We start from the raw sequence: 56,938 nt of genomic DNA, 5'->3' as shown, positions 1-56,938 counted from the left end.
TCGGGTGCGCGAAGCGGTAACGCGCTGAGCAGGGCCACCACCACCGGGAATTTCGTCAGGAGCAGTCGCCATCGACACCGGTCAGCTGATCGCGGGGCACTACCGCCTCGTCGAACACATTGGTAGCGGTGCCATGGGTGTCGTGTGGCGCGCGACCGACGTGCGCCTCGAGCGCGACGTCGCGATCAAGCAGATCCTCCCCCAGCCGGGCGTCTCCGAGACCGAGCGCGACAACATGCGCCAGCGCGCGATGCGCGAGGCGAAGAACGCGGCCCGGTTCCAGCACCCGAACGCCATCGTCGTGTTCGACATCGCCGAGCACAACGGCGACCCGTGCCTGGTGATGGAGTACCTGAACGGGCCCAGCCTCTCCACGATCCTCGCCGAGGAGGGCACCCTCCCGCTCGGGCGGGTCGCCCGGATCGGCGAGCAGGTCGCGTCCGCGCTGGTGGCGGCCCACCGGGCCGGGATCGTGCACCGTGACGTCAAGCCGGGCAACATCCTCATCGACGAGACCGGCGCCGCGAAGATCACCGACTTCGGCATCTCCCGCGCGGCCGGCGACATGACGCTGACGGCGACCGGCCTGATCGGCGGCACGCCCGCGTACCTGGCACCCGAGCTGGCCCGCGGCGCCGACCCGGTGCCCAGCTCCGACGTCTTCGCCCTCGGCGCGACCCTCTACCAGGCGATCGAGGGCACCACGCCGTACGGCAACACGACCAACCAGCTCGCGCTGCTCTACGCGGCGGCGAACGGCCAGATCAACCCGCCGGTGCAGGCGGGCGGGGCCACCGCGCTGCTGATGAGCCTGCTGCGCAGCGAGCCGGGCGAGCGGCCGAGCATGGCCGAGGCCCGCGAGCGGCTGGCCGCGCTGGCCCGCACCGAGCCCGGTGGCATGACGGCGTCCCCGCCGCTGCTCTCCGGCGGCTCGGGGCGCAAGCCCGCCGCACCCGCGTCCGCGGACGACGAGCGGCCGCCGTGGCAGCGGACGGCCAACAAGGCACCTTCGTCCCCGCCGGTCGGCACGCCCGTGCCCGCGAACAAGGCACCGTCGAACCCGCCGCGCCCGACCGCGGCGTTCATGCCGATGCGGTCCCCGGCCGCCCCGCCGAACACCCCGCCCAGACCGATGCCCGCGGCCGCGCCGTCGGCCAGGGCGCCCCAGTACTCGTCGGGCACCGCGAAGCCGGACAACAAGCGCAAGTACGCGGTGTTCGCCGGCGCCGGCGCGGCCGTCGTCGTGGTCGCGGTGATCGTGTTCCTGGTCCTGAACTCCGGCAACGGCGGTTCGGGCGGCAACCAGACCGCCCAGTCGCCGGGCAACCAGCCGACGACGGGCCACAGCAGCACGTCCAAGAGCGCCAGCCCCAGCAACTCGGCGGTGCCCGCCGACCTGGGCAAGACCCCCTCCGAAGGCAAGATCACCGACTACGGCGCCGCCGGTCGGCTGCTCACCGAGAGCTTCTACCCGAACCCCGCCGGTGGCTGGAACCTGCTCACCCCCGCTGCCCAGGCGGTCTACGGCTCACAGGAGGCCTACCAGGCCTACTGGGCCGAGCAGGCGACCAACATCAAGGGCTACCGCAAGGCCCAGGCGGACGGGCCGGCCGGGTCCGACGGTTCGCTGAACCTCTCGATGGAACTCAACGGCGTCCGCCGGCTGTACCACATCGTCCTGGTCGGTGGGCAGCTGCTGATCGACAGCAACACCAAGTTCGACGCGAACCCCAACACCGGTCTCTGAGACGTAACGCGCGTCCGGTGGGCTGAGCGGCGCGGATGGCCTACCGTGGTGGCATGGCCGACGACGGAGCTTCGCTGCCGGGCCCGAATCCTCGCTTCCACGAGGACCTGGTCGGCCTGGACCCGTACGACCCGGAGGCGCGCGCGTTCGCCGAGCACCTCGACCGCATCGAACGCTGCGGCCCGAACTACACCATCGAGGCCGCGCTCGACGGCGTCGCCGACTTCGCCGACTCCAGCAACCGCCTCGGCGGGCTGCGCTACTGGGTGTCGGCCCTCATCGTGATCCTGATCGTGCTCGGCGTGATCGTGGCCGCATGGGACATCGTGGTGCACGCCCTCGCCTGGCTCGCGGCGTAACGTGGATCGGGTGAAAGGTATGAAACCCGTTGTCGGCGCGACCCCTCGCGTCGTGAAGTCCGAGCAGGAATGGCGGGCGCAGCTCAGCCCCGACGAGTTCGCCGTGCTCCGCCAGGCGGGGACCGAACGGCCGTTCACCGGTGAGTACACCGACACCAAGGCCACCGGCGTCTACGAGTGCCGCGCGTGCGGTGCCGAGCTGTTCCGCAGCGACACGAAGTTCGAGAGCCACTGCGGCTGGCCGTCGTTCTACGACCCGGCCGACTCCGACGCCGTGCTGCTGCGCGAGGACCGCGCCATGGGCATGAAGCGGATCGAGGTGCTCTGCGGCTCCTGCCACAGCCACCTCGGGCACGTCTTCGAGGGCGAGGGCTACCCGACCCCGACCGACCAGCGCTACTGCATCAACTCGATCTCGCTGAAACTGGTCACCGAGCCCTGAGAACCGCCGTCCTAAATCCTCCTTAAGCGAGCAACCCGCCGCCCTTCCTCGGACGTAGTCTCCGCACACGGACGAGGGAGGGCGGACTCATGACCGACACCTGGGGTATTCCCGGACCGGTGTTCGCGGGGCTCTACCTGGGGGCGCTGTTCCTGGTGGCGCTGGTCGCGGTGGTGCGCGCCGCGCTGCTGTTGCGGGGGCGCACCGGCGGGGCACCGGACAAGGCCGAAGAACTGGCGCTGCTGACCGGCGGGCGGGAGCGCGTCGGCGAATGGGTCGTCGCCGGGCTGCTCGAGCGGCAGCTGATCCGGCTCGACGGCACCGGACGCGTGCACCGCGTCCGGGGTTCGGCCGCCGACGACCTGGGCCGGGCCGCCCTCGGGCGGATCGGCAAGACCGGCAGCTCCGTCGACCGGGTGCGCGCCGAGGTGGCGCGCCACCCGTCCGTGGCGGACCTGGAGACCGGGCTGATCGCCCGCGGCCTGCTCACCGACGTCCGGAAACTGCGCCGGACCCGGCTGTTCATCGCCGTGGCGAGCTGGGCGCTGTTCGTCCTCGGCGTCGTCCGGCTGATCGCGGGCTCCTCGACCGGGCACCCCGTCGGCTTCCTGCTGGCCCTGCTCGCCCTCAACATCGTCGCGGCCGTGGTGGCCACGGTCCGCGCCGCGAACAAGCCCCAGGTCAAGGCCACCTTCGCCGGCCGGGCGGCCGCGGAAGAGGCGCGCCGCGCGCGGACGCTCGTCACGGGTCCGGCCGGGGCCGTCGCGGCCGACGGCTTCGGCAGCCACCCGGAGAAGGACGTCCGGCTGGCCGTCAGCCGCGCCACCCAGCAGTCCACGGCACGCGCCGCCCGCCGTCCGCGCGCCCGCTGGGCGAGCGGGGGCGGCGGCGCGGCCGTCGGCTACTACGGCGGCAGCTCCTGCGGCGGTGGCGGCAGCTCGTGCGGCGGCGGGGGCGGCGGCTGCGGTGGCGGCGGCGGAGGCGGGGGCTGTGGTGGTTGAAACGCCGACGCGAGCGCGTGCGTCTCACAGCTACGGTAACCGCGACACACTGAGGGGAGACGGGCGATGACCGACCCGTGGGGCATCTCCGGACCGGATTTCGTGGTCCTCTACATCGCGTTGCTCGGCGCGGTCCTGCTGATCCGGGTCGTCGTGTCCGGGATCGTGAGCAGCCGGGCGATGCGGGCGGACGCCGTCGCGCCCGGGCCGCCGCCGAGCGTCTACCAGCTGGCCTTCCTCGCCGGCGGCCCCGACCGGGCCGTCGACGCGGCGATCGCGGCCCTGGTCGAGCGCGGGCAGCTGCGCGTCAACAGCTACAAGCAGGTCAGCAAAACCGGCACGCGGCCGGTGGAACCGCTGGAGCGGGCCGTCTTCGACGTCGCGAAACTGAAGACGACCGCGATCATCCGGGCGAAGGTCCGCGTTTCCGCGGCGATGCGGGCCTTGGAGGAGGGCCTCGACCAGCGCGGGCTGCTGGCGTCGGCGGCCGCCAAGCGGCAGGCGCGGACGTTCGGGCTGCTCCTCCAGCTGGCGGTGCTGGCGTTCGGCGTGGCGCGGCTGGTCAACGGTATTTCCCTCGGCCGCCCGGTCGGGATCCTGGTGGTCCTGGTCCTCGTCGCGGCGGTGCTGGCGATCGTGGCGGCGGTCCGCCGGTCGAAGCCCGGCGCCCGGCAGCCGTCCGCCGCGGGGCACCGCCTGCTCGGCCAGGCCCGCGCCGCGGCGAGCGGACCGGTCCCGGCCGGCATGCTGGCCGGCGGCGTCCTGCTCGGCGGGGCGGCGGCCGCGGTCGCGCTGGGCGGCTGGGCGATGTACCCGGACGAGGAGCTGAGCGCGGCGCTGACCCCGCCGATGACGTCGTCCGGGGGCGGCGGCTCGTCCGGCGGGTCGTCCTGCAGCAGCGGGTCGTCGTGCTCGAGCTCGTCGTGCAGCAGCGGGTCTTCGTGCGGTTCGTCGTGCGGCGGAGGGGGCTGCGGTGGGTGAGCTGGGCATCGGAATCGGCTGGCGGCACGAGCTCGACCTGTCCATCGCGCGGCTGCCGGGCGTGGACTGGGTCGAGGTCGTCGCCGAGAACCTGCACGCCGACCACCTGCCGGAGACGCTCGTGGCGCTGCGCAAACGGGGCCTGCCGGTGCTGCCGCACGCCGTCTCGCTGTCCCTCGGCGGGGCCGAGCCCCTGGACACCGGGCGCGTCCAGCACCTCGCGGAGGTCGCGCGGGCGCTGGACGCGCCGCTGGTCAGCGACCACGTGTGCTTCGTGCGCGCGGGTGGGCTCGATTCGGGCCACCTGATGCCGCTCCCCCGCACGCGCGAGGCCCTGGACGTGCTGGTGGCGAACGTCCGGCTGGCCCAGTCCATCGTGGACGTGCCGCTGGCGCTGGAGAACATCGCCGCGGTGCTCGACTGGCCGGACGCCGAGCTGACCGAGGAGCAGTTCCTCACCGAGCTGACCGACCGGACGGGCTGCCGGCTGATCATCGACGTGGCGAACCTGTACGCCAACGCCCGCAACATCGGCACGGACCCGGTGGCGTTCCTCGACGGAATCCCCTGGGAGCGGCTAGCGTACGTCCACATGGCGGGCGGAATCGAGCGCGACGGCGTCTACCACGACACGCACGCGCACCCGGTGCTGCCGGAGGTCCTGGCGTTGTTGACGGAGCTCCGCCGCCGGACGGACCCGCCGGGAGTGCTGCTGGAGCGCGACGACGACTACCCGGCCGACGACGAGCTGGCGGCGGAGCTGTCCGCCCTGCGGACGGCGGTGACGGGGTGAGCCGCGCGGAATTGGCCCGGCGGCAGGCAGAGCTGCTGCAGGCGTTGCTGGCCGGCGGCCCGGCCCCGGCGGGCTTCGACCCGGCCCGGCTGAAGGTGGAGGCTCACGTGCTCCGCCGCAAGCACGGTCGGGTGCTGGCGTATCAGCGGCCCGAGCTGGCGGAGGCGCTGGGCGAGCGGTACGAGCCGCTGTTCGCGCGGTTCACCGCGGAACGGCCGAAGAAGGCGGCCGAGCGATCGGGAGCGTATGCCGACGAGTTCGTGACGTGGCTGATCGAGGGTGGTCACCTGCCGAAGCCCCGGCGGCGGCTGGCAGACCGCCTCCGGCGCCGCTGATCCAGGTGGGCCGGTTCCGCTTCAAGGTGTCCAGGTCGGTTTGTCGACTCCCGGCTCCCGCGTCCCGAACTCCCAGTACGGCTCGGCACCCGGCAACCCACCGGCCATCCGGACCCGCGTCATCCGCCCGTACCCGCTGTCGACTTCCTCCAGCAAGTCGCCGAAGTCGGCCTCTACCGCCGCGGCATCCTTGCGGCCCAGCGAATCCAGCCACCGGCCGGTGCCCGCCAGCGACAGCCGCGCGCGCCACGTGCCACCCTCCACCACCTGGCGATGCAACGCCGTCATCACCGCCGCCGCCGTGAGCCAGCCCGTGGCGTGGTCCAGGGCCTGGACCGGCAATGGTGCCGGCGGGTCGCCCCAGGCCAGGCCGCTCGACATCTGGATCAGGCTGTCGAACCCACGGCGCCGGGCCCAGGGGCCTTCCCAGCCGTAGGCGCTCAGGTCCGCGATCACCAAGCCCGGCCGCAGCTCGGCCAGCTCCGCGGGTCCGAACCCGATGCGCTCGAGGGCGCCCGGGCGGAACGACTGGACCAGCACGTCGGCCCGGCTGATCAGCTTCTTCAACCGGGCGCGGCCGCCCTCGGTGTCCAGTGCGACGAACGTCGATCGCTTGCCCTGGTTCGTGTCCCGCACCAGCGCCTCGACCCGCGGCAGGTGGGCGGCTCCGACGTGCAGGACGTCGGCGCCGTGCGCGGCCAGGACCCGGCCGGCGACCGGCCCGGCGAGCACGTGCGTCAGCTCCAGGACGCGGATCCCGCCCAGCGGCCGGTCCGAGTAGAACAGTGTCCGTTTCGGGGCCGGGCCCAGTGGCGTCAGCGAAACCAGCGGCAGCGAAGCCACCGCCTCGCCCTGCGGGTGGGCGGCCCACTCCTCCGGCGACCGCAGCTCGGCCGCCGCTCCCCCGGCCGACACGACGGCGTGCTCCACCTCGCGCGCCGGACGTCCGGCGACCGCCTTTTCGACGGCCTCGCGCGCACCGGGGACACCGAGCCCCCAGCACACCGCCGATTCGTGCCGCGGGTAGTTGCCGTGCAGGCGCACCCAGCCGTCGGCCGTGCGGTAGTCGCCCGACAGCGGCGCCCAGGCGGGCTCCGCGCCGACGCCCTCCACGCGCAGCAGCCGCTCGCTCCGGAACGCCGCCGCCGCGTGCCGCGTGTCCGCCGTGACCACGCCGGGCTCGATTTCGCGCAGCTTCAGCATTTCGGCCGCCGCCAGCGTCGCCGCGGCCACGGAAGCCGTGGCGGCCGCCGCCACCCGGTACGGGCCGGGCAGCACGTCCTCGGTGCCGGTCAGCTCGAAGGCTCCCGGCGAAGATCCGGTGAGGGCGTTCCAAACGCCCTCGACGATGTCCCGCACTGTCGTCTCGAGCCGCACTACGGGAGAGCCGCGACGAGCTCGGCGGGCGGCACGCGGGTGCCGGTGTAGAACGGGATCTCTTCGCGCACGTGCAGCCGCGCCTCGGTGCCGCGCAGGTGGCGCATGAGGTCGACGATCCGGTGCAGCTCGTCGGCCTCGAAGGCGAGGATCCACTCGTAGTCGCCCAGGGCGAACGACGCGACGGTGTTCGCGCGCACGTCCGGGTAGTCGCGGGCTTCCTTGCCGTGGTCGGCGAGCATCTTGCGGCGGTCGGCGTCCGGGAGCAGGTACCACTCGTAGGACCGCACGAACGGGTAGACGCAGATGAACTTGCGGGCCTCTTCGCCGGCCAGGAACGCCGGGATGTGGCTCTTGTTGAACTCGGCGGGCCGGTGCAGCGCGGTCTGGCTCCAGACCGGCGTCGACGCGCGGCCCAGCGGCGTCCGGCGGAACCCGGCGTAGGCGGCCTGGACCTGCTCGATCTCCTCGGCGTGCCACCAGATCATGAAGTCGGCGTCGGCACGCAGCGCGGAGAGGTCGTACACGCCGCGGACGACGACGCCCTTGGCCTCGAGCCCGTCCAGGTACTCCGCGGTCTCGCGGCCGGCGGTCCCGCGGTCCTCACCCAGCCGGCCCGGCTCGATCCGGAAGACCGACCAGGTGGTGTAGCGGATGGTGTCGTTGAGCTCGTTGTAGTTGACCCGCGCCATGGGTCCATCCTGTCACCGCGGCGCCGCGCTCGCCGCCACGGGTCGGGTGACCGCACTCACGAGCCCGCCGCCGGGCCCGCAATGCAGTGAATGACTCATTCCTGGCGCCAGACGCCAGGAATGAGTCATTCACTGCGTCACACGCCGCTCACGCGACCGGTCGCGTCAGGCGGTCAGGTGGGCCGCGATCCGCTGCGCCGCCGCCTCCGCGGTGGCCACGCACGCCGGCAACCCGACCCCGTGCAGGGTCGCCCCGGCGATCGCCAGGCCCGGCACCTCCGCGACGGCCTTCTCGATCCGCTCGACCCGCTCGAGGTGCCCGGGGCCGTACTGCGGCAGCCCGCCGCCCCACCGCGTCACCAGTGTCTCGACCGGCGCCGCCGTCACGCCGGTCAGCCGGGCGAGGTCGTCGCGGACCACGCGGACCAGCTCGACGTCGTCGAACTGCAGCGCGCCCGGCTCGCCGAACCGCCCGACCGAGCCGCGGACCAGGACCGGCCCGGTGCCGTAGTGGGCCCACTTCCGGGAGGAAAACGTGAACGCCTTCGACGCGTACGGCACGCCCGAACCGTCCCGCTCGCCCTGGCCGATCAGGATCCCCGACGCCTCGGGCAGCGCGGTGCCGGGCGGCAGCGCCAGCGCGACCACGGCCATCGACGCCAGTTCGACCTCGCCGAAGGCCGCCGAAGCCGCCGGGACGACGTCGGTGAGCAGGCGGCGGGCCGACGGGGCGGGCACCGCGAGCACCACCGCGTCCGCCTCCGCCACGTTGTCCGCGGGGGCGTGCGCCGTCGGCGCCGCGCCGATGCGCAGCCGCCAGCCGGAGCCGTGCCGTTCGATTTCGCACACCGGCAGGCCGGTCCGCAGCTCGGCGCCGGAAGCGGTGGTGAGCCGGTCGATCACCGTGCCGAGGCCGCCCGGGACGGTGCCGAACACCGGCGCCGCCGACGGGTTCGCCGGCAGCTGGGCGGCGGCCGCCGCGGTCAGCGAGCCCGCGCCCGCCGCGAGCGCGGCAGCCAGGCCGGGCATGGTGGCGCGCAGGCCGAGGCCGTCGGCGCCGCCCGCGTAGACGCCGCCGAGCAGCGGGTCGACCAGCCGGTCCACCAGTTCGTCGCCGAACCGCTCGCGCAGCAGCGGCCCCAGCGGCACGTCCCCGCCCGGCAGCCGCAGCTCGGGCAGTGACGGCTCGGCCTCGACCGCCTGCCGGCCCGCCTCGGACAGCACCCCGGCCACCGACTCCGCGGCTGCGGGGACGCCCATGACCGTGCCGGGCGGCAGCCCGGTGACGGCGCCGCCCGCGTGGATCTTCGCCCGGGCCTTCGTCGGGTGGACGACGTCGAGCCCGAGCTCGCGGACCAGCGCGAGCATTTCCGGGCGGCGCACGAGGAAGGCCTCGGCGCCGACGTCGTAGGGCACGCCGGCCAGCTCGGCGGTGCGCAGCTTCCCGCCCGGCGCCGTCGTCTTCTCGAACACGGTGATCTCGGCTTCGGGTCCGAGCAGCCGCCGCAGCCGGTACGCCGCGGTCAGCCCGGAAACGCCGCCCCCGACGACCGCGACGCGCTTCACAGCTCGTGCACCAGCCCGACCACGCGGGTCAGCACGTCGGGATCGACGCCCGGCAGCACGCCGTGGCCCAGGTTGAAGATGTGGCCGTCGGCCGCTTTGCCCTCGTCGACGATCCGCCGGACCTCGGCCGCCAGCACCGGCCAGGAAGCGTGCAGCAGCGCCGGGTCGAGGTTGCCCTGGACGATCGCGCGCCCGCCCAGGCGCCGCACGGCTTCGTCGAGCGGGATCCGCCAGTCGACGCCGACGACGTCGGCGCCCGCGTCGCGCATCGCGGCCAGGAGCTCGCCGGTGCCGACGCCGAAGTGGATCCGCGGCACGCCGTACTCCGCGACGCCCGCGAGGACCTTGGCCGAGTGCGGCAGGACGAACTCGCGGTAGTCCCGCTCGGACAGCGCGCCGGCCCAGGAGTCGAACAGCTGGACCGCGTCGACGCCGGCGTCGAGCTGGGCGCGCAGGAAGGTCAGGGCGATGTCGGCCAGCCGCCCGGCCAGCTCGTGCCACACCTCGGGCGAGGTGTGCATCAGCGCCTTGGTGTGCTCGTGGTTGCGGCTCGGGCCGCCCTCGATGAGGTAGCTGGCCAGCGTGAACGGCGCGCCGGCGAACCCGATCAGCGGGGTGCCGCCGAGCCGCTCGACCAGCAGCCGGACGCCGTCGGCGACCGGCGAGACCTGCTCGGGCTCGAGCTCCGGCAGCGCTTTCACCGCGGCGAGGTCGCGCACCGGCGTCGCAACCACCGGGCCGGTGCCGGGCACGATGTCGATGTCGACCCCGGCCGCCTTGAGCGGCACCACGATGTCGCTGTACAGGATGGCCGCGTCGACGCCGTGGCGGCGGACCGGCTGCAGCGTGATCTCGGCGAGCATCTCGGGATCGAAACAGGAATCGAGCATCGGCACGCCCTCGCGCAGCGCGCGGTACTCGGGCAGCGAGCGGCCGGCCTGGCGCATGAACCAGACGGGCGTGCGCGCCGGGCGTTCGCCGCGCGCGGCGGCCAGGAACGGGGCTTCGGGCAGCTCGCGGCGACCGGACGGGGCGGTGTGGCGCGGCAGGGGCGTGGTCTGAGACATCGCGGTCAATCGTGCCACGAGCCCGGGCGGGCCGTTCTCTCGGCGCGCCTGCGCCCGCAACAGGGCGTGCCCGCCCTAAAGTCGGTGCGTGACCGCGATGACGCCAGTGCCCGAACTCTTCCGCGAAGCAGTCGCGGCGCTGCAGTCCGTCCGGCCCCGCCCGGAGGTGCTGCTGGAGCCGATGCGCGCGCCGCAGCGGCTCGCGCCGTGGTCGTACGCGGTCAGCTGTGAAGTGTCCGGGCCCGCCGACGTGCTGGCCTCGGGACGGCTGGTCCTGCTGCACGACCCGGACGGCCAGGACGGCTGGGAGGGCGTGCTGCGCCTCGTCATGTACGTGCGCGCGGAGCTGGACCGGGAGCTGGCGACGGACCCGTTCCTGCCGGCGGTCGGCTGGTCCTGGCTGACCGACGCGCTGGAGGTGTCCGGGGCGAGCTGGAAGGCACTCGGCGGCACGGTGACGGAGACGTCGTCGGCCCGCTTCGGCGACCTCTCCGGCCCCGCCCGCACCGACGACCTGGAGCTGCGGGCGTCGTGGACGCCGGCGGACCCGGACCTGCTGCCCCACGGGCAGGCCTTCTGCCAGGTGATGGCGAGCGTCGTGGGCCTGCCGCCGGTCGGGGTGACCCTCTTCGGGCAGCGCCAGGGCTCCTGACCCCGGGGCTCGCCGGACGTCAGGAATGAGTCATTCACTGCGTCCGACGCCAGGAATGAGTCATTCACTGCGTCGCGGCGCAGGCCGGCACGGCTGTCCGGGCGATCTTCGGCAACGAATCGGCAACGGCGGCTTACCGCGGGCCGTTCCGGGACCACCCCTTGTACGGATGTGAGCAAAATTCACGTCCACTGAACGCTGTTCACCCGCCCTTTGAGCGCTGAGCCGCCGCCTCGCGGCCCGGGGACCGCGGATGACCATCGGGGACCCCTCGGCGCCGCCACCGGCCCTGAGGCCGATTCACGTCTCCTCGTTCGTGACTCCTCGCGGTCACGCACCGCAACAAGATCAAAACGAGGGCGCGACGGTCACGATCACCCCGCAACGGACACGGACAGTCACAGTTCCGGGCGTCGGCAGGTGTCCAGAGGGCCGCACAGCCGAGTTGACCAAGCCCCGGCCGGGCCCACATTCCGCGGGCCGCGGGCGCCCATCCGGACCCCCGTCACTAGGCGCACCGGCAGCTGCACGCCTCATCTGCACGGCCATTTGGCCGCCGGTAACTCCTTAGCATCGTGCTCACTGGGCTATCCGTTAGCAACCGGCCGTGTACTAGCCCGATCGTGTTACTACGAACCCACTGAGTGACTGTTCGTTTGAGATAGATACCCATTCGATCCCCCCGCAACGGCCTCAGGACGGCTACAGTGCCTTCGACGACACCACTTTCGGTCTAAAGCTGGCGCGGCTGAACGGCCGAAGGTCCCGGTGCCGGTCGGGGGGCACGACCGACTCCAGGGAGGTAGTGACGTGGCTACCGTCGGCATTTCTCAGGCCGTCCGATCCACGCCAGCCGGCGCGTTGCCGGCGAGCATGGTTCCGCACCCGCGGGAAGAGCTTTTTTCGGTACTGGTGGTCGATGACCACCCGCTGTTGAGGGAGGCAATCGCAGCAAGACTCGCACAGATGGGTGCGGGAACCGTCCACGAAGCCGCCACGGTGGCCGAGGCGAGGGCGCGAGCACAGGCCACTGGGCCTTGTGACCTGGCGATCCTCGATCTCGGACTGCCGGACGGCAGCGGCATCGAGCTGGTTACGGAACTCCGTAGCCACGGCTGGCCGCGCGTGGTCGTACTCGCATCCTCGGACGACCCGTACGCGGTCCGCTCGGCCTTCCAGGCCGGGGCCCAGGCGTACCTGCTGAAGTCCGCGTCGCCGGTCGTCGTGACCGATGGCGTGCGGCGCGTGCTCGAAGGCGGCGTCTACGCCGACCCGAGCGTGGCTCCGGTGCTCGCCACCGGGACCCGCGTCGCGGGCACCGACAACACCCCGCGCGAGCTGTCCGCTCGTGAGGTGGAGGTGCTCCAGCTGGTCGCCGACGGGCAGTCCAACAAGGAGATCGGCGAGGAGCTTTCGCTCTCCGCCCTCACCGTCAAGTCCCACCTCTCCCGGATCGGGCGCAAGCTCGGCACGGGCGACCGGGCACAGATGGTGGCACTGGCCATGCGAGCCGGCGTCATCCGCTGACGAAAGCACACCACCCTGCGGGGCGGGCGGACCAGGCGCGGTACGCCCGTCCCGTAGGGTCGTCAACCATGGGAAGCACTGAGGCCGAGGACACCGGGATGGAGATCGAGTCCACGGGCGGCCCTGTGCTGCTACGCGAACCAGCCGAGGGCACACCCCCGGTGATCACCGACGCCGCCGAGCTGGCCGAAGCCTGTGCCAAGCTCGCCGCGGGCACCGGTGCGGTCGCCGTCGACACCGAACGGGCGTCCGGCTACCGGTACTTCCCCAAGGCCTACCTCGTGCAGCTGCGCCGCGAAGGTTCCGGCACGGTGCTGATCGATCCGATCGGGCTGTCCGACGAAGACCTCGCCCCGCTGCGCGAAGTCCTGAATTCCCTGGAGTGGGTGCTGCACGCCGCCTCCCAGGACCTCCCCTGCCTCGCCGAGCTGGGCCTGCACCCGGCGGCGCTGTTCGACACCGAGCTGGCCGGCCGGCTGGCGGGCTACGAACGCGTCGCGCTGGGGACGCTGGTCGAGCTGCTGCTGGGCTACACCCTCGAGAAGGGCCACAGCGCGGCCGACTGGTCGAAGCGGCCGCTGCCGGTCGACTGGCTGAACTACGCCGCCCTCGACGTCGAGCTGCTCGTCCAGCTGCGCGAAAAGCTGGAAGCGGAGCTGGGCGCCCAGGGCAAGCTGGAGTGGGCGCGGCAGGAGTTCGAATTCGTGCGGACGGCGCCGCCGCCGCCCCCGCGGGCCGAGCCGTGGCGCCGGACGTCCGGCGTGCACAAGATCCGCAGCCCGCGCGGCCTCGCGGCGGTCCGCGAACTGTGGCAGGCGCGCGACGAGCTGGCCCGCAAACGCGACCGTGCACCGAGCCGGATCCTGCCGGACAGCGCGATCGTCAACGCCGTCACGGCCGACCCCAAGACGGTCGAAGAGCTCCAGGCGCTGCCGGTGTTCAGCGGCCGCGTCCAGCGCAAGTACACGGCGAGCTGGCTGCGCCACCTGCAGGCGGCCAAGGCGCTCCCCGCTTCCGAACTGCCGTCGCCGTCCCAGCCGACGGACGGCCCGCCCCCGGTGAACCGCTGGGCGGACAAGGACCCGGACGCGGCGGCCCGCTTGTCGGCGGCCCGCGCGGCCTTGACGGCCATCGCGGAAGACCGCCGGCTCCCGGTGGAGAACCTGCTGCTGCCGGACCTGGTCCGCCGCACCTGCTGGCGTCCCCCGGCCGAAACGGACGAGGATTCGGTGGCGGAGGTCCTGCGCGCGGGTGGCGCCCGGCCGTGGCAGGTCGAGCTGACGGCGGCGGTGCTGAGCAAGGCGTTGCAGACGACGGCGTCATGACAGATCCAGGACAATCTCCGAGCCCGTTCCGGAATTGATCACCGGTTACCTTAGGCTGCGCCGGAAACGCCGCACCGCCCGCCGAAGGTACTCTCGATGACCGATTTCATGTCCGATCAGCCTGCCGTGCAATGCTTTCTCAGCTTCACCCACGAAGATGACAGCTTTCTGAATTTCGTCACACCACTCAAGAATTCGCTGGAGAAGTTCTGTGCGTCCGCGCACGGACGCAAGATCGAAGTGTTCGTCGACCGCGAGAGCATCGGGTGGGGCGAGGACTGGCGAACGAAGATCCAGGATGGCCTCGACGCTGCGATGGTCTTCGTCCCGGTCATCTCCATGAACTACTTTTACGAAAGCAGCGCCTGCCGGGAAGAGCTGAACGCTTTCTACGCTAAAACGAACGAGTTCGGCCTGACCCAGCGGATCCTGCCGCTAGTCGTGCTGGGGCACGAATTCATTAGCGAACAGAGCGACGACGCCCTCATCCGGATCATCGAGAAGCTGCAGTTCATCGACATCAAGGAGGCGGTGCTGGCTGGTTCCGGGACCGCCGAGTGGCGGCGGACCACGGCCGTCGTCGCGGACAAGCTGATCAAGGCGATCCATTCCGCGGAAGCGGCGCTGGAAAAGCTCAAGAAGTGCGATCGGCTGCTGCTCGCCGGGGTCGCGCCGGAGAGGGACGGCCCCGGCCTCCAGGAATACAAGGAAAACCTCACGAAGATCGGCGAACTGCTGGAACGGCAGTTCGACGCCATCAGCCACTCGCTGGACGAACTGGCCGACGAAATGCGCCAGCTGACCGGCGACGTGGCCGGGCTGCGCCCGGAAGCGATCAAGGCACGGGTGGTCCGCGCGGCCGACACGATCAAGCCGATGGCGGTCAACATCCAGCAGGTCGGCACGGCGTTCGAGACCACGGTCGCGGAAACCGATTCGACGATCCGCTCGTACATGCGCCTGATGGACTCGCACATGACACCGGAACTGCTGGACCGCGCGCGCCGCGAATACGACGAATTCGTCGAAATGCTGGCCGGGCTGATGGAACTGGAGGCCCGGATCACCGAGTTCCTGACGCAGATCCGCCCGCTGGAAGCGATCAACGCGCCGTTGCGCGCAGCGATCCGCCCGCTGCGGGTCGGCGCCCAGTCGACGCAGCTGGGGATGCGCACCATGCGCGAGCTGTCGAGGATCATCAGCAACCTGCTGGGCGGCGGCTCCCGCTAGTTGTACGAGGCCTTGACGTTGGTGACGCCGGTGTGGAGCCGGGACGCTGGTGGCTGGTCTCCGGCGGTGGTGTGTGGTCGTTGGTTCTTCACGTCGAGGTGAACCATGTGCCCGGACCAGCGGGCGATGGATCCGGCGCGGTTGGCGGTTGTTCTGGCCGGCGGGGTCGAGGAACCGGCGCCGGTTGAGTCCGAGCTGCAGCAGGTGGCGGTGGGCTGGTGCTGCGGGACACCGGGCCGGTCGACCAGACCCGTCTCGCCGTGGCGACGCCGGCGGTTGACCCACTTGCCGGCGCATTGGCGGGAGATACCCATCTCGGCGGGACGAGTGCGAAAGACCCGTCCCCTCGTCTCAGGCCCTCGCCCGCGTCACCACCGTCATGCCCGGCTCCCGCTAATCGGCCAGGGTCGCCAGCAGCCGGTGCGCCTCGGCCCGCAGCTCGTCCGACGGATCCGCCGAGCCCACCAGCCGGACCACCCCGTCCGCCCCCTCCCGCACGTGCGCCTCGACGTCCAGCGCCGGGTCGTCGCGGCGGATCACCGCGATGCTCTCCACCAGCCCGAACACCAGGTCCGTCCGGATCGCGACGGCCGACGGGGTCACGCCCGAGGCCGCCACCAGCCGGCCGTACGCCGCCTTCAGTTCCGCTCGCTCGACGCGGAAGCGGGCCAGGTTGGGCGAACCGACCTCGGGCAGCAGGTACAGCGCGCCCAGGTTGTGCCGGGCTCCGCCCAGCAGGCCGATGTCCGCGTACGCCAGGGCCCACAACCGGACCGCCGCCGGGGCCGCGCCCGCGACGAGGCGGGCCGCCAGGGCCAGTGACGGGCGGACCGTCTCGGCCAGCAGCGCCGCGAGGATGTCTTCCTTCGCCGGGAAGTGGTAGTAGAGCGACGCCTGGCGCAAGCCCGCGCGTTCGGCGATCGCTCTGGTCGTGGTGGCCGCGTACCCGGCTTCGGTGAACAGCTCGCCCGCCGCGTCGAGCACCGCCTGGCGCGCGTCCGGGCGGCTCGCCGCCGCTCCGCTCGCCCTCGGCCTGCCGACTCCCGACCCGTTGCCCACGGACGTGATCTTGCCAGGTCCGCGGCCGCGACACGCGCACGGAGGCGCGGTTACGCCCGGATGTCGTCATTGACGCCGTGTCGGTGCGGGCGTTAACCGGTCTCTAACACGGCGGAGATCATCGCGTCGCGGCGGAGACTTAATTTCTGTCAAGCGATCGAAACAAGGAGCCCGCATGACCCCACCCGACGAACTCGCCGCCTTCGGTTACCGCCAAGAGCTTCGCCGGTCGCTGGGCGGGTTCTCCGCCTTCGCCGCCGGCTTCTCCTTCGTCTCCATCCTCACCACCGTCTTCCAGCTCTTCGGCTTCGGCTACACCTTCGGCGGCCCGCTCTTCTTCTGGACGTGGCCGGTCGTCCTGGCGGGCCAGCTGCTCGTCGCGCTGGTCTTCGCCGAGCTCGCCGCCCGCTACCCGCTCGCCGGATCCGTGTACCAGTGGGCGAAACAGCTCACCAAAGGCTTCCTCGGCTGGCTCGCCGGCTGGATGATGCTGCTCGGCTGCATCGTCGCCCTCGCGGCCGCCGCGATCGCGCTGCAGGTCGTGCTGCCTTCGGTGTGGGACGGCTTCCAGTTCGTCGGCGGCGATCCGTCGGTGACGTCGCCGTCCGGCGCGGCCAACGCCGTGCTGCTCGGCACCGTGCTGCTCGTCTTCACCACCGCGGTCAACACCGGCGGGGTCCGGCTGATGGCGCGGATCAACGACGTCGGCGTCGCGGCCGAGCTCCTCGGTGTCCTCGTCCTCGTCGCCGGGCTGGCGCTGTTCGCCGTCCGCGGCCCGCAGGTGGTGCTGCACGACGCACCCGGCACCAGCGCCGGGATCGGCGGCGTGCTCGCTTCGGCGCTCATGGCGGCGTACGTCCTCTACGGCTTCGACACCGCCGCTTCGGTCGCGGAGGAGACGAAGGACGCGCGAAAGGCGGCTCCGCGGGCGGTGCTGCGCGCCGTGCTCGTCTCCGGCATCGGCGGCCTCGCGGTGGTCGTCACCGCGCTGATGGCCGCGCCGAGCCTCACCGACGGGCAGCTCGCCGGGCACGGCCTGCCGTACGTGATCACCGCCGTCTTCGGCGACACCCTCGGCCGGGTCTTCCTCGCCGACGTCGCGATCGCCGTCGTCGTCTGCACCCTGACCATCCAGACCGGCACCGTCCGGCTGATCTACGCGATGGCCCGCGACGGCGCGCTCCCCGCGTCCGCCCGCCTCGCCGGGGTCAGCCCGCGCACCGGGACACCGGTCGCGCCCGCGCTGCTGTCGGGCGCGCTCGCCATCGGGCTGCTGCTGCTCAACGTCGGCAACCCGACGCTGTTCAGCACGATCACCGGGACGTCGGTGGTGGTCGTCTACCTGGCCTACCTGCTGGTGACCGGACCGCTGCTGGTGAAACGGCTGCGCGGGCAGTTCCCGGCGGAGCCGGGCCGGTTCTCCCTCGGCCGCTGGGGCGTACCGCTGAACGGAGCAGCCGTTCTCTACGGGATCGGCATGATCGTGAACATCGCCTGGCCGCGCGCGGAGATCTACGATCTCGCCGGTTCGGGCTCCCCCTTGATGCTCTTGTTCCCGATAGAGTTCGTCGGCGGCGCACTGGTGATCGGCTGGCTCTGCTGGCTGCGGCTGCGCCCCGCTCCCGCCCTCGAACCCGCGACCTGAGAGAGGACGACCATGAGCACCACCGCGACGACCTACGGAGCGCGTGACCACGCCCGCGCCCAGGCCGGCACCGTGGTCGACACGATGCCGTCGATCCCGGCGAGCACCTGGCCGTCACCGCCGCCCGAGGTCGCCCCCGAGGCGCTGACCTGGGCCGAAACCGTGGCCGGCGGCGGGTACACGCACAAGGTGCTGGCCCGGGGCACGCGGCTGCGGCTGACCGACGTCGACGGCGACGCCTGCGCGCACCTGCTGCTGTTCAACGCCGAGGGGCCGTGGGAGCGGCTGAACGTCGCCGACACGGTCAAGGTGCAGTGGAACGCCTACCTGGGCGAGTCGGTGGCGCTGCTTTCCGACCAGGCGCGGGTCCTGGCCACGATCGTCGCCGACTCCAGCGGGCGGCACGACGCCCTCTGCGGGACGTCCACTGTGGACGGCAACGCCGAGCGCTACGGCGACGGCGCCCCGGAAGGCCCCTCCCCCGCCGGGCTGCCGCTGTTCACCCTGGCCGCGGCCAAGAACGGCCTGGGACCGCGGGACCTGCCGCCGAGCCTGTCGTTCTTCCAGGGCGTGCGGGTCCAGCCCGAAGGCGCCCTGGAGTTCACCGGTTCCGCGGGTGCGGGCAAGGCCGTCGACCTCCGGATCGAGATCCCGTCGATCGTCCTGATCGCCAACGTCGCCCACCCGGTCGACCCGCGGCCGGACTACACGGTGTCGAAGCTCGAGATCCTCGCCTGGCGTGATCGTCCGTCCACTCCGGATAGTCCGGAGTGGACACACTCGCCGGAAGCGCAGCGCGCGTTCGAGAACACCGCCGACTACCTCACCGCCCGGGGGATCGCATGAGCACGGCGTACGAATCCCAGCTGGAAGTCAGCGTCGACGTTCCCGCCCGGGCGCCGTATTCGACGGTGCTGCAGCAGGGCCAGGAGCTGGCGATCATCGACCTCGGCGGCAACCAGGCCGTCGACTTCCTCTGCTACGACGCGAACGACACGTCGAAGCGCTACAGCGCGGCCGCGACGATCGCCGCGCAGGGCAACATCTTCCTCACCACCGGCAGTGTCCTGCGCACCCAGGAGGGCGCGCCGCTGCTGACCGTCGTCGCCGACACCTGCGGCCGCCACGACACGCTCGGCGGCGCGTGCAGCAAGGAGTCCAACAGCCTCCGCTACGGCCAGCACACCCGCCACCAGCACGCCTGCGTCGAGAACTTCCTCATCGAGGGCGCCAAGTGGGGACTGGGCAAGCGCGACCTGGTCAGCAACGTCAACTGGTACATGAACGTGCCGGTCGAGGAAGACGGCACCCTCGGCATCGTCGACGGCATCTCGGCTCCGGGCCTGGAAGTCCGGCTGCGCGCCGAGACCGACGTGCTGGTGCTCGTCTCGAACTGCCCGCAGATCAACAACCCGTGCAACGGGTTCGACCCGACGCCGGTGCGGATGGTCGTCATCTCCCCGGGAGTCGGCGCGTGAGGCTGCTCGTCGCCAACCGCGGCGAGATCGCGGTCCGCATCCTGCGCAGCGCGAAGGAACTGGGCCTCGAGACCGTCGCGGTGTATTCCGACGCCGACCGGCTCGCCCCGCACGTGCGGCTCGCCGACCGGGCCGTCCGGCTCGGCCCGGCGCCCGCGGCGGAAAGCTACCTGCGGGCCGGCGCGATCATCGCCGCGGCGCTGGAGACCAGCTGCGACGCGATCCACCCCGGTTACGGCTTCCTCTCGGAGGACGCGGCGTTCGCGCGCGCCTGCGAAGACGCCGGGATCGCGTTCGCCGGGCCCGCCCCGGAGCACCTGGAGGTGTTCGGCAGCAAGCACACCGCGCGCGAGGCGGCGATCGCGGCGGGCGTGCCGCTGCTCGCCGGCACCGGCCTGCTGTCCAATGTGGACGAAGCGCTGGCGCGCGCGGAGGACATCGGCTACCCGGTCATGCTCAAGGCGACCGGCGGCGGGGGCGGGATCGGGATGCGCGCCTGCGCGTCACCCGACGAGCTGCGCGCCGCCTGGGACACCGTGCGCAGCGTCGCGGTCAAGAGCTTCGCCAGCTCCGGTGTCTTCCTCGAACGCCTGGTGACCCGCGCGCGGCACGTCGAGGTCCAGGTGTTCGGCGACGGCTTCGGCGAGGTCCTGGCCCTGGGCACGCGCGACTGCTCGCTGCAGCGGCGCAACCAGAAGGTCATCGAGGAGTGCCCGGCACCGGAGCTGCCCGACGACGTCCGGAAGCACCTGGTGGAGTCCGCCGTCGCGCTGTGCTCGTCGGTGCGGTACCGCTCCGCGGGCACCGTCGAATACGTCTACGACGCCGAACGCGGCGAGGCGGCGTTCCTCGAGGTCAACACCCGGCTGCAGGTCGAGCACCCGGTCACCGAGGCGGTCTACGGCGTCGACCTGGTCGCCTGGATGCTGCGGCTCGCCCAGGGTGACCGCGCGATGTTCCGCGCGGTCCCGGTGGCCCGCGGGCACGCCGTCGAAGCGCGCGTGTACGCCGAGGACCCGGGCGCCGGGCACCGGCCGAGCGCGGGTCTGGTCACCCGGGTCACGCTGCCCGGGGACACCCGCGTCGACACGTGGGTCGAGCCGGGCGCGACCGTCACCACGCACTACGACCCGTTGCTGGCCAAGGTGATCTGCACCGGCGCCGACCGCGCCGCGGCGCTGGCGAACCTGCGGGAAGCGCTCGCCGCGACCCGGTTCGACGGGGTGCAGACCAACCTCGGACAGCTGCGCGCGGCGGCCGCCGCCGCGGCGTTCGGCGCCGCGGTGCACGACACGTCCACTTTGGACGAGGTCGCGGACGCGGAGCCGCGGATCGACGTCCTGCGCGGCGGGACGATGACGACCGTGCAGGACTGGCCGGGCCGCACCGGGTTCTGGGCCGTCGGGGTGCCGCCGAGCGGCCCGATGGACGACCTCTCGCTGCGGCTGGGCAACCTCGCGCTCGGCAATCCGGAGGGCGCACCCGGCCTGGAGTGCACCGTGGACGGCGTCGCGCTGCGGTTCTCGCACGCCACCGAGGTGTGCGTCGCCGGCGCACCGACGACCGTGCTGGTCGACGGCACCGGAGTTCCGTTGTGGACACCCGTCGAGGTGCCGGCGGGCGCGACGCTGGACGTCCGGGCGTGCACGGCCGGGCTGCGCAGCTACGTCCTGGTGCGCGGCGGCATCGACGTGCCCGGGTTCCTCGGCAGCGCGGCGACGTTCACGCTGGGGAAGTTCGGCGGGCACGGCGGCCGCGCGCTGGCCGCCGGGGACGTCCTGCGTCCCGGCCCGGCCCCGGCGGACCCGATCGTCGGACCGGTCGCTTCGGCCGAACGCCCGGCCTTCGCTCCGCATTGGACGATCGGCGCGCTCGAAGGCCCGCACGCGGCCCCGGAGTTCTTCACCCCGGACGACGTCGACACGTTCTACGCCACGGACTGGCAGGTGCACTTCAACTCGGCGCGCACCGGTGTCCGGCTCGTCGGGCCGCGGCCGGAATGGTCCCGCGCGGACGGCGGCGAGGCGGGCCTGCACCCGTCGAACATCCACGACACGCCGTACGCGATCGGTGCCGTCGACTACACCGGCGACCTGCCGATCCTGCTCGGCCCGGACGGGCCCAGCCTGGGCGGGTTCGTCTGCCCGGCGACGGTCGCCACCGGCGAGCGGTGGAAGCTCGGGCAGCTGCGGCCGGGCGACACCGTGCGGTTCGTGCCGATCGGCACCGACCACGCGGCGGCGCTGCGGACGCGGCCGGCGTCGGCGGTCGCCCCGAGCCGGCCCGCGCGCGACGACGGCGGCGTCCTCGCCCGACTGTCCTCTTCGGACGGTATGGGAGCTTCGGGCGAGCCGTCGGTCACCTACCGCCGCAGCGGCGACGACAACCTGCTCGTCGAGTACGGCGAGATGAAGCTCGACCTCGCGCTGCGGATGCGGGTGCACGCGCTGGCCGAGCGCCTGGCGGCCGAAGGCGTGCCGGGGATCGTGGACCTGACGCCGGGCATCCGGTCGCTGCAGGTGCACGTCGACCCGGACGCGCTGCCGGTCGGCAAGGCGCTCGGGCTGGTGCGCGAACTGGAGCGGGACCTCCCGCCGACGCACGACCTGGTGGTGCCGAGCCGCAGCGTCCGGCTGCCGCTGTCGTGGGACGACCCCGCGACGCGCGAAGCGATCGAGCGGTACATGACCGGCGTCCGCGACGACGCGCCGTGGTGCCCGTGGAACATCGAGTTCATCCGCCGTGTCAACGGGTTGTCCAGTGTGGACGACGTGTACCGGACGGTGTTCGACGCTGAGTACCTGGTGCTCGGCCTCGGCGACGTCTACCTCGGGGCGCCGGTGGCGACGCCGCTGGACCCGCGCCACCGCCTGGTGACGACGAAGTACAACCCGGCGCGGACGTGGACGGCGGAGAACTCCGTCGGCATCGGCGGCGCCTACCTGTGCATCTACGGCATGGAGGGCCCGGGCGGCTACCAGTTCGTCGGGCGGACGGTCCAGGTGTGGAACAGCTGGCGCGGCGGGGACCAGCCGTGGAACCTGCGGTTCTTCGACCGGATCTCCTGGTACCCGGTGTCGGCCGAGGAACTGCTGGACCTGCGGGCCCGCAGCGCGTCCGGGGAGCTCGAACTCGAGACCACCGAGGGCTCCTTCGCCCTGGCGGACTACCAGAAGTTCCTCGCGGACAACGCCGAAAGCATCGCCGGCTTCCGGGCGACGCAGGCGGCGGCGTTCGAGGCGGAGCGCCAGGCGTGGGCGGCGGCGGGCGAGTTCGACCCGAAACCGGAACCGGTCGCCCGGCCACCGGCGCGGGTCGAGGCCCCGCCGGGCGGGCACGTCGTGGAGGCGCCGTTCGCGGCGACGGTGTGGCGGGTCGACGTCACCGCGGGCGAACGCGTCGAGGACGCGCAGGCGCTGGTGACGCTGGAAGCGATGAAGACGGAAGCGCGGATCCCCGCGCCGGCGAGCGGTGAGGTGGTCGAAGTGCTCGTGTCCCCCGGTGACCAGGTGGCGCCCGGAACCCCCCTGGTGGTGCTGGCATGAGCCTCGAGGAGCGGGTGCGGGCCGCGTACCGGCGGATCGAGCAGGTGGACCGGCCGGAGATCTGGATCGACCTGCGGCCGGAGGCCGACGTCCTGGCCGAAGCCGCCGCGTTGGAGGCGCGCGGGCTGCCGCTCTACGGCAAGCTCGTCGCGGTCAAGGGCAACATCGACGTGGCCGGCCTGCCGACGACGGCGGGCTGCCCGGACTACGCGTACAAGCCGGAAGCCGACGCGCCGGTGGTCGCGCGGCTGCGGGCGGCCGGGGCGCTCGTGCTCGGCACGACGAACCTGGACCAGTTCGCGACCGGCCTGGTCGGGACCCGCAGCCCGTACGGCGCGGTGCGCAACGCCGTGGACCCGGCTTACCTCTCCGGTGGATCCAGCTCGGGCTCGGCGGTGGCGGTCGCGCTGGGCATCGTGGACCTCGCGCTGGGCACCGACACCGCCGGGTCCGGGCGGGTACCGGCGGCCTTCAACGGGATCGTCGGGCTCAAACCGACCCCGGGGCTGCTGCCCACCGAAGGAGTCGTCCCGGCCTGCGCGAGCATCGACTGCGTGTCGCTGTTCGCCCGGACGGTCGAAGAAGCATCGTTCGCGCTCACCTGTCTCGCCGAACCCGCCCCGGTCCACACGGGACGGTTCCGGCTCGGCGTCCCCGCCCCGGACCGGCTGGGCCCGCTGGCTCCCGGCTGGGCGGAGGCGTTCGAAGCCGCGGTGTCGGACTACGCCGCGGCGGGGGCCGAAGTGACCACTGTGGACATCTCGGCGTTCCTGGAGGCGGCACGGCTGTTGTACGGCGGCGCGTTCGTCGCCGAGCGGTACACCGCGGTCGGCGAGTTCATCGACGCCCACCCGGACGCCGTCGACCCGGTCGTGCGCTCGATCATCTCGCCGGCCGGGGACGTCCGGGCGCACCGGCTGTTCGCCGACCAGGCCGCCCTGGCGGGCCTGCGGGCCGAGGCACTGGCCGCGCTGGCCGGCGTCGACGCACTGCTGGTCCCGACCACGACCGAGCACCCGACGATCGCCGAAGTCGCCGCGGAGCCGGTCGCGGTCAACGCCCGCCTGGGCCGGTTCACCAACTCGACGAACCTGTTCGGGCTGGCGGCCCTCGCCGTCCCGGCGGGCACGGTGGCCGGGCGGCCGTTCGGCGTGATGTTCCTGGGCGCCCCGCACGCCGACCTGAAGCTGGCGGCCCTGGCGGGCTTGCGGCGTGCGTGGGTCCCGATCGTGGTGGTCGGCGCGCACCTGCGCGGCCAGCCGCTGAACCACGAGCTGACCTCGCGCGGCGGCCGGTTCGTGTCCGCGGTGTCGACGGCGGCTTCGTACCGGTTGTACGCACTGGACACGGTGCCGCCGAAGCCCGGCCTGGTGCGCGTCGCGTCCGGCGGCGTTTCGCTGGCCGCGGAGGTCTGGGAGCTGCCGGTCGCCGGGTTCGGCGAGTTCGTGGCCGGCATTCCGGCCCCCCTCGCCATCGGCAAGCTGGAGCTGGCGGACGGGAGGTCGGTGCCCGGCTTCCTGTGCGAACCGGCGGCCACGGAGGGCGCGGCGGACATCTCGGCGAAAGGCGGCTGGCTGGCGCACCTCGGCGTCCGGTAGCCGGGTCGCGCCGCCGGCCGGCACCGCAAAGGGACTGTCTCTCGGTCGTCAATCCTCCCGGCGATGGTCCGAGGCGACGTTCTCCTTGTTCTCTCGCCGTCGCCAGCGCTCACGGACGGTCCGCCCCTCGGTGACGGCCAAGCGGATCACGCCGCAGACCCGCCGGATGTCTTCGGCGGTGGTTCTCGTGCCGGTGGGAACGGCCAGCACGCTCTTGGCCAGAGCCTCGGTGTGGGGCAACCCGACCGGGTTCTCGGTGCGGTAGGGCTCCAGCTCGTGGCACGCGGGAGAGAAGTAGCGCTTAGTCACGATCTTCTCGGCCGCGAGCAGCTCTTGCAGGAGATCCCGCCCGATTCCGGTGACGCTCTCGTCGATCGTCACGATGACGTACTGGTAGTTGTTGCGCTCGCGGCGATCGAACTCCACCAGGCCCACCCCGGGCAGTTCGTCCAGCTCCGCCCGGTAGAGCTCGTAGTTCTCCTCGTTCCGCCGGGCGGCTTCGGGGAGTGCGTCCAGGGACGTCAGCCCCATGGCTGCGCCGGCTTCGCTGAGTTTCGCGTTCGTCCCGCCCGCCTCGTGCCCGTACGGTCCGATGCCGAAGTTGTGCAAGGCCCGGATCTGCCCCGCGAGTTCGTCGTCGTCGGTGACGACGGCGCCGCCCTCGAAAGCGCTGACGACCTTCGTGGCGTGGAAGGAGAACACTTCGACGGCACCGAACCCGCCCACCGGGCGACCGGAGAAGCTGCACCCGATCGCGTGGGCGGCGTCGAAGAACAGCGGAACTCCCCGCTCGGCCGCCAGCTTTTCCAGATCGTCGACGGGGCACGCGCGACCCCAGAGGTGGACCCCGAGGATGGCCGCGGTGCGTTCGGTCAGCACCGCTTCGACTTGGGGAACGTCGATGCACCCGGTTTGCGGGTCGACATCGCAGAACACCGGCTTCAGGCCGAGCCACCGCATGGCGTGCGCGGTGGCCACGAAGGTCATCGACGGCATGACGATCTCGCCGGTGAGCCTCGCCGCGCGCGCGTAGAGCTGGAGAGCGGCGGTGGCGTTGCAGGTCGCCACGCAGTTGCGCACGCCTGCGAGATCGGCGACCCGCTCTTCGAACTCCTGGACGAGCGGACCGCCGTTGGACAGCCATTGGTTGTCCAACGCCCAGTTCATCCGGTCGAAGAAGCGCCTGCGATCGATGTTGTTCGGCTGACCGACGAGGATCGGATTCAGGAACTCCGGGCGTCCGCCGAACACGGCGAGATCGCTTACCGAACGTTTCAACTTGTCTCCCGGGAGTGCTTCTCATCGCCGGCGGAACGGCTGACGCTCTCGGTGTCCGTTCTCGGCTGAAGGTGTCCCCCAACATAGGCACGCGCGTCACCGGCGGTGGCCGGATGCCGGGCTTGTGTGGGACTTTCCCCAGTAACGATCAGCCGAGAAGTTGGACAACTCCGCGATAACAAGCCTCATCCGTGGGCACTTGGACGCCGATCACCCCAGTGACCCCCGGAGGCGGCCATGACCACGGCGACCACATCCCCGCAGAACACCCTCGTCCACTCGTACCTGTTCCTCCGGCGCGCCATCGGGCTCATCGGCCTGGCGCTGCCGTTCGTCCTCATCCTCGGCAAGCAGCTCGTCCAGGGCGGCGACCTGATCGGCTCGCTGAGCGGCTACTACTACACCGACCTGCGGGACGTCCTCGTCGGCGCCATGTGCGCGGTCGGGGTGTTCCTCCTCGCCTACTACGGCCACGACTTCGTCGACAACGTCGCCAGCACGGTCGCCGGGCTGGGCGCGATCGGGCTGGCGCTCTTCCCCACCACTCCGGACCACGACGTGACGGCCTGGGACCGCACCTCCGGCGTGCTGCACTGGGTCTTCGCGGCCGTGTTCTTCCTCGCCCTCGCCTACTTCTGCCTCCGCCTGTTCCCCCACGACGGCGAGCAGCCGCCCGGCACCGGCGTCGTCTACCGCGTCTGCGGAGCGGTGATCCTCGCCTGCTTGGTGCTCATCGCGGTGACCAAGGCGCTCGGCCTGCTGCCGGCGCTGCTGCCCGCGTTGTGGCTGGAGGCCGTCGCGGTGGAGGCGTTCGGCGTCGCCTGGCTCGTGAAAGGACAGACTCTGGAACCCAAGAGTGTGCGGTAGCCCACTCGACCGGGCCACACCACTGGTTACCGGTGGGTAACAAGGGCTATCGTGCGGCTGTGACAACCGGGGCTCCGCCCCGGGCCGGGGGCTCCGCCACCCGGGCCCCCTGAGAACCAAATGTCTACTGATGGAGCTATTCGTGGCCGCACCAGCAACGCCGCTCGCGCCGACCGCGCGGGGCGTGCGAAACGTCGCCTTCGTCGAGGGGGTCCGCACCCCCTTCGGCAAGGCCGGCGACAAGGGCATCTACGCCGGGACCCGCGCCGACGACCTGGTCGTCAACGCCATCCGTGAGCTGCTGCGGCGGCACCCCGAACTGCCGCCCGAGCGCGTCGACGAGGTGGCCATCGCCGCCACCACCCAGACCGGCGACCAGGGCCTGACCATCGGCCGCACCGCCGCGCTGCTCACCGGCCTGCCGAAGTCCGTCCCCGGCTTCGCCATCGACCGCATGTGCGCCGGCGCGATGACCGCCGTCACGACCGCCGCGTCCGGCATCGGCTTCGGCGCCTACGACATCGCCATCGCCGGCGGCGTCGAGCACATGGGCCGCCACCCGATGGGTGAAGGGGTCGACCCGAACCCGCGGATCATCGCCGACAAGCTCGTCGACCCGACCGCGCTCGTCATGGGCCAGACCGCCGAGAACCTGCACGACCGGTTCCCCGCGATCACCAAGCAGCGCACCGACGCCTACGCCGCGCGCAGCCAGGAGCGCTACGCCGAGGCCGTCAAGACCGGCAAGATCGGCCCCGAGCTGGTCCCGGTCGCCACCCGTTCGAAGGAGCTGGGCTGGGGCCTGGCCACCGAGGACGAGCCGCCCCGCCCGGGCACCACGCTCGAAACCCTCGCGAACCTGAAGACGCCGTTCCGGCCCTTCGGCCGGATCACCGCGGGCAACGCGGCCGGCCTCAACGACGGCGCGACCGCGTCACTGCTCGCCGACGAGGAAACCGCCCGCGAGCTGGGCCTGCCGGTCGCCATGCGGCTGGTCGGCTACTCCTTCGCCGGCGTCGAGCCGGAGGTCATGGGCATCGGCCCGGTGCCGGCCACCGAGAAGCTGTTCAAGCGCACCGGCCTGACCATCGACGACATCGGCCTGTTCGAGATCAACGAAGCCTTCGCCGTGCAGGTGCTGGCCTTCCTCGACCACTTCGGCATCGACGACGAAGACCCGCGCGTCAACCAGTGGGGCGGCGCGATCGCGTGCGGCCACCCGCTGGCGTCGTCCGGCGTCCGGCTGATGACGCAGCTGGCCCGCCAGTTCGCCGAGCGCCCCGACGTGCGCTACGGCATGACGACGATGTGCATCGGCATCGGCATGGGCGGCACCGTGATCTGGGAGAACCCGGCGTTCGAGGGGGCCAAGTAATGACTTTCACCGCTGAAGCAGCGAAGGCCGCGTTCCCGGACGAGGTCGTCACCGAGGCGAAGACCCGGCTGGTCAAGGTGCCGGGGCTCGCCAAGCCCGTCGCGCTGATCACGCTCGACAACGGCCACGACCACACCCGGCCGAACACCTTCGGCCCGCAGGGCCTGGTCTCGCTGAACACCGCGCTGGACAAGGCGTTCGAGGCCGAGCCGGCCGCGATCGCCGTCACCGGCAAGCCGTTCATCTTCGCCGTCGGCGCCGACCTGTCCGGCGTCGAATCGGTGAGCGACCCCGAGCTGGCGCGCGAAATCGCCCAGACCGGGCACGACGTGTTCCGCCGCCTGACCGAGTCGAAGATCCCGACGTTCGGGTTCGTCAACGGCGCGGTCATGGGCGGCGGCCTGGAGCTGGCGCTGTCCTGCCACTACCGGACGCTGTCGGAGAACACCGCCGCCATCGCGTTCCCCGAGGTCTTCCTCGGCCTGTTCCCGGGCTGGGGCGGCACGCAGCTGCTGCCGAACCTGATCGGCGCGGACGCCGCCGTCACGGTGATCATCGAGAACGCCCTGGCGCAGAACAAGATGCTCACCGTCAAGCAGACGGCCGAGCTCGGCATCGTCGACGCCGTCTTCGGCTCGGCCGACTACCTCGAGCAGTCGCTGCTGTGGCTGGCTCGCGTGGTCAACGGCGAGATCACCCCGGATCGCCGCGAGATCGACCGCGGTTCGGCGTGGGACGCGGCCATCGCCCGCGCGAAGTCCATCGTGGACGGCCGCACGCACGGCGCCTCGCCGGGTGCGACCAAGGCCGTCGAGCTGCTGGAGCTCGCGAAGGAAAACGATTTGGACCGCGGCTACGCGGCCGAGACCGACGGCCTCGCCGAGCTGCTCATGTCCGACGTCCTGCGCGCCGGGCTGTACTCGTTCAACCTGGTCAACAAGCGCGCCAAGCGCCCGGCCGGCGCGCCGGACAAGTCGCTGGCCCGCAAGGTGAACAAGGTCGGCATCGTCGGCGCCGGCCTGATGGCCAGCCAGCTCGCGCTGCTGTTCGTGCGCCGCCTGAAGGTGCCGGTCGTGCTGACCGACGTCGACCAGGAACGCGTCGACAAGGGCGTGGGCTATGTCCACGCCGAGATCGACAAGCTCCTGGCCAAGAAGCGCGTCTCCCCGGACGGCGCGAACCGGCTCAAGGCCCTGGTGACCGGCTCGCTGGACAAGGCCGCGTTCTCCGACGCCGACTTCGTCATCGAAGCCGTGTTCGAGGAGCTGGGCGTCAAGCAGCAGGTGTTCGCGGAGCTGGAGCAGCACGTCAAGCCCGAGGCGATCCTGGCGACGAACACCTCGTCGCTGTCGATCACCGCGATGGCGTCGAAGCTGCAGCACCCCGAGCGGGTCGTCGGCTTCCACTTCTTCAACCCGGTGGCCGTGCTGCCGCTGCTGGAGATCGTCCGCGGCGAGCAGACCGACGACGCGGCCCTGGCGACGGCGTTCTCGGTCGGCAAGCAGCTGAAGAAGTCCAGCGTGCTGGTGAAGGACGCCTCGGCGTTCGTCGTCAACCGGCTGCTGCTGCGCTTCCTCGGCGAGGTGCTGGTGACTGTCGACGAGGGCACGCCGTTCGAGGTCGCCGACTCCGCGCTCGAGCCGCTCGGCCTGCCGATGACGCCGCTGACGCTGATGCAGCTCGTCGGCCCGGCCATCGCCCTGCACGTCGGCGAGACGCTGCACGAGTCCTTCCCGGACCGGTTCACGGTGTCCGACAACCTCGCCGAGTTCGTCAAGGCGGGCAAGAAGGGCGTCTGGATCTGGGACGCCCAGGGCAACGCCTCGGTCGACCCGGAGGTCGCCGAGCTGTGGACGCAGGGTGACCAGCCGGCCACCTCGGAGCAGGTGCGCGAGCGGGCGCTGTCCGCCATCGCCGAGGAGATCCGGATCATGCTCGACGAGGGCGTGGTCGCCGAGGCGCAGGACATCGACCTGTGCCTGATCCTCGGGGCGGGCTGGCCGTTCTGGAACGGCGGCATCACGCCGTACCTGGACCGCTCCGGCGTCTCCGAGCGCGTGAACGGCAAGCCGTTCCTCGCGCCGGGCGTGGCTTCGGTCCCGGCTCGCTAGTACTCGCCCTCTCGGGGGCACTTCGGCGGCGGCGCAGTGAGCTTCAGCTGCGCCGCCGCCGCGTCCGAATCGATGACCGACACCCGCTCGGCGCTCCGGTAGCGGGCGTGCAGCTCCCGCGCCCACGCCTTCAGGTCGGTGCCCGGGACGGCGAGCAGCGAGACCGACGGCGGGTCGACGAACACCCGCCGGACCTTCGGGTCGCCGCGGAAGGACGGCACCGCGGCCCGCATGTCCTCTTCGGACGAATAGGTCACGACGACCGCCGCGCAGAGCGTGTGCCCGGCCAGCGGAGCCGGGTTCCGGTCCACCGGCAGCTCCGGCGGCCGGACGAGCGCGGCGATGAAGAACGCGAGCCCGACGCCGGCGGCCAGAGCCAGCGCGATCACCGGCGGCAGCACCCGGGCCAGGGGTTTCTCCTCCACACCGAAGATCACAGCACAGTTGGCCGCCGGGACACCGCCCGTTCACCCCGGCGGCTTAGCGTCCCGCCGTGACCACCGACAGACGCCGGTTCCTCAAGGGCGCCGGGCTCGCGGCCGCCGCCGCGGGCGTGCCCCTCCCGGCCGCCGCTTCCGCCGACCTCGACCTGAGCCGGGTGTGCGGCCGCTACCAGTGGCTGGTGGGCGACCACCACACGCACAGCCAGTACTCGTACGACGCGATGTACCGGATCGACCAGATCGCCGCCGGCGGGCGGGCGCACGGCGCGGACTGGATCGTCTTCACCGACCACGGCCACGCCGAGCACGAGAAGGTGTCGGTCGAGCCCACCGAAGCCGACTTCCTCGCCGCCCGGCGGAAGTACCCGGACCTGCTGCTGTGGCACGGGATGGAGTGGAACGTCCCGGGCGCCGAACACGCCACCGTCTTCTTCCAGGCCGGTTCGGCGCAGGCGGCCAAGCTGCGCGAGTTCGAGCGGAACTTCGACTGGCGGCTGACGAACTCGGAGGCGTCGAGCCCGGCGAACGAAGCCCTCGCGCTCCGGGCGTTGCGCTGGCTCGCTTCGGAAGAGCAGGCGCGGCGGATCCACGCCCCGGTCGTGCTGATCAACCACCCGCTGCGCAACGGCCGCGTCGCCCCGCACGAGCTGCGGGCCTACCGCGACGCCGCGCCGGGCATCGTCATCGGCATGGAAGGGGCGCCCGGCGCGCAGGCGGACGGCTTCCCCAAGCCGCTCGGCACCGGCGGCGCGCGCGGTGGCTACGCCAACAGCCCCGGCGCCAACTCGTGGCCCGGCTTCCCGGCCGAGGCGTACCGGACGCACGGCGGCTGGGACTGGGCGACGGCGAAGGTCGGCGGCCTCTGGGACTCGCTGCTCGCCGAGGGGAAGCCGTGGTGGATCACCACGAACTCCGACTCGCACTACAACCGCGGCGACACGCTGGTCCGGCCGCAGGTGGCGGACGACTGGTACGACACGCACGGCAGGTTCCCCGACCCGCTCGACACCGGCACGCCGCAGCTGCTGGCGCCGTACGCGGACTTCTACCCGGGCGAGTTCAGCCGCACGTACGTCGGCGTCACGCGGCGAAGCCTCGAAGGCGTCCTGGACGGCCTGCGGGCCGGGCGGATCTGGCTGTCGCACGGCGGTCTCGCACAGGACCTGCAGGTCGGCGCGTACGGCGGTGGTTCGTCGGTGACGCTGGGCGGCCGCCTGCGGGTGCGGCGGGGGTCGGACGTCACGGTCGTGGTGTCGGCGCGGCTGGCATCGCGGCCGAACGGCGGCGGCTCGGTGCCGCGGCTGGCGCGCCTGGACGTCGTCGCGGGCCCGGTCACCGGCCCGGCCGCCGACCGCGACACGATGACCGCGCCGGGGACGCGGGTCGTGGAGTCGTTCGAGCCGCGCTGGGCACCGGGGCGGCAGGTCGTCTTCCGGCACACCTTCCGGAACGTCCGGGAACCGTTCTACCTGCGCGTCCGGGGGACGAACGGCGTTTCCGAGCCCACACCGGACATCATCGGGCAGGCAAACCCCTTCGAGGACTTGTGGTTGTACGCGAACCCGATTTTCGTGGACCTGTGCTGAATGGACTGAGCCGCCGGCTGCTCGTGCGGTCGATCATGGCCGGGCTGCGGTGGCTGCTGCGCCTGCCGTCGCCCGTGCTGCGCGTGCTCGCGGGCCGGCCGGTGGTGGTGGACGGCCGCCAGCCGGTCCTCACCGCCCGGGTGCTCATGCGGGTGGCGCGCTTCGCGCCGTTCGACGCGCCGCACCACAACGGGAGCCTTTCGCGGGCCCGGACCGAGCTGAACCTGGCGGGCGCGCTCGCCGGCGCCGGGATCTGCCCGGGCGTCCGGACCAGCGACGCTTCGTGGCCCGGGCCGGGCGGCCCGCTGCCGCTGCGGCTCTACGAACCGGCCGGCGTCCCGGCGCCCGGTCCGGCGATCGTGTACTTCCACGGCGGCGGGTTCGTGCTCGGCAGCCTCGAGACGCACGAAGGCGCGTGCCGGCTGCTCGCCGAAGAAGCCGGGGTGCGGGTGGTGTCGATCGGCTACCGGCTCGCGCCGGAACACCCGTTCCCCGCGGCGGCTTCGGACGCGGTCGCGGCGTTCGCCCACGTGGCTTCGCACGCGGCGGAGTTCGGCGTGGACCCGGCCCGGCTGGCGGTGGGCGGCGACAGCAGCGGCGGCAACCTGGCCGCGGTGGTCTCCCACGCGGCGGCCCGCGGCGAGCTGCCCCGGCCGGCGTTCACCCTCCTGCTCACCCCGGCGACGGACGCCCTCGGCGAGTCGGCGTCGCACCGCCGGTTCGGCTCGGGCTTCCGCCTCGACCGGGACGAATGGGCCTGGTACCGCGCGCAGTACGTGCGCGACCCGGCCCGGTACCGCGACCCGCGGGCCTCGGTCCTCTACGACGAAAGCCTCGACGGTCTCCCCCCGACGTTCGTGGCCACCTGCGGCTTCGACCTCCTCCGCGACGAAGGCGAGGCCTACGCGCACCGGCTCGCCGCCGCCGGAGTCCCCCTGGTCCACCGACGCCACGAAGGCCAGCTCCACGGTTTCGCCAACCGAGTAGGCATCGACCCGGACGCCCGCGCAGCCATGCTCCACGCCGCCGGAGTCCTCCGCGCCGCCCTAGCCCTCACCCCACCCCGTGACCCGCCGGGCATCTCCCGTGATTGAAGGGGCATCTCGCGTGTCTGGAGGGGCATCTCGCGAGATGCCCGCTCAATCACGTGAGATGCCCGGCCAATCACGCCAGATGCCTGTTGGCGCTCGGTCAGTGGGCCGGGAGGTGGACCGTGACGCCGAGGCCGCCGCCCACGATCGGCTCGGCCGTCACCGTTCCGCCGTGCGCCGCCACCGCGGCCCGGACGATCGACAGGCCCAGGCCGGCGCCGTGGCGGGCCGTGCGGGCCACCCCGGCGCGGCGGAACGGCTCGAACAGCTCCGGCACCGCCGCCGGGTCGACCAGGCCGCCCGAGGAGCGGACGCGCAGCATCGACCACCGCGGCCCCGGCTGCGTCACGACCTCGAGCCAGCCACCCTCGACGTTGTGGCGGACCGCGTTCTCCAGCAGGTTGCCCGCGATCCGCTCCAGCAGCGCCGGATCGCCGAACGCGGACGCCGGCGGCGTCGTGAACGACGCCCGGATCCCGCGATCCTCGGCTTCGCGCCGGACCGCGCGCCACGCCCGGTCGACGACCACCGCGAGGTCCACCGGCTCGTGCACCCCGAGCCCGGCGGCGTCGGTGCGGGCCAGCAGCAACAGGGAGTTGACCAGCTGCCCGGCGCGCTCGGTCGCGTCGCGGACCACCCCGCCCATCCGGCGCAGCTCGGCTTCGTCGGCGTCGTCGTCGGACAGGGTGACGTCGAGTTCCGTGCGGATCACCGACAACGGCGTCCGCAGCTCGTGGCTCGCGTTCGCGACGAAGTGGCGTTGCGCGTCGAACGCGGCCTGGAGCCGGTCGAGCATGTCGTCGAACGTGCCCGCCAGCTCGGCCAGCTCGTCGCGGGAGCGGACCTCGCCGATCCGCTCCCCCAGCGACTCGACCGACAGCCGCCGCGCGGTGCCGGTGATCTCGCGCAGCGGCAGCAGCACGCGGGAGGTGAACGTCCAGGCGAGGATCGCCGCCGCCGCGACGACCAGCAGGAACGCCAGCGACCCGAACAGCAGCATCCGGTCGCGGGCGTGCACGCGCAGGTGCTCGGCGAGCGTCGAGGCGTCGACCTCGACGCCGTCGACGACCACTGTGCTGCCCGGCGGCATCCGCGGGACGGCGTCGAGCGAATCCCGCACCAGCGTCCAGGCCAGCCAGAGCAGCAGCAGGCTGACGGCGGCGACCAGCACGGTCGCCAGCAGGGTGATCCGGGCGCGGAGGCTGCGGGTGCCCGGCAGGTTCACGCGCGCGAAGCGCCGGGCTCCGGCACCCGGTACCCGGAGCCGACCACCGTCTCGATGATCCCCGGCTCGCCGAGCTTCTTGCGCAGCGTCATCACGGTGACCCGGACGGTCGTGGTGAACGGGTCGGCGTTTTCGTCCCAGACGCGTTCGAGCAGCTCCTCGCTGCTGACGACGGACCCGGCGGCCTGCAGCAGGACCTCGAGGACGCCGAACTCCTTGCGTGTCAGCTCCACCGGCCCGCTCGCGCGCCGGACGGTCCGCTTCGCCGGGTCCAGCTCGACGTCCCCGGCGGTGAGCAGCGGCGGCGCGGCCGGGGTGGCCCGCCGGCCCAGCGCCCGCACCCGCGCGACCAGCTCGGGGAAGGCGAACGGCTTGGCGAGGTAGTCGTCGGCGCCGAGCGAAAGCCCCTCGACGCGGTCGGACACCGAGCTGCTCGCGGTGAGCATCAGCACCCGGGTCAGCTCCCCGGACGCGACGATCTCCCGGCACAGCTCGTCACCGGACATCCCGGGCAGGTCCCGGTCCAGCAGCACGACGTCGTACCGCGTGACGGCGGCCTTCTCGTGCCCGTCGTCCCCGGTGAGCGCGACGTCCACCGCCATCCCCTCGCGGCGCAGGCCACGAGCGATCGCATCGGCCAGGGGTTCTTCGTCCTCGACTACCAAAACTCGCACCAGCCCACAATCCCATATTTTCCTGAGAGTGCCCTTTAAGGACTGTGTGTGACCGGTGAGAGCCAGCGCAGCGCGAACCACAGCCGCATCCGGACCTCCGGGTCCGCCAAGTCGACCCCCATTGCCTTCTCCACCTGCGCGATCCGGTGCCGGACGCTGTTGCGGTGGACGCCCAGCTCCGCGGCCGTCGGTTCCCAGGCGCCGTGGTGGGCCAGCCACGTCCGCAGCGTCGGCACCAGTGACCGGTCCCCCGCGCGGTCCAGCGCCACCAACGGCTCCAGCGCCTTCGCCGCGAACTCCCGGGAAGCGTCCGGGTCCAGCAGCGCGTCGAACTCCAGCGGCCCTCTGCCGGCCGCGATCGGCCGGCCGAGGGCGAGCGCCCGCGAAAGCAGCAGCTCCACCTCGGCCCAAGCCGAGGCCGCCCGGGAAGCGGGCACCGGCGAGCCCACCGCGGCCAGCCAGCCGTGTTCGCGCAGGTCCTCCAGCACCGGCAGCGACACCGCCCCGGCGACGGCCACGAAGGACGGCCCGGGCCGCACCGAGACCAACGGCGTGTCCAGCCGCGCGCGCAGCCAGTCCGGGCGCTGGGCCACCTCGCCGGGGCCACGCCGGTACGCGGCCCCCGCGACCAGCCGGACGGTCTCCGAGCCCAGCAGCGACCGGGCCACTTCCCCCGGGGACGTCCGGCCGAGCAGCAGGCCGGTGGCCGCGGCGCCCAGCTCGGCCGCGTCCGAGCCCGCGCGGCCGACCAGGCCGAGCAGGGCCGCGCCGACGGCGAGGATCGCCCGCTCGGCGCCGTCGAGCCGCCGCGACCGGCCGACGACCACCAGGTGCGAAGCCGTGGCCTGCGGGTACGCCGGCTGGACGACGACGAACCCGCCGGCGAGCTCGGTGGTCGCGCTCCGGATCCCGCTGCCCGCCCGCACGGTCGCCATCAGCTCCCGCACCGGGAGCGGCAGCGGCGAAGGCGCGTCGTGCGCCGAGGCAAGCACGTCCCCGGCGCCGACCAGGGCGACCCAGGACCGCAGCACCGCCGCCAGCGAGGACGTCAGCTCGCCGAGTCCGCCACCCGCGGCGCGCGTCAGCGTCTCGCGCGCCGCGGTGATCCGCCGCTGGTCCCGCTGCCCGGCCTCGGTCAGCGCGACCGAGACCGCCCGGTTGACCGCCAGGAACGGCGTGCGCGCGGGCACCACCAGCAGCGGCAGCCCGCGCCGCGCGCACGCCCGGCGCAGGGGCTCCGGCAGGGTCTCGTGCACCGTCGGGGTGAGGCCGAACCCCAGCGCCGTCACGCCGGCGTCGCGCAGGCCGCGCACGTACCGGTCGAGCTGCTCCGGCAGGTTGACTCCAGCCGTGAGGATCAGCTCGCCGCCCACCAGGTAGGGCGCGGGGTCCTGCAGCTCACTGACGTGGGCCCAGCGCACCGGGGCGTCCAGCGCGCCCGGCCGCAGCGTCTCGGGGACGACGTCGAGCGCGAGCTCCCGGTTGCCGAGCACGTCCCGTAACGGGACATTCACCTCCGTGGGCGAAAAATCCGGGATCGTGGCCATTTCGTCCCCGCTGAAGTCGACTTGGGGACGAATCATCCCATGCCGGAGAGGTGGCGGGCGAACCTACGGTGACCCGAAACCGACGTGAGGAGGACACCGTGACCGGCGACTACGCGGTGATCGCGCTGTACATCGCGGGCATGCTCGGGGTCGGCTGGTACGGCCTCCGGCTCGCGAAGACGAAGTCCGACTACCTCGTCGCCGGCCGGCGGCTGGGCTGGTTCATGTACTCCGGCACGATGTCGGCCGTCGTCCTCGGCGGCGCGTCCACCGTCGGCGGGGTGAAGCTCGGCTACACCTACGGCATCTCCGGCATGTGGCTGGTGGTCAGCATCGGCGTCGGCATCCTCGTGCTGCACGCGCTGTTCGCCCGGCGGCTGGTGCGGCTGAAGGTCTACACCGTCGGCGAGATGCTCGACCTGCGCTACGGCGGCCGCACCAGCGCGGTGTCCGGCGTCGTCATGTGGGGCTACACCCTGATGCTCACGGTGACCTCGACGCTGGCGTTCGCGACCATCTTCAAGGTGCTGTTCGACCTGCCGAACTGGGCCGGGATCGCGGTCGGCGGCTCGATCGTCGTCCTCTACTCGGTGCTCGGCGGCATGTGGTCGATCACGCTCACCGACATCGCCCAGTTCGTCATCAAGACCATCGGCATCCTGGCGATCCTGCTGCCGGTCGCGATCAGCTCGGCCGGCGGCTTCTCCGGCATGAGCGAGAAGCTCGACGCGAGCTTCTTCAGCTTCACCTCGATCGGCACCGACACGATCATCACCTACTTCGTCATCTACACCTTCGGCCTGCTCATCGGCCAGGACATCTGGCAGCGCGTGTTCACCGCCCGCACGCCCGCGATCGCGACGTCCGGCGGCATCACCTCCGGCGTCTACTGCCTGGTCTACGGCCTGGCCGGTGCGCTGATCGGCACCGCCGCGCACGCGCTCTACCCGGACATCGCCAGCGCGCAGGACGCCTTCGCGACGATCGTCGAGCGGCTGCTGCCGACCGGCGTCCGCGGCCTGGTCCTGGCCGCCGCGCTCTCGGCGATGATGTCGACGGCGAGCGGCGCGCTGATCGCCTGTTCCACCACGACGACGTCCGACCTGCTCACCAAGCTGGGCCTGCAGAAGGGCGACGAGGTCAGCCGCAACCGGCTGGCCACGCTCGTGCTCGGCCTGCTGGCCATCGGCATCGCGATGATCGTCGACGACGTCGTCAACGCGCTCACCATCGCCTACGACATCCTGGTCGGCGGCCTGCTCGTCGCGATCATCGGCGCCCTGTTCTGGAAGCGCGGCACCCGGCAGGGCGCGTACGCGTCGATGGTGGCCGGCACGCTCTCGGTCATCGCCTTCATGATCATCGACGGCGTCGACGCCAACACCCCGATCTACTGGGGCCTCGGCGCGAGCCTGATCGTCTACTTGGCGGTCAGCTTCGCCACCCCCCGCACTTCCGAGACCATCCTCTCCGTCTGGACCCGCCGCCTGAGCGGCGAGGAAACACCCCTCTCGAACCGGGAACAGGAGCCCACCAGTGCCTAACATCGGACCCCTCGACTCGTCGCGCATCCCCCGGTTCGCCGGCTTCGCGACCTTCGCGCGGCTGCCGCGGATCGACCAGGTCGAGCGTGCCGACGTCGCCGTCGTCGGGGTGCCCTTCGACTCCGGGGTGTCCTACCGGCCCGGCGCGCGGTTCGGCCCGGCGGCCGTCCGCGAGGCGAGCCGGCTGCTGCGGCCGTACCACCCGGAGCTGGACGTCTCGCCGTTCGCCGAGAAGCAGGTCGTCGACGCCGGGGACATCGCGGTCAACCCGTTCGACATCGGCGAAGCGATCGAAACGCTGCAGCAGGAAGCCGAAGCGCTGCAGGCGGACGGGACGCGGCTGGTGACCGTCGGCGGCGACCACACCATCGCGCTGCCGCTGCTGCGGGCCGTGGCCAAGAAGCACGGACCCGTTGCGCTGCTGCACTTCGACGCCCACTTGGACACGTGGGACACCTACTTCGGCGAGCCGTACACGCACGGCACGCCGTTCCGGCGGGCGTCGGAGGAAGGGATCCTCGACACGAGCGCGCTGTCGCACGTCGGGACACGCGGGCCGCTCTACGGCAAGCGGGACCTCGAAGAGGACCGGCGGCTCGGCTTCGGCATCGTCACCTCCGGCGACGTCCTGCGCCGCGGCGTCGCCGAGACCGTCGACGCGCTGCGGCAGCGCATCGGCGACCGCCCGCTGTACGTCTCGGTCGACATCGACGTGCTCGACCCGGCCCACGCGCCCGGCACCGGCACGCCCGAGGCGGGTGGGATGACCAGCCGCGAGCTGCTGGAGATCCTGCGCGGGCTGCGCGACCTCAACCTGGTCGGCGCGGACGTCGTCGAGCTCGCGCCGGCCTACGACCACGCCGAGATCACCGCCATCGCGGCGTCCCACGTCGCCTACGACCTGGTGAGCCTGCTGACCTTGGGGAAGGGCGAATGACGCGCATCGGCGGCGACGTCGTCGTCGAGACCCTGCGGGCGCTGGGCGCCGACACCGTGTTCGGCCTGCCGGGCCAGCACGCGCTGGGCCTGTTCGAGGCGCTGCGGCGGGCCGACGACGTGCGGGTGATCAGCGGGCGGGTCGAGAACAACCTCGCCTTCGCCGCCGACGGGCACGCCCGCGCGCGGCTCGCGGCGGCCCCGGACGGCCCGGTGCCGGTGACGCCGCTGGTCGTCTCGACCGGCCCGGGCGCGCTGCTGACGCTGGCTTCGCTGCAGGAGTCCCGCGCGGCTTCGGTGCCGGTGCTCGGGATCTCCAGCCAGGTCCCGGTCGCCGGCCTCGGCGGTGGGCGGCACGGCTACCTGCACGAACTGCCCGACCAGCAGGCGAGCTTCCGGGACGTGGTGAAGTCGGTGCACGTCGTGCGCCGCGCGAGCCAGATCCCGACGGCGCTGCGGGAGGCGTGGACGTCGGCCGCGACCGCGCCCTACGGCCCGGTGTGGGTCGAAATCCCCCAGGACGTGCTGCTCGGGCCGGCCGGGCTGCCGCCGATCACGTCGGTGCCGGCCGCTCCCCCGGCGCTGGAACCGCTGCCGGAACTGGTCACCGAGGCCGCACAGCTCCTGGCGGCGGCGTCGAACCCGGTGATCCTCGCCGGCGGCGGCGCCCTGCGCTCGGGCGCGCACGCGGAGCTGCTGGCCTTGGCCGAGGCGGTGCGCGCACCGGTGATCTCGACCTTCGGCGGCAAGGGTGTGTTCCCGTGGGACCACGAGCTGTCCGGGCGGTCGTGGCTGGAGGACTGGCACACCACGGAGTTCCTCGCCGCCGCCGACGTGCTGCTCGTGCTCGGCTCCGGCCTCGGCGAGCTGTCCAGCAACTACCGCGAGTTCGCGCCGCGCGGCCGGGTGATCCAGGTCGAGGCCGACCTCGGGAAGCTGGAGTCGAACTACCCTGGTCTGGGCCTGCACGCCGACGTCCGGCGCACGTTGCAGGCGCTGCTGGAGCGGGTGCCGATGCGGGCGTCCGACGGCCGGGCCGAGCAGGCGGTTTCGGGGTTGCTCGCGCGGGTCGAGTCGCGGTTGGACGCCCAAGACCTCGCCGTCGAGCGGAAGCTGATCGACGACATCCGGGCCGCGCTCCCCGACGGCACCCAGACGTTCTGGGACATGACGATCGCGGCGTACTGGGCCTGGTCGGCGTGGAATCCCGAGGGCGCGCCGATCCACACCGCGCAGGGCGCGGGCGGGCTGGGTTTCGGGCTGCCGGGCGCGCTCGGCGGCGCCGTCACCGGTGCTCCCACGCTCGCCGTGTCCGGGGACGGCGGCGCGATGTACGGCGTCGCCGAGCTGGCCACCGCGGTGCAGCACGGCCTCGACGTCACATGGCTGATCATCGACGACGGCGGCTACGGCGTCCTGCGCGAGTACCTCACCGACGCGTTCGGCCAGACGACGGCCACGGAGCTGTCCCGCCCCGACTTCGTGGCGTTGGCGTCGTCCTTCGGCGTCCCCGCCCGGCTCTCCTCTTTGGACAAGGTGGGCACGGACCTGGCCGATGCGTTGCGGACACCGGGCCCGTCCGTCGTCGTCCTCCCCGCCGTGCTGAAGCTGTTCGCGCCGACCCACCTGGAGCAGGCATGACCCGCACGCTCGACCTGACCGACCCGGCGACGGGCGATGTGTTCGCACCAGTCCCATCGCGCGCAGTCCGATGTGGACGCGGCACTCGAATCGGCCGCGCAAGCGTTTGCGATCTGGCGGCGCAGCACCCCGGCCCAAGGACATCTTTCCACCCGGGCCAAAACCCGCTCAGCTCCGATTGGCATCCTTACGCCGCACCGGCTCATCCGAAGAACCCAGCCGCCCCGAGGCCCACTCGGTAACCCGCCGGGCAACATCCTGAGCAGTCAGCCCGATGCGCCCCAGAACCTCGTCCCGGCTCCCAAGATCATGGAAAGCCTGCGGCACAGCCAAATCCCGCAAGGGAACATCACACTCGGCATCCCGGAACATCGCGGCCAAAGCCGACCCGAACCCCCCATGCCGCCCACTGTCTTCCACCGTCACGACCAGCTTGTGCTGCGAAGCCAACGCAACCAGCTCCGCCGGAACCGGAAGCACCCACCGCGGGTCCACGACGGTCACCCCGATCCCCTGATCGGCAAGCCGATCCGCAGCCGCCAACCCGAGGGTGGCAAAGGCCCCGACCGTCACCAGCAGCACGTCCGCTCCCTCGGCCGGGCGGCGCAGCACGTCGACCGTGCCGATCCGCTCCACCGCCGTCACGTCCGTGCCGACCTTCCCCTTCGAGAACCGCAGCGCAGTCGGCCCGTCGGCGACCGCGACCGCCTCACGCAGCTCCTCCCGCAGCGTCCCCGGGTCACGCGGCGCAGCCACCCGCATCCCCGGGACCATGCCGAGCAGCGAGAGGTCCCACATGCCGTGGTGACTCGGCCCGTCCGGCCCGGTGATCCCGGCCCGGTCCAGCACCAGCGTCACCGGCAGGCGGTGCAGCGCCACGTCCATCAGCACCTGGTCGAACGCGCGGTTCAGGAACGTCGAGTAGATCGCGACGACCGGGTGCAGCCCGCCCATGGCCAGCCCCGCCGCCGAGGTGACGGCGTGCTGCTCGGCGATGCCGACGTCGTACCACCGGTCCGGGAACGCCTCGGCGAACTTGTCCAGCCCGGTGGAACGCAGCATCGCCGCGGTGATGGCGACAACGTCCTCACGCTCGGCGCCGATCGCCGCCAGCTCGGAGCCGAACACGCCGGTCCAGCTCGGGCCCTTCACCGGCGGCAGGCCGGTCTCCGGGTCGATCGGGTCGGTCTGGTGCATCTGGTCGTGCTCGTTGTTGACCGCCGGTGCGTAGCCGTGACCCTTTTCGGTGACCACGTGCACGATCACGGCGCCGCCGAAGGAGCGCGCGCTGTACAGGGCCTTCTCCAGCGCCACCTGGTCGTGGCCGTCGACCGGGCCGAGGTACTTGAGGCCCAGGTCGGAGAACATCGCCTGCGGGCTCAGGGCGTCCTTCAGGCCGGCCTTCGCGGCGTGCAGCGCGGCGTAGATCGGCCGGCCGACGACCGGGGTGTGCTTGAGGATCTCGCGGCCGCCGTCCAGGAGCCGCTCGTAGCCGGGCTGCAGGCGCAGCGCCGCGAGGTGGTCGGCCAGGCCGCCGATGGTCGGCGAGTAGGAGCGGCCGTTGTCGTTGATCACGATGACGACCGGGCGGTCCTTGTGCGCGGCGATGTTGTTGAGCGCCTCCCAGCACATGCCGCCGGTGAGCGCGCCGTCGCCGACGACGGCGATCGCGTGCCGGCCGCCGCCGGCCAGCTCGAACGCCTTCGCCAGGCCGTCCACATAGGACAGGCCGGACGACGCGTGGCTGCTTTCCACCCAGTCGTGTTCACTCTCCGCGCGCGACGGGTAACCGGTGACCCCGCCGGTCTGGCGCAGCAGGTCGAACCCGGCCGCGCGGCCGGTGACGAGCTTGTGGACGTACGCCTGGTGACCGACGTCCCACACGATCGCGTCGCGCGGCGAGTCGAACACCCGGTGCAGCGCCAGGGTCAGCTCGACGACGCCGAGGTTCGGGCCCAGGTGGCCACCCGCCCGGCGCACCTTGTCGACGAGGAAGTCCCGGATCTCGGCGGCCAGTTCGCCGAGGTCCTCGACACTCATGCGCTTCAGGTCCGCCGGCCCGCTCAGGGACTCCAGCATCGTCACTCGTCTCCACCTCACTCGCTCGGTTCCGGCCAGTCTACGGAGACCCGCCAGGGCGGGACCGCAGGCCGCGTCGGGCGTCACAACCGGAGCGCGACCGCCGGTCAGCACCCGGGGTGAACCTCGTCTCCTCGCGTCGCTGTGGCGGTCACGCGGCGTGGCCACGAGAATGGATCGCATGGCGGATTTCTTCATCGGCGGCGAATGGGTGGACGCGGTGGACGGCGGCCGGCGGGAGATCCGCTGCCCGGCCGACGGCTCCCTGGTCGCGACGGTCGCCGAGGGCACCGCCAAGGACACCGAGGCCGCCATCGCGGCCGCGCGCCGGGCCTTGGACAGCGGTCCGTGGCCCGGCACCCCCGCCCACCTGCGCGGTGACCTGCTGCTGCGGGCGGCGGACCTGCTGGACCGCGACGCGGAGGCGTTCGCCCGCGCCGAGTCGCTCGACACGGGCAAGCGCCTGGTCGAGAGCCGGTACGACATGGCCGACATCGCCGCCTGCCTGCGCTACTTCGGCAAGCTCGCGGCGCAGGACGCCGGGCGCGTCGTCGACACCGGCAGCCCGGACGCGATCAGCCGGATCGTGCACGAGCCGGTCGGCGTCTGCGGGCTGATCACGCCGTGGAACTACCCGCTGCTGCAGACCGTGTGGAAGATCGCACCGGCGCTGGCCGCGGGCAACACGTTCGTGCTCAAGCCGAGCGAGCTCACCCCGCACACGGCGCTCCTGTTCCTCAAGCTGCTCACCGAGGCCGGCCTCCCACCGGGCGTGGGCAACCTGGTGCTGGGCGCGGGCGCCGAGGCCGGCGCGCCCCTGGCGTCCCATCCGGACGTCGACCTCGTGTCGTTCACCGGCGGTCTGGCGACCGGTCGCGTCATCGCCGCCGCGGCCGCCGGGACCGTCAAGAAAGTGGCCCTGGAGCTGGGCGGCAAGAACCCGAACGTGGTGTTCGCCGACGCCGACTTCGAGACCGCGGTCGACTACGCGCTGACGGCGGTGTTCCTGCACTCCGGCCAGGTGTGCTCGGCGGGCGCCCGGCTGATCGTGCAGCGCGAGTGGCACGACGAGTTCGTCGGCGAGCTGGTGCGCCGGGCCGAGCGGATCCGCCTGGGCGGCCCGTTCGACTCGCAGGCGGAGACCGGCCCGCTGATCTCGGCGGCGCACCGGGCGAAGGTCGAGGCGTACGTGGCGGCCGCGCTGGCCGAGGGCGCGGTGCTGCGCACGGGCGGCCGCCGTCCGGACGACCCGGCCCTGGCCGACGGCTTCTACTACCTCCCGACCATCCTCGACCAGGTGAAACAGGGCTCGTCGGCGGTGGTCGACGAGTCGTTCGGCCCGGTGCTGACGGTCGAGACGTTCACCGACGAGGACGACGCGGTCCGCATCGCCAACGACACCCACTACGGCCTGGCCGGCGCGGTGTTCACGAACGACGCTTCGCGGGCGCAGCGGGTGGCGGGGCGGCTGCGCCACGGGACGGTGTGGATCAACGACTTCCACCCGTACCTGCCCCAGGCCGAGTGGGGCGGCTACAAGCAGTCCGGCTTCGGCCGCGAGCTGGGCCCGACGGGGCTGGCCGAGTACACCGAGGTCAAGCACATCTACCAGAACCTCCGGCCGGCACCGCAACGCTGGTTCTCGGGCTGAAACCCGCCTTATGCTGCGTCTACGCCGACGCAGGGGAGGCCGGAGTGGACCAGCAGCGACCACGGAAGCGGCTCCGGGGCCCGCGGGCCGTCCTGGTGGGGGCGGCGGGCCTGGGCGTGATCGCCGGGCTCACCCTGCGGACGGCCGAGTACCCGGGCCTGCTGCCGCCCGGAACCCCGGACCCCGAGCTGGACCTGGGCCTGCGGCTGGTGTGCGCGGCGGCGGTGCTGATCGCGGTGACGCTGGCGTACCTGACGTTCGCCCGCCACCAGGACGAGCCCCTGGCCATGGCGTGCCTGCCGGGGCTGGTGGTGACCGGCGTGATCCTGCGGCACCTGGTGGTGACGCTGCCGGGAGTGACACGCCTCCAGCCGACGGCCCGGGTGGTCCCGGGAGCCGGGGCATGGGTACTGCTGGTGTCGGGCGTGGCGATGACGGCGACCGGTCTCGCGGCGGCGTTCGCGGTGCGCCGGGCAGGTTGAGGTCCCCGGCCGCGCCCGTGGCCCGAGCGGCCGACGCGACCACCCGCTCGGGTACGCCCCTGTCCGCCCATCCCATCGCCGCCGTGCGAGCTCGCATTCGAGGTAAACTCGTTTCATGCCGCAACGAAATGAATCCGCCGAACTCGCGCGAGCTGTCATGGAGCTCATCGATCAGGGACATCGGCGGATCTCGCGGCGCGTGGACCTGACCCGGCTCCGTGTGCTCGGTCTGCTCGCCGCCCACGGGCCGCTGCGGCCGCGGGACATCGCCGGCACGCTCGGCCTCACCGCCTCCGCCACCAGCCGGCACCTCACCGCTCTCGAGCGGGAAGGAGCCATCGCCGTCGCGGCCGATCCGGATGACTCGCGCACCTTCCTCGCCGACGTCACCGCGGACGGCCGCGCCGGGATCGAGACCGCCGTCGAAGCCGGTGCCGCCGTCTTCGCGCGGGTCATCGCCGACTGGCCGGACGAAGACGTCGCCGCCGCGCGCATCCTCGTCACCCGCCTGAACGAAGCCTGGGCGCGGCACGGCGACAGCGCCGGCCCACCCGCCGTCCCGCGCTGGCAGCGGGCTCGCCACAAGGACGCTTGACCGTGGCGCCGCGGAGCCTGCCGAAGCCCGTCCAGTCCGCCCGGGCGCTGCTGGCCCTCGTCGGCCTCGGCCACCTCGTCGTCCCGGTCGTCATGGGGGCGCGCGAAGACACACTGCGCGACCAGATCGCCGCTCAGCAGCCGGACTTCGACACCGCCGAAGCCGCGCGCTCAGCCGACATCGCCGTGCTGTCGGGCGCCGTCTTCCACGGCCTCCTGCTCGTGCTCTGCCTCCTCCTCGTCGCCAAGCTCGCCACGGGCCGGCCGTGGACGCGCCGGCTCGCCACCGTCTCCCAGCTGCTGTCCGTGGTCTTCGGCTTCTTCTCCTGGTCGTCCTCGCCGATGTTCCACGCCGTGATCCCGGTGGCCGCCGCCGCGCAGCTCGCCGTCGTCGGCCTGGTCTGGCTGCCACGGCCGTCGCGGGACTTCTTCGCCACCTCCTAGCCGTTCACCGCCTTCCGGCCCAGGAACGCCGCCAGCTCATCGGCCGCCGTCGCGTTCGGAGGTGGCGGGATCTCCGGCCCGAACGGGCCGCCCGGCTGCCGGGGCGCCGCACCGAACCGGGACCGCCACTGCGCCAGCGCCCGGGCCGCCAGCTCGGGCGCCAGGTCCGTCGGCTGCCCCGTCGCGTCCGCGATGTCCCAGCCGTGGGCGAGGTACTCGTTCACCCTCATGTGCACCAGGAACACCCCGGGCACCTCACCGAGCGGCGTCGTCACCTGCCGCGAAAACAGCCCCGGCTCGGCCAGCACCGCACGGGCCGCGGAGACCGACGCGGTGAACGCCTCGACCGGCGAGGAACCCAGGTGGTCGCCGTCCGGGGCCGGTGGGCCCGTGCCCGCCCAGAAGGCCACTTTCGCGTTGCCGTGCGCGAGGTGGTTCACCACCGCGCGCACGTCCCAGTCCGGGCACGCCGTAGGGAGCGCCCACTGGCCGGCACGAACCGCGGTGACCAGGCGGGTCACCGTCGAAGCTGCGAGGTCGAAGTCGTCGAGAGCAGTCATGGCACACAGTGTGCCGACCACCACCGACAGTTTTCGAAAACGGCGGAGCGGGAAGGCAGCGTCAGGAAAGCAGCGCCACGCACTCCACGTGGTGGGTCATCGGGAACGCGTCGAACGCCCGCAGGTCCGTCAGCGAATACCCGTGGGCCGCGAAGGTCGCCACATCGCGCGCCAGCGCCGCCGGATCGCAGGCCACGTAGACGATCCGGTCCGGCGCACCCGCCACGATGGACTCCACGACCGCCTTGCCCGCGCCCTTGCGCGGCGGGTCCAGGACCACCACGTCGACCGGCGTGGCCGCCGACGCCAGCACGTGCTCGACGCGCCCGGCCTGCCACGAAACCTGGGGCAGGTCCTCGAGGTTGCGCTCGCCGTCGGCGACCGCGCGCCGGCCGGACTCGACCGCCAGCACCCGGCCCGACGTCCCGACCTGGGCCGCCAGCACCGACGCGAACAGCCCGACCCCGGCGTAGAGGTCCCAGGCGGAGCCGCCCACCGGCGCCTCCGCCCACTCCGCCACGACCGCGGCCAGCGTCGACGCCGCCGCCGGGTGGACCTGCCAGAAACCGTGCGCGTCCAAGCGCCAGTCGCGGCCCGCCGCGTGCTGGACCGCGACCCCGCCGGTCAGCTGCCGCGCCCGGACCTTCCCGCGCACCGTCGACAGCTCGCGGACGTGCACCCCGCCGTCACCGTCCTGGGTGACCTCCAGCTCGCTGCCCGGCCGCCAGCGCCGCGCCAGGACGTCGTCGAGCTCGCCCGGGACGGCGATCGGGCAGTCGTCCAGGGCCACCACCCGGTGGCTGTGGTGGGCGCGCAGCCCGGCGCGGCCGTCGTGCCCGGCGACCAGCCGGACGCGGCTGCGCCAGTCCAGGGGCCCGCCGTCGAGCGCCTCGACGACGACTTCACGTTCGATGCCCGCCAGCCGCTGCAGCTGTTCCGCCACCACCGCCGCCTTCAGCGACCGCTGGTGGGCGGGGTCGGCGTGCTGCCAGTCGCAGCCGCCGCAGCCGCCCGGCACGGCCAGCGGGCACGGCGGCGTGACCCGGTGCGGGGACGGGGTGAGCACCTCGACGGCGTCCCCGCGGCAGAACGAGCCGCCGTTGTCCTCGGTGACCTCGACGCGGACCTGTTCGCCCGGCAGCGCGTGCCGGACGAACACGACCCGCCCTTCCGCGCGGGCGACGCAGTGGCCGCCGTGCGCGACCGCGCCGACCTCGACCTCGAGGACGCGGCCCAGCCAGCTGGTCATTCGGCAGGCTCCTTGGGCTTCGGGGCCACGACCGGCTTCCCGTTGGGTGAGAAGCCGCGGCGGACGTCGCCCGCGGCCGGGCGCTCGTTCCGGACCCGCGCGGCCGCCTTGGCCGACGACTCCAGCTGCCACGGCACGCTCGCCACGATCACGCCGGACTGGAACAGCAGCCGGCCCTTGAGCCGCAGCGCGCTCTGGTTGTGCAGCACCTGTTCCCACCAGTGCCCGACCACGTACTCCGGGATGAACACGGTGACCACGTTGCGCGGATTGTCCCCGCGCACGCGCTTCACGTAGTCGAGAACGGGCTTCGTGATCTCGCGGTAGGGCGATTCGACGACCTTCAGCGGCACCTTGAAGTTGTGCGCGTCCCACTCGGCGGTCAACCGGCGGGTGTCCGCATCGTCCACATTGACCGTCACGGCTTCGAGCACGTCCGGGCGCATCGCCTTGGCGTAGGCCAGCGCGCGCAGCGTCGGCCGGTGCAATTTGGACACCAGCACGATGGCGTGGTTGCGCGAGGGCAGCACGGTCGGGGTGTCGCCGAGATCCTTCAGCTCGTCGGCGACGCGGTCGTAGTGCCGCCGGATCGCCGTCATCAGCACGTAGATGGCCACCATCGCGGCGATCGCGATCCACGCGCCGAGCAGGAACTTGGTGATGAGCACGATCACCAGGACGGTCGCGGTCATGGTCAGGCCGATGGCGTTGACCGTCTGCGAACGCCGCATCCGCCGCCGCGCGCCCGCGTCGGTTTCCTTGGCCAGCAACCGGTTCCAGTGCCGGATCATGCCCGCCTGGCTCACCGTGAACGACACGAACACGCCCACGATGTAGAGCTGGATGAGCCGGGTCACCTCGGCGTCGAACGCGATGATCAGCACCAGCGCGAAGGCGGACAGGAACAGGATGCCGTTGGAGAACGCCAGCCGGTCGCCGCGGGTGTGCAGCTGCCGCGGCAGGTAGCGGTCCTGCGCGAGGATCGAGCCCAGCACCGGGAAGCCGTTGAACGCGGTGTTCGCGGCGAGCAGCAGGATGATGCCGGTGGAGAAGGAGATGTAGTAGAACGCCGGCGGGAAGTCGGCGAACACCGCGTGCGCGATCTGCGCCACGATCGTCTTCTGCTCGTAGCCGGCCGGCGCGCCCTCGAGCTGCCGCGCCGGGTCCTCGGCGAACTTGACGTCGGTGATCGTGGCCAGGGTGATGATGCCGACCAGCATGGTGACCGCGAGCACGCCCATCATCAGCAGCGTGGTGGCCGCGTTCTTCGACTTCGGCTTCTGGAACGCCGGGACGCCGTTGCTGATCGCCTCCACCCCGGTCAGCGCCGCCGCGCCGGAGGAGAACGCCCGCAGCACCAGGAACGCGTACCCGACGCCCGCGAAAGTGCCTTCGGCGGTCAGGGTGAACCCGGCGCTCTCGGCCTTCACCTCGGTGCCGGTGGCCGCCTGGACCAGGCCCCACACGACCATGACCATGATGCCGATGATGAACCCGTACGTCGGGATCGCGAAGGCCTTCCCCGACTCGCGGATGCCGCGCAGGTTCAGCGACGTCAGCACCACGACGATGACGATCGACGCGAGCACCTTGTGCTGGGCGACCCACGGGACGGCCGAGCCGATGTTGGCCACACCGGACGAAGTGGACACCGCGACCGTCAGCACGTAGTCGACCAGCAGGGCGCTGGCCACCGTCAGGCCGAACCGGCCGCCCAGGTTCGTGTTGGCGACCTCGTAGTCACCGCCCCCGCTCGGGTAGGCGTGCACGTTCTGCCGGTAGGAAGCGACGACGACCAGCATGACCAGGGCGACCATGATGCCGATCCACGGCGCGAGCGCGTACGCGGACAGCCCGGCGACACTGAGGGTCAGGAAGATCTCTTCCGGGGCGTAGGCGACGCTCGAGAGCGCGTCCGACGCGAAGATCGGCAGCGCGATGCGCTTGGGCAGGAGCGTGTGAGCGAGCCTGTCACTGCGGAACGGACGTCCGAGGACCAGGCGTTTCAGCACGGTCGGGAACTTCGACACCACGAAAGCCTAACGGCACCCGGGCACGGTAGGTTCGGCGCTGGTAGGTAGGGGTGGCAACGGACGGGAAACCGCCGAGGAGGAGGCAGGGCGTGCACGTGGTGATCATGGGGTGCGGCCGGGTCGGCGCGTCCCTGGCCGCTGCGCTGGAGCGGCTCGGCCACGAGGTGGCCGTCATCGACAAGAACCAGCAGGCGTTCCGCCGGCTCGGCAGCGACTTCCACGGCCAGCAGGTCGTCGGGGTCGGCTTCGACCGCCGGGTGCTGATCGAAGCCGGCATCGAGCGGGCCGGCGCGTTCGCGGCGGTGTCCAGCGGCGACAACTCGAACATCATCTCGGCCAGGGTCGCGCGCGAGAACTTCGGCGTCGAGCACGTCGTCGCGCGCATCTACGACCACAAGCGCGCGGCCGCGTACGAGCGGCTGGGCATCCCGACGGTCGCGACCGTGCCGTGGACGACCGACCGGTTCCTGCGCAGCCTGCTGCCGGACGGCGTCGCGTCGGCGTGGCGGGACCCGTCGGGCAACGTCGCGCTGCTGCAGCTGCCGCTGCACGAGGGCTGGGTCGGGCACTCCGTCCGGTCCCTGCAGCAGGCGAGCGGCGCGCGGGTGGCGTTCATCATGCGGATGGGCACCGCCGTGCTGCCGGACACCAAGACGGTGCTGCAGGCCGACGACGTCGTGTGGGTGGCCGCGCGCTCCGGCACCGTCACCGACGTCACCAGTGTGGCCAACCGCGAACCGGAGGACGAGGCATGAGGGTCGCGATTGCCGGCGCCGGGGCGGTCGGCCGCTCCATCGCCGCCGAGCTGATCGACGGCAGGCACCAGGTGATGCTGATCGAGCGCGAGGCCGACCAGTTCGAGCCGCACGCGGTCGAGCAGGCCGACTGGGTGCTCGGCGACGCCTGCGAGGTGTCGATCCTGGAGGAGTCCGGGATCGAGCAGTGCGACGTCGTCATCGCCGCGACCGGCGACGACAAGGCGAACCTGGTGGTGTCCCTGCTGGCCAAGACGGAGTTCGCGGTGCGGCGCGTGGTGGCCCGGGTGAACAACCCGGCCAACGAGTGGCTGTTCACCGACGCCTGGGGCGTCGACGTCGCGGTCTCGACCCCCCGCATGCTGGCGGCGATGGTCGAGGAGGCGGTCAGCGTCGGCGACCTGGTGCGGCTGATGACGTTCCGCCAGAGCAACGCGAACCTGGTCGAGCTGACGCTGCCGGCGGAGACCCCGCTGGCCGGGAAGCCGGTGAGCGAGCTGACGCTGCCCCGGGACGCGGCCCTGGTGACGATCCTGCGGGGCGACCGGGTGATCGTGCCGCAGCCGGAGGACCCACTGGAGCCGGGCGACGAGCTCCTGTTCGTGGCGACCGCGGACGTCGAGCCGGAGATCCGGACGGCGCTGGGCTACTGAGTCTCACGAAGGGGCCCCCGGGGGAGCTTGCCCGGGGGCCCCTTCGTGTCCGGCTGGTGCCGCGAATGACTCATTCGGGACCTACGACGCCGCGAATGAGTCATTCGCGGCGCACGGCGCCCGGAACTGTCGGTGCCCTCCGGTAGCGTGGAAAACGGGGGGCGCCCCTACGCGCGCGGGTTGTTCAGCGCGCGGGTTGTTCAGGCTTCCGGAGTCGCGTACTTCTCGCGCAGCCGGGCTTCGACCTCCGCGTCGGTCTCCGGTGCCGGCTCCTCCTCGGCCATCGCCTTCAGGCGCTTGTCCGAACGCCGGACCGCCCACACGACCACCAGCAGGCCCAGCGCGTACAGCGGGTAGCCCATCGCGATCTTCGCGAAGGCCAGCCAGCCGGTGTAGTCCTCCTGGTAGAGCCACCGCTGCACCACAAACCGGGCGGCGAAGATCGCCGCCATGGCCAGGGTGGCGACGTCGTAGCCGTAGCGGGAGGGCTTGTCCTTGCGCCAGGCCTGGCCGGTGCCGTTGAGCAGGTTCCAGACCACGCCCGCGATGGGCCAGCGCACCACCACCGACAGCACGAAGATGCCGCAGTAGATCAAGCTCGCGTAGATCCCGAACAGGAAGAAACCCTTCGCCGACCCCGTGCGGTAGGCGATGAACGCCGCGATCGCGACGCCGAAGAAGCCCGAGATCGCCGGCTGCAGCGGCTCCTTGCGGACCAGCCGCAGCACCGTGATGGCCACGGCACTGCCGATCGAGGTCCAGATGGCCGCGGTCAGGCCGAAGAACGAGTTCGCCAGCACGAAGACGATCACCGGCACCGACGAGTAGATCAGGCCGGACACGCCGCCCATCTGCTCGAGCAGGGTCGGCTGCGGCTCGTCCTCGTCGGTCTTCTTCTCGCTCGGGGCGGGTTCAGTCACGATGGGTGATCAACTCACTGGGCTCTGGAGCTCGTAATAGGGGTTGTACAGCACCTTCTGGCCGTCACGCTCGGCCATCCGACCACGCACCTTGATCGTCCGGCCAGGCTCGATGCCCGGGATCCGGCGGCGGCCGAGCCAGATTAGCGTCACGCCCTGTGTCCCGTCGAACAGCTCGGCCTCCAGCGTGGCGGCCTCGTTGGTCGGGCAGAGCTCGACACTGCGGAGCCGCCCCATCACGGTGACCTCTTCGCCGGAGCGGCAGTCACAGGCCCGCTGCGCGCCTTCGGCGCCGGACCTCATCGACATTTCGTCGGCGTCGAGATCCTCGACGTCGCTGGTCAGCTTGCGTACCAACCGGCTGAAGTAGCCGCCGTCTTTGGCGGACATAGGTGCTCCTGTGCTCCGGGGCCCGGCGACAAATTTGCTTGCGGCCCGTGCGATTCCAGCGTACTGCGGTCCCCGCCAGGGAAACGCCTTTGCGCAAAGATCGCAACGTGACGTCCGCAATCAGAGTTCCCGCCGCGGTGCTGCTACCCGGTACCGGCTCGGACGACGTCTTCGTCCGTGCTGTCTTCGAACGGCCCCTGCGCGCCCTCGGTGTCCCGCTCATCGCGCCACCCCCGCCGCCGGGCGCGGCGCTCGCCGACGGCTACCTGGCCCTCCTGGACGCGCTGGCGGACGAACACGGCGAACTGCTCGTAGGCGGCATTTCGTTCGGCGCGCACCTCGCCGCGGAGTGGGCCGTGGCGAATCCGGGCCGTTGCGGGGGCCTGCTGGCCGCGCTCCCGGCCTGGAACGGCCTCCCGGACCCGGCACCCGCATCGCTGGCCGCGACGCTGACGGCGGATCTGGTGGCCGGTTCCGGCGTCGGCGCGGCACTCGCGCAGACCGAGGGCAGCCCGGCCTGGCTGCGGGCGGAGCTGGACCGGGCGTGGCGGCGGCACGGCGACGGGCTGGCCGGCAGCCTGCGCGTCGCGGCGGGCCGGGCGGCGCCGACCTTGGCCGAGCTGGCGGCGCTGCCCGTCCCGGCCGGGATCGGCACGTGCACCGACGACCCGATCCACCCGACGAAAGTCGCGGCGGAGTGGGCGGGCGCGCTCCCCCGCGCGGCCCTCGGCGAGACGACGCTCACGGCCTTGGGCGCGGACCGCGAGTCACTCGGCCGGGCGACCGTCCTCGCCTTCCTCCGGGCCCTGCGAAAGCCGTGAAGGTCACCCTGGGGGACCCAAGGTGACCTTCACGGACCTCCGGTGGCTCAGCCTTGCTGCTGCTGGGCCGCGATGTGCTCGGCGACCGCCTCGGGCAGCGTGATGGTCAGCGGGGTCCGGACCGGCATGGGCGCGTCGCCGCGGTCGACGATGGTCCGCCGGACGATCTCGCGCAGCACCTCGACGGCCCCCGCGGCCTCCGACTGCGGCCCGGCGATGACGCCGCGCAGCATCCAGCGGGGCCGGTCGACGCCGACGAAGCGCAGCGCGACGTCGCCGATGATGGCCGAAATCTCCAGGCCCCAGAGGCCGCGGCCGATGGTGACCTTGGCGCCGTCGGCCCGCAGCTGGTCGGCCAGCTCGGTGCTGACCTCCCGCCACAGCCCGCCGGAGCGCGGCGCGGCGTACGCGCTGACCGTGATCTGGCCCTGCTCGGTGACGACGTGCACGGCGCGCACGCCCCCGGCTTCCGGGTCCATCTCGACCTGGACCTGGGAACCGTCGGGCACCGGCACCTTCACCGAGCCGAGGTCGATCCGCGGGATGCCGTCGTCGTCGAAGTCGGCCACGTCGAACGGGCCGTCGGAGACGTCCGACAGCTCCGGCCCGTCCTCGTCGTCGTACGCCTCGTCCTCGAAAGTGTCGTCGGCCTCGGGCGCGGCGTGCCGTCCGGCGGACCCGCCCTCGGTCCGTCGCTTGCGTCCGAAAATCCCCACTACTTCTCCGTTCCTTCCCCCGTGGCGGCGCTCGCGGCGAGCGCCGGTGCTCCCAGTGTGGCGTGTCCACCCGTCGAGCCGTAGCCTCCGTCGCCCCGCTCGGTCGCGTCGAGCCCGTCGACCTCGACGAACTCGGCGTGCTCGACCCGCTGCACGACCAGCTGGGCGATGCGGTCGCCGCGCGTCAGCTCCAGCGGGCGCACCGGGTCGTGGTTGATCAGGCAGACCTTGATCTCGCCGCGGTAGCCCGAGTCGATCGTCCCCGGGGTGTTCACGACCGAGAGGCCGGCCCGGGCGGCCAGGCCGGACCGCGGGTGGACGAACCCCGCGTACCCGGGCGGGAGCGCGATCGCGACGCCGGTGCCGACGACACCGCGTTCCCCGGGCCCGAGGACGATATCCGAGGTGGTGACGAGATCGGCGCCCGCGTCGCCCGGTCGGGCGTAGGCGGGCAGCGGGACATCCGGATCGAGCCGGGAGAGGAGTACCTGAACGCTGGACACGGGCGGCGAGATTACTCTCTACCCGTGGGTGAATCAGCGAAGACGGCCGCGAACGCCGCCGTGCGGCACTCCGAACGGCTGTACGTCCCGTGGTGGGGCTGGCCGCTGCCGGTGCTGGGGGCGGTCCTGCTCGCCGCCGAGATCGACTTGGGGTACCCCGGGATCCGGGCGTGGCTGCCGTACGTGATCGCGTTGCCGGTGGTCGTGGCGCTGCTGCTGTCGCTGGGCCGGTCGAAGGTCCGGATCACCGGCGGTGACGAACCGGAACTGTGGGTCGGCGACGCCCACCTGCCGCGGCGGTTCGCCGGCGAGGTGGAGATCTTCGACAAGGAAGCCAAGCGCAAGGCCCTGGGACGCGACGGCGACCCGGCGGCCTACGTGCTGCACCGCGGCTGGGTCGGCCCGGTCGTCAAGGTCCGGCTGACGGACGCGGACGACCCGACGCCGTACTGGCTGTTCAGCACCCGGCACCCCGAACGCGTCGCCGAGCTGCTCAAAGGCGCCTGAACCGGCGCCACCCCCGCAAGACATGGGAAGGGGGCCGGCCTTCCGGCCGGCCCCCTTGTCCCCAGCGCGCTTCGAGCCTCTCCCTCGGGGAAGCACTGCCCTCGAGGCTCTCCGTCGCGTCTGTTCGTCCCCTGTGTCCGAGAACCCCTTCGCGCTTGTCAGGCGCAGTCGCGGCAGATCAGGCGTCCGCCGTTGTCCTCGGCCAGCCGGCTGCGGTGGTGCACCAGGAAGCACACGGAGCAGGTGAACTCGTCCGCCTGCTTCGGCACCACCTTCACGGTCATGTCCTCACCGGAAAGCCCGGAGAGGTCGGCACCCGGCAGCTCGAAGTTCTCGGCGGTCGCGTCCTCGTCGACGTCGACGACGCCGGACTGGTTCTCGTTCCGCCGGGCCTTGAGCTCCTCCAACGAGTCTTCGGCCAGCTCGTCGGCTTCGCTGCGGCGCGGAGCGTCGTAGTCGGTAGCCATGTGTCCCTCACCCCTGCGATCAGCTTGTGTAGTCGTTTTCCCGGACCCCCGGATGCGCCCGTGAGTCCGCCGTGCCGCTGGTCAACGTTCCAGGGCCCTCGTTTGTGCCCGACGGCCGAAGTGACCGAGGTCTCTTCTTTTTGCGCCTCTTCCTGCGGCCGGAGCCCGGGAAGGGTAGCTCACCGCTGTCCGGGTTCTGCAACGAGTCAGACATTGCCGGGGAATCGTCACCCGACAGGGGGAACCCGCAGGTAAGACGCGTTGTCGTCCGTTCGGGTTGCGCGGAGGTGGAGAACTTCACGCGCGGCCCGTCTGCGCTTGCCCCGGCCGGTCCCGCCGTGGTGCGATCGCCACACGGGGATCGGTCCGGCTGGGGCCCGGTACCGCAGGCAGGACACGGGAACCCACCGGGTGACCCGGGACCACGTGCGTCGGTCGCAGCGCCTAGGCTGACCGGCCTCGGCGGTGCCCGGTTTCGCACGGCCGTTTCGGTGTTCGGGAAGGGACGGGCAGGTGGCGTCGGGGAACGGCATCGGGGACCGTGGGACGCGGCCGTATCGCAAGCACAAGCCGCTGCCGGCGCTGATCGTCATCGGCGTGCTCGCCGTGGGCGCGATCGTCGTCTGGGTGCACGCCGCCATCGGCAAGGGCGACGTCGACGAGGCCGTCAAGTGCGACCCGCCGGCGAGCCCGCCGCCGGGCGTGACGTTCAGCAGCCTGCCCCACAACGCGCTCGACGACCGCGCGCCCATCCCGCCGGACAAGGTCGCCTACCGGGTCCTCAACGCCTCGGGCAGCCGCGGCCAGGGCGGCATCACCACGACGACGCTGCGCGAGCTCGGCTTCACCGGTGCCGCCGACCCGGCCAACGACCCGGCGTACGAGAACCGCGAGGCCAAGTGCCGCGGCCAGATCCGCTTCGGCGAGAACGGCGTCACCGCGGCCCGGACGATCAGCCTCGTGGTGCCGTGCGCCGAGTTCGTCCAGGACAACCGCAAGGACGCGAGCGTCGACGTGGTCACCGGCACCCTGTTCGGCGACCTCCGGCCCCGACCCGAGGCCCGCCAGATCATCACCCAGCTCGCCGACTGGTCGAAGGCCCACCAGGGCGGCGGCGGCAACGAGCAGTCCGCCGGCGCGCCGGCCCCGGTCGTCGACCAGACGCTGCTGGCCTCGGCCCGCGACGTGGCCTGCTGACCGACGTCCGGACACCGCCGAAGCCGGCCACGCCCGCTCGCGGGGGCGCCCCCCGTTTTCCACGCTACCGGAGGGCACCGACACTTTCGGTCGCCCGAAGCGGCCCCCGCTGCCCGGAGTCCGGTCGCCGAGGGTCGCGAATGACTCATTCGGGACCTCCGAGGTCCCGAATGAGTCATT

The 56,938-nt window shown here is 72.3% G+C and carries 52 protein-coding genes and 1 pseudogene; 33 read left to right on the top strand and 20 right to left on the bottom strand.

What is annotated here, in order from left to right:
- Positions 1–85: 85 nt before the first annotated feature.
- The 7 genes from AB0F52_RS36030 (at position 86) to AB0F52_RS36000 (ending at position 5,658) form a co-directional block, all read left to right on the top strand.
- Positions 86–1,747, top strand: a complete 1,662-nt coding sequence (locus AB0F52_RS36030; RefSeq protein WP_360180718.1) for a protein kinase — start codon at positions 86–88, stop codon at positions 1,745–1,747.
- 53 nt (positions 1,748–1,800) lie between these two features.
- Complete coding sequence (locus AB0F52_RS36025) at positions 1,801–2,106, top strand: hypothetical protein (RefSeq protein WP_199191365.1); 306 nt, start codon at positions 1,801–1,803, stop codon at positions 2,104–2,106.
- Between the two features lie 19 nt (positions 2,107–2,125).
- Positions 2,126–2,548, top strand: coding sequence for a peptide-methionine (R)-S-oxide reductase MsrB (msrB, locus tag AB0F52_RS36020; RefSeq protein ID WP_103339475.1), 423 nt, complete (start codon positions 2,126–2,128; stop codon positions 2,546–2,548).
- Positions 2,549–2,637: 89 nt separating this feature from the next.
- The gene (locus AB0F52_RS36015) at positions 2,638–3,549 is read left to right on the top strand and encodes a TIGR04222 domain-containing membrane protein (protein WP_360180649.1); all 912 of its coding nucleotides are present in this window, start codon (positions 2,638–2,640) and stop codon (positions 3,547–3,549) included.
- A gap of 66 nt (positions 3,550–3,615) precedes the next feature.
- Positions 3,616–4,530 (top strand): TIGR04222 domain-containing membrane protein, encoded by a 915-nt coding sequence (locus AB0F52_RS36010; RefSeq protein WP_360180647.1) that lies wholly within the window; start codon positions 3,616–3,618, stop codon positions 4,528–4,530.
- The gene (locus AB0F52_RS36005; RefSeq protein ID WP_360180645.1) at positions 4,523–5,323 is read left to right on the top strand and encodes a DUF692 domain-containing protein; all 801 of its coding nucleotides are present in this window, start codon (positions 4,523–4,525) and stop codon (positions 5,321–5,323) included. Before AB0F52_RS36010 ends, AB0F52_RS36005 begins: the two co-directional genes overlap by 8 nt.
- Positions 5,320–5,658, top strand: a complete 339-nt coding sequence (locus AB0F52_RS36000; protein ID WP_360180643.1) for a hypothetical protein — start codon at positions 5,320–5,322, stop codon at positions 5,656–5,658. The genes AB0F52_RS36005 and AB0F52_RS36000 overlap by 4 nt, the downstream gene beginning before the upstream one ends.
- 21 nt (positions 5,659–5,679) lie before the next feature.
- Here the strand turns inward: AB0F52_RS36000 and AB0F52_RS35995 are convergent, their stop codons facing one another.
- From AB0F52_RS35995 to hemE, 4 genes are all read right to left on the bottom strand, one after another.
- Positions 5,680–7,017: a CoA transferase gene (locus AB0F52_RS35995; protein WP_360180716.1), complete on the bottom strand. Its 1,338-nt coding sequence runs from the start codon at positions 7,015–7,017 to the stop codon at positions 5,680–5,682.
- A gap of 17 nt (positions 7,018–7,034) precedes the next feature.
- Positions 7,035–7,727: a hydrogen peroxide-dependent heme synthase gene (hemQ, locus tag AB0F52_RS35990; RefSeq protein ID WP_013224514.1), complete on the bottom strand. Its 693-nt coding sequence runs from the start codon at positions 7,725–7,727 to the stop codon at positions 7,035–7,037.
- A 165-nt stretch (positions 7,728–7,892) separates the two neighbouring features.
- Positions 7,893–9,293 carry a protoporphyrinogen oxidase gene (hemG, locus tag AB0F52_RS35985; protein ID WP_360180641.1) on the bottom strand — a complete coding sequence of 467 codons (1,401 nt, stop codon included), beginning with the start codon at positions 9,291–9,293 and terminating at the stop codon, positions 7,893–7,895.
- A complete protein-coding gene (gene hemE / locus AB0F52_RS35980) occupies positions 9,290–10,360 on the bottom strand; it encodes a uroporphyrinogen decarboxylase (RefSeq protein WP_360180639.1) in 1,071 nt (356 codons plus the stop codon). Before hemE ends, hemG begins: the two co-directional genes overlap by 4 nt.
- 88 nt (positions 10,361–10,448) lie before the next feature.
- Between hemE and AB0F52_RS35975 the strand changes: the two genes are divergently transcribed.
- The 4 genes from AB0F52_RS35975 to AB0F52_RS35960 all read left to right on the top strand — a co-directional run bounded on the left by AB0F52_RS35975 (position 10,449) and on the right by AB0F52_RS35960 (position 15,094).
- A complete protein-coding gene (locus AB0F52_RS35975) occupies positions 10,449–11,012 on the top strand; it encodes a DUF3000 domain-containing protein (RefSeq protein ID WP_360180637.1) in 564 nt (187 codons plus the stop codon).
- Positions 11,013–11,822: 810 nt separating this feature from the next.
- Entirely contained in the window at positions 11,823–12,539 is a 717-nt protein-coding gene (locus AB0F52_RS35970) for a response regulator transcription factor (RefSeq protein ID WP_033261886.1), read from the top strand.
- Between the two features lie 98 nt (positions 12,540–12,637).
- The gene (locus AB0F52_RS35965; protein ID WP_360180714.1) at positions 12,638–13,864 is read left to right on the top strand and encodes a ribonuclease D; all 1,227 of its coding nucleotides are present in this window, start codon (positions 12,638–12,640) and stop codon (positions 13,862–13,864) included.
- A gap of 96 nt (positions 13,865–13,960) precedes the next feature.
- On the top strand, positions 13,961–15,094 hold the full coding sequence (locus AB0F52_RS35960) for a toll/interleukin-1 receptor domain-containing protein (RefSeq protein ID WP_360180635.1): 1,134 nt from the start codon (positions 13,961–13,963) through the stop codon (positions 15,092–15,094).
- Between the two features lie 86 nt (positions 15,095–15,180).
- Here the strand turns inward: AB0F52_RS35960 and AB0F52_RS35955 are convergent.
- Positions 15,181–15,414 (bottom strand): annotated as a pseudogene (locus tag AB0F52_RS35955) (leucine zipper domain-containing protein); the annotation flags it as partial.
- A gap of 73 nt (positions 15,415–15,487) precedes the next feature.
- Complete coding sequence (locus tag AB0F52_RS35950) at positions 15,488–16,153, bottom strand: helix-turn-helix domain-containing protein (protein WP_360180633.1); 666 nt, start codon at positions 16,151–16,153, stop codon at positions 15,488–15,490.
- Positions 16,154–16,328: 175 nt separating this feature from the next.
- Between AB0F52_RS35950 and AB0F52_RS35945 the strand changes: the two genes are divergently transcribed.
- The 5 genes from AB0F52_RS35945 to AB0F52_RS35925 are packed head-to-tail and all read left to right on the top strand — an operon-like array spanning position 16,329 to position 24,419.
- On the top strand, positions 16,329–17,798 hold the full coding sequence (locus AB0F52_RS35945) for an amino acid permease (RefSeq protein ID WP_360180631.1): 1,470 nt from the start codon (positions 16,329–16,331) through the stop codon (positions 17,796–17,798).
- Positions 17,799–17,810: 12 nt separating this feature from the next.
- Positions 17,811–18,644, top strand: coding sequence for an urea amidolyase associated protein UAAP1 (locus AB0F52_RS35940; protein ID WP_360180629.1), 834 nt, complete (start codon positions 17,811–17,813; stop codon positions 18,642–18,644).
- Complete coding sequence (locus AB0F52_RS35935; RefSeq protein ID WP_285989903.1) at positions 18,641–19,276, top strand: urea amidolyase associated protein UAAP2; 636 nt, start codon at positions 18,641–18,643, stop codon at positions 19,274–19,276. Before AB0F52_RS35940 ends, AB0F52_RS35935 begins: the two co-directional genes overlap by 4 nt.
- Positions 19,273–22,821: an urea carboxylase gene (uca, locus tag AB0F52_RS35930; RefSeq protein ID WP_360180626.1), complete on the top strand. Its 3,549-nt coding sequence runs from the start codon at positions 19,273–19,275 to the stop codon at positions 22,819–22,821. The genes AB0F52_RS35935 and uca overlap by 4 nt, the downstream gene beginning before the upstream one ends.
- Positions 22,818–24,419: an allophanate hydrolase gene (locus AB0F52_RS35925; protein WP_360180624.1), complete on the top strand. Its 1,602-nt coding sequence runs from the start codon at positions 22,818–22,820 to the stop codon at positions 24,417–24,419. The genes uca and AB0F52_RS35925 overlap by 4 nt, the downstream gene beginning before the upstream one ends.
- Positions 24,420–24,467: 48 nt before the next feature.
- On the opposite strand, the gene AB0F52_RS35920 is transcribed toward AB0F52_RS35925, so the two are convergent.
- Positions 24,468–25,697, bottom strand: a complete 1,230-nt coding sequence (locus AB0F52_RS35920; RefSeq protein ID WP_360180622.1) for a dTDP-4-dehydro-6-deoxyglucose aminotransferase — start codon at positions 25,695–25,697, stop codon at positions 24,468–24,470.
- A gap of 237 nt (positions 25,698–25,934) precedes the next feature.
- Between AB0F52_RS35920 and AB0F52_RS35915 the strand changes: the two genes are divergently transcribed.
- From AB0F52_RS35915 to AB0F52_RS35905, 3 genes are all read left to right on the top strand, one after another.
- The gene (locus tag AB0F52_RS35915) at positions 25,935–26,564 is read left to right on the top strand and encodes a DUF998 domain-containing protein (RefSeq protein ID WP_360180620.1); all 630 of its coding nucleotides are present in this window, start codon (positions 25,935–25,937) and stop codon (positions 26,562–26,564) included.
- Positions 26,565–26,748: 184 nt separating this feature from the next.
- Complete coding sequence (locus AB0F52_RS35910) at positions 26,749–27,939, top strand: thiolase family protein (RefSeq protein WP_360180712.1); 1,191 nt, start codon at positions 26,749–26,751, stop codon at positions 27,937–27,939.
- Positions 27,939–30,050, top strand: a complete 2,112-nt coding sequence (locus AB0F52_RS35905; protein ID WP_360180618.1) for a 3-hydroxyacyl-CoA dehydrogenase NAD-binding domain-containing protein — start codon at positions 27,939–27,941, stop codon at positions 30,048–30,050. The genes AB0F52_RS35910 and AB0F52_RS35905 overlap by 1 nt, the downstream gene beginning before the upstream one ends.
- Here the strand turns inward: AB0F52_RS35905 and AB0F52_RS35900 are convergent.
- Positions 30,047–30,475, bottom strand: a complete 429-nt coding sequence (locus AB0F52_RS35900; protein WP_360180616.1) for a hypothetical protein — start codon at positions 30,473–30,475, stop codon at positions 30,047–30,049. The two genes, AB0F52_RS35905 and AB0F52_RS35900, sit on opposite strands and share 4 nt — an antisense overlap.
- 68 nt (positions 30,476–30,543) lie before the next feature.
- Here AB0F52_RS35900 and AB0F52_RS35895 point away from each other — a divergent pair, with 68 nt between their 5' ends.
- Both AB0F52_RS35895 and AB0F52_RS35890 read left to right on the top strand, forming a co-directional pair.
- A complete protein-coding gene (locus AB0F52_RS35895; protein WP_360180614.1) occupies positions 30,544–32,079 on the top strand; it encodes a twin-arginine translocation signal domain-containing protein in 1,536 nt (511 codons plus the stop codon).
- Positions 32,073–33,173 carry an alpha/beta hydrolase gene (locus AB0F52_RS35890; protein ID WP_360180612.1) on the top strand — a complete coding sequence of 367 codons (1,101 nt, stop codon included), beginning with the start codon at positions 32,073–32,075 and terminating at the stop codon, positions 33,171–33,173. The genes AB0F52_RS35895 and AB0F52_RS35890 overlap by 7 nt, the downstream gene beginning before the upstream one ends.
- 97 nt (positions 33,174–33,270) lie before the next feature.
- Here the strand turns inward: AB0F52_RS35890 and AB0F52_RS35885 are convergent, their stop codons facing one another.
- The 3 genes from AB0F52_RS35885 to AB0F52_RS35875 are packed head-to-tail and all read right to left on the bottom strand — an operon-like array spanning position 33,271 to position 36,652.
- Entirely contained in the window at positions 33,271–34,395 is a 1,125-nt protein-coding gene (locus tag AB0F52_RS35885; protein ID WP_360180610.1) for a HAMP domain-containing sensor histidine kinase, read from the bottom strand.
- Positions 34,392–35,069: a response regulator transcription factor gene (locus tag AB0F52_RS35880; protein WP_034284338.1), complete on the bottom strand. Its 678-nt coding sequence runs from the start codon at positions 35,067–35,069 to the stop codon at positions 34,392–34,394. The genes AB0F52_RS35885 and AB0F52_RS35880 overlap by 4 nt, the downstream gene beginning before the upstream one ends.
- Positions 35,070–35,104: 35 nt before the next feature.
- Positions 35,105–36,652: a PucR family transcriptional regulator gene (locus AB0F52_RS35875; protein ID WP_360180608.1), complete on the bottom strand. Its 1,548-nt coding sequence runs from the start codon at positions 36,650–36,652 to the stop codon at positions 35,105–35,107.
- Between the two features lie 62 nt (positions 36,653–36,714).
- On the opposite strand from AB0F52_RS35875, the gene AB0F52_RS35870 reads away from it, so the two are divergent.
- The 3 genes from AB0F52_RS35870 to AB0F52_RS35860 are packed head-to-tail and all read left to right on the top strand — an operon-like array spanning position 36,715 to position 40,737.
- Positions 36,715–38,160 carry a sodium:solute symporter gene (locus AB0F52_RS35870; protein ID WP_360180606.1) on the top strand — a complete coding sequence of 482 codons (1,446 nt, stop codon included), beginning with the start codon at positions 36,715–36,717 and terminating at the stop codon, positions 38,158–38,160.
- Positions 38,153–39,097, top strand: a complete 945-nt coding sequence (gene speB / locus AB0F52_RS35865) for an agmatinase (protein ID WP_360180604.1) — start codon at positions 38,153–38,155, stop codon at positions 39,095–39,097. The genes AB0F52_RS35870 and speB overlap by 8 nt, the downstream gene beginning before the upstream one ends.
- Positions 39,094–40,737 (top strand): thiamine pyrophosphate-binding protein, encoded by a 1,644-nt coding sequence (locus AB0F52_RS35860; RefSeq protein WP_360180602.1) that lies wholly within the window; start codon positions 39,094–39,096, stop codon positions 40,735–40,737. Before speB ends, AB0F52_RS35860 begins: the two co-directional genes overlap by 4 nt.
- Before the next feature lie 168 nt (positions 40,738–40,905).
- On the opposite strand, the gene dxs is transcribed toward AB0F52_RS35860, so the two are convergent.
- Positions 40,906–42,822, bottom strand: coding sequence for a 1-deoxy-D-xylulose-5-phosphate synthase (gene dxs / locus AB0F52_RS35855; protein WP_360180710.1), 1,917 nt, complete (start codon positions 42,820–42,822; stop codon positions 40,906–40,908).
- A gap of 175 nt (positions 42,823–42,997) precedes the next feature.
- Between dxs and AB0F52_RS35850 the strand changes: the two genes are divergently transcribed.
- The 4 genes from AB0F52_RS35850 to AB0F52_RS35835 all read left to right on the top strand — a co-directional run bounded on the left by AB0F52_RS35850 (position 42,998) and on the right by AB0F52_RS35835 (position 45,987).
- Positions 42,998–44,467 carry an aldehyde dehydrogenase family protein gene (locus AB0F52_RS35850; RefSeq protein WP_360180600.1) on the top strand — a complete coding sequence of 490 codons (1,470 nt, stop codon included), beginning with the start codon at positions 42,998–43,000 and terminating at the stop codon, positions 44,465–44,467.
- Between the two features lie 44 nt (positions 44,468–44,511).
- Positions 44,512–44,949, top strand: a complete 438-nt coding sequence (locus AB0F52_RS35845) for a hypothetical protein (RefSeq protein WP_360180598.1) — start codon at positions 44,512–44,514, stop codon at positions 44,947–44,949.
- A gap of 115 nt (positions 44,950–45,064) precedes the next feature.
- Positions 45,065–45,544 carry a MarR family transcriptional regulator gene (locus AB0F52_RS35840; RefSeq protein WP_360180596.1) on the top strand — a complete coding sequence of 160 codons (480 nt, stop codon included), beginning with the start codon at positions 45,065–45,067 and terminating at the stop codon, positions 45,542–45,544.
- Positions 45,545–45,546: 2 nt separating this feature from the next.
- A complete protein-coding gene (locus tag AB0F52_RS35835) occupies positions 45,547–45,987 on the top strand; it encodes a hypothetical protein (protein ID WP_360180594.1) in 441 nt (146 codons plus the stop codon).
- On the opposite strand, the gene AB0F52_RS35830 is transcribed toward AB0F52_RS35835, so the two are convergent.
- From AB0F52_RS35830 to AB0F52_RS35820, 3 genes are all read right to left on the bottom strand, one after another.
- On the bottom strand, positions 45,984–46,547 hold the full coding sequence (locus tag AB0F52_RS35830; RefSeq protein ID WP_360180592.1) for a TIGR03086 family metal-binding protein: 564 nt from the start codon (positions 46,545–46,547) through the stop codon (positions 45,984–45,986). The genes AB0F52_RS35835 and AB0F52_RS35830 overlap by 4 nt on opposite strands.
- Positions 46,548–46,608: 61 nt before the next feature.
- Complete coding sequence (locus AB0F52_RS35825) at positions 46,609–47,796, bottom strand: TRAM domain-containing protein (RefSeq protein WP_360180590.1); 1,188 nt, start codon at positions 47,794–47,796, stop codon at positions 46,609–46,611.
- Positions 47,793–49,826: an APC family permease gene (locus AB0F52_RS35820; protein WP_360180588.1), complete on the bottom strand. Its 2,034-nt coding sequence runs from the start codon at positions 49,824–49,826 to the stop codon at positions 47,793–47,795. The genes AB0F52_RS35825 and AB0F52_RS35820 overlap by 4 nt, the downstream gene beginning before the upstream one ends.
- Positions 49,827–49,879: 53 nt before the next feature.
- Here AB0F52_RS35820 and AB0F52_RS35815 point away from each other — a divergent pair, with 53 nt between their 5' ends.
- Entirely contained in the window at positions 49,880–50,584 is a 705-nt protein-coding gene (locus AB0F52_RS35815; RefSeq protein WP_360180586.1) for a TrkA family potassium uptake protein, read from the top strand.
- Complete coding sequence (locus tag AB0F52_RS35810) at positions 50,581–51,237, top strand: TrkA family potassium uptake protein (RefSeq protein ID WP_003067924.1); 657 nt, start codon at positions 50,581–50,583, stop codon at positions 51,235–51,237. Before AB0F52_RS35815 ends, AB0F52_RS35810 begins: the two co-directional genes overlap by 4 nt.
- Before the next feature lie 200 nt (positions 51,238–51,437).
- Here AB0F52_RS35810 and AB0F52_RS35805 read toward each other — a convergent pair whose 3' ends face one another.
- Together AB0F52_RS35805 and AB0F52_RS35800 are read right to left on the bottom strand one after the other, a co-directional pair.
- Positions 51,438–52,157, bottom strand: coding sequence for a DUF3159 domain-containing protein (locus tag AB0F52_RS35805; RefSeq protein ID WP_360180584.1), 720 nt, complete (start codon positions 52,155–52,157; stop codon positions 51,438–51,440).
- Positions 52,158–52,166: 9 nt separating this feature from the next.
- Complete coding sequence (locus AB0F52_RS35800) at positions 52,167–52,547, bottom strand: OB-fold nucleic acid binding domain-containing protein (RefSeq protein ID WP_003074944.1); 381 nt, start codon at positions 52,545–52,547, stop codon at positions 52,167–52,169.
- A gap of 137 nt (positions 52,548–52,684) precedes the next feature.
- Between AB0F52_RS35800 and AB0F52_RS35795 the strand changes: the two genes are divergently transcribed.
- Positions 52,685–53,368, top strand: a complete 684-nt coding sequence (locus AB0F52_RS35795) for an alpha/beta hydrolase (RefSeq protein WP_360180708.1) — start codon at positions 52,685–52,687, stop codon at positions 53,366–53,368.
- A 47-nt stretch (positions 53,369–53,415) separates the two neighbouring features.
- Here AB0F52_RS35795 and AB0F52_RS35790 read toward each other — a convergent pair whose 3' ends face one another.
- Both AB0F52_RS35790 and dut read right to left on the bottom strand, forming a co-directional pair.
- A complete protein-coding gene (locus AB0F52_RS35790) occupies positions 53,416–54,084 on the bottom strand; it encodes a DUF3710 domain-containing protein (protein ID WP_360180582.1) in 669 nt (222 codons plus the stop codon).
- Positions 54,084–54,587: a dUTP diphosphatase gene (gene dut, locus AB0F52_RS35785; RefSeq protein WP_360180580.1), complete on the bottom strand. Its 504-nt coding sequence runs from the start codon at positions 54,585–54,587 to the stop codon at positions 54,084–54,086. The genes AB0F52_RS35790 and dut overlap by 1 nt, the downstream gene beginning before the upstream one ends.
- A gap of 24 nt (positions 54,588–54,611) precedes the next feature.
- Here dut and AB0F52_RS35780 point away from each other — a divergent pair, with 24 nt between their 5' ends.
- Positions 54,612–55,094, top strand: coding sequence for a DUF3093 domain-containing protein (locus AB0F52_RS35780; RefSeq protein ID WP_360180578.1), 483 nt, complete (start codon positions 54,612–54,614; stop codon positions 55,092–55,094).
- A 158-nt stretch (positions 55,095–55,252) separates the two neighbouring features.
- On the opposite strand, the gene AB0F52_RS35775 is transcribed toward AB0F52_RS35780, so the two are convergent.
- The gene (locus tag AB0F52_RS35775) at positions 55,253–55,561 is read right to left on the bottom strand and encodes a DUF4193 domain-containing protein (RefSeq protein WP_013224476.1); all 309 of its coding nucleotides are present in this window, start codon (positions 55,559–55,561) and stop codon (positions 55,253–55,255) included.
- A 513-nt stretch (positions 55,562–56,074) separates the two neighbouring features.
- On the opposite strand from AB0F52_RS35775, the gene cei reads away from it, so the two are divergent.
- Positions 56,075–56,758 carry an envelope integrity protein Cei gene (gene cei / locus AB0F52_RS35770; RefSeq protein ID WP_360180576.1) on the top strand — a complete coding sequence of 228 codons (684 nt, stop codon included), beginning with the start codon at positions 56,075–56,077 and terminating at the stop codon, positions 56,756–56,758.
- The last annotated feature ends 180 nt before the right edge of the window (positions 56,759–56,938 follow it).

The sequence above is a fragment of the Amycolatopsis sp. NPDC024027 genome (assembly GCF_040638975.1).
GTDB lineage: Bacteria > Actinomycetota > Actinomycetes > Mycobacteriales > Pseudonocardiaceae > Amycolatopsis.
This window is presented reverse-complemented; position numbering and strand designations above follow the sequence as displayed.

Bases quoted from the DNA above. Each gene is read 5' to 3' on its own strand.
- AB0F52_RS35825 (WP_360180590.1), bottom strand. From the start codon at position 47,796: ATGACCAGCTGGCTGGGCCGCGTCCTCGAGGTCGAGGTCGGCGCGGTC.
- hemQ (WP_013224514.1), bottom strand. From the start codon at position 7,727: ATGGCGCGGGTCAACTACAACGAGCTCAACGACACCATCCGCTACACC.
- AB0F52_RS35905 (WP_360180618.1), top strand. From the start codon at position 27,939: ATGACTTTCACCGCTGAAGCAGCGAAGGCCGCGTTCCCGGACGAGGTC.
- AB0F52_RS35935 (WP_285989903.1), top strand. From the start codon at position 18,641: ATGAGCACGGCGTACGAATCCCAGCTGGAAGTCAGCGTCGACGTTCCC.
- AB0F52_RS35850 (WP_360180600.1), top strand. From the start codon at position 42,998: ATGGCGGATTTCTTCATCGGCGGCGAATGGGTGGACGCGGTGGACGGC.
- msrB (WP_103339475.1), top strand. From the start codon at position 2,126: ATGAAACCCGTTGTCGGCGCGACCCCTCGCGTCGTGAAGTCCGAGCAG.
- AB0F52_RS36010 (WP_360180647.1), top strand. From the start codon at position 3,616: ATGACCGACCCGTGGGGCATCTCCGGACCGGATTTCGTGGTCCTCTAC.
- AB0F52_RS35915 (WP_360180620.1), top strand. From the start codon at position 25,935: ATGACCACGGCGACCACATCCCCGCAGAACACCCTCGTCCACTCGTAC.
- AB0F52_RS35800 (WP_003074944.1), bottom strand. From the start codon at position 52,547: ATGTCCGCCAAAGACGGCGGCTACTTCAGCCGGTTGGTACGCAAGCTG.
- AB0F52_RS35945 (WP_360180631.1), top strand. From the start codon at position 16,329: ATGACCCCACCCGACGAACTCGCCGCCTTCGGTTACCGCCAAGAGCTT.
- AB0F52_RS35775 (WP_013224476.1), bottom strand. From the start codon at position 55,561: ATGGCTACCGACTACGACGCTCCGCGCCGCAGCGAAGCCGACGAGCTG.
- AB0F52_RS35925 (WP_360180624.1), top strand. From the start codon at position 22,818: ATGAGCCTCGAGGAGCGGGTGCGGGCCGCGTACCGGCGGATCGAGCAG.
- hemE (WP_360180639.1), bottom strand. From the start codon at position 10,360: ATGTCTCAGACCACGCCCCTGCCGCGCCACACCGCCCCGTCCGGTCGC.
- AB0F52_RS35810 (WP_003067924.1), top strand. From the start codon at position 50,581: ATGAGGGTCGCGATTGCCGGCGCCGGGGCGGTCGGCCGCTCCATCGCC.
- AB0F52_RS35840 (WP_360180596.1), top strand. From the start codon at position 45,065: ATGCCGCAACGAAATGAATCCGCCGAACTCGCGCGAGCTGTCATGGAG.
- AB0F52_RS35940 (WP_360180629.1), top strand. From the start codon at position 17,811: ATGAGCACCACCGCGACGACCTACGGAGCGCGTGACCACGCCCGCGCC.
- AB0F52_RS35965 (WP_360180714.1), top strand. From the start codon at position 12,638: ATGGAGATCGAGTCCACGGGCGGCCCTGTGCTGCTACGCGAACCAGCC.
- AB0F52_RS36025 (WP_199191365.1), top strand. From the start codon at position 1,801: ATGGCCGACGACGGAGCTTCGCTGCCGGGCCCGAATCCTCGCTTCCAC.
- AB0F52_RS35830 (WP_360180592.1), bottom strand. From the start codon at position 46,547: ATGACTGCTCTCGACGACTTCGACCTCGCAGCTTCGACGGTGACCCGC.
- AB0F52_RS35860 (WP_360180602.1), top strand. From the start codon at position 39,094: ATGACGCGCATCGGCGGCGACGTCGTCGTCGAGACCCTGCGGGCGCTG.
- AB0F52_RS35960 (WP_360180635.1), top strand. From the start codon at position 13,961: ATGACCGATTTCATGTCCGATCAGCCTGCCGTGCAATGCTTTCTCAGC.
- AB0F52_RS35875 (WP_360180608.1), bottom strand. From the start codon at position 36,652: ATGATTCGTCCCCAAGTCGACTTCAGCGGGGACGAAATGGCCACGATC.
- AB0F52_RS36015 (WP_360180649.1), top strand. From the start codon at position 2,638: ATGACCGACACCTGGGGTATTCCCGGACCGGTGTTCGCGGGGCTCTAC.